The organism is Kitasatospora sp. NPDC096140 (assembly GCF_040303045.1).
GTDB lineage: Bacteria > Actinomycetota > Actinomycetes > Streptomycetales > Streptomycetaceae > Kitasatospora.
In genome coordinates this window covers 56,247-113,917 of the sequence record NZ_JBEOUW010000013.1, presented here as the reverse complement: position 1 = coordinate 113,917, position 57,671 = coordinate 56,247, and the positions used below count along the sequence as shown (strand labels likewise).

43 protein-coding genes (2 of these 43 cut by a window edge) are annotated in these 57,671 nt (G+C 74.6%); 21 read left to right on the top strand and 22 right to left on the bottom strand.

What is annotated here, in order from left to right; all coding sequences use genetic code 11:
- Nucleotides 1–718: the 3' portion of a nucleotide disphospho-sugar-binding domain-containing protein gene (locus tag ABT048_RS16130; protein ID WP_350522011.1), read on the top strand. It extends 422 nt beyond the left edge of the window; 718 of the gene's 1,140 nt are visible here — the last part of the coding sequence; the start codon falls outside the window, past its left edge; the stop codon is at nucleotides 716–718.
- 164 nt (nucleotides 719–882) lie between these two features.
- On the top strand, nucleotides 883–1,536 hold the full coding sequence (locus ABT048_RS16125) for a hypothetical protein (protein WP_350522010.1): 654 nt from the start codon (nucleotides 883–885) through the stop codon (nucleotides 1,534–1,536).
- Between the two features lie 181 nt (nucleotides 1,537–1,717).
- Here the strand turns inward: ABT048_RS16125 and ABT048_RS16120 are convergent, their stop codons facing one another.
- Nucleotides 1,718–2,287 (bottom strand): hypothetical protein, encoded by a 570-nt coding sequence (locus ABT048_RS16120; RefSeq protein ID WP_350522009.1) that lies wholly within the window; start codon nucleotides 2,285–2,287, stop codon nucleotides 1,718–1,720.
- A 69-nt stretch (nucleotides 2,288–2,356) separates the two neighbouring features.
- A complete protein-coding gene (locus ABT048_RS16115) occupies nucleotides 2,357–3,163 on the bottom strand; it encodes a DUF2625 family protein (protein ID WP_350522008.1) in 807 nt (268 codons plus the stop codon).
- 219 nt (nucleotides 3,164–3,382) lie between these two features.
- Between ABT048_RS16115 and ABT048_RS16110 the strand changes: the two genes are divergently transcribed.
- Nucleotides 3,383–4,687, top strand: a complete 1,305-nt coding sequence (locus tag ABT048_RS16110) for an FAD-dependent monooxygenase (protein WP_350522007.1) — start codon at nucleotides 3,383–3,385, stop codon at nucleotides 4,685–4,687.
- 87 nt (nucleotides 4,688–4,774) lie between these two features.
- Here ABT048_RS16110 and ABT048_RS16105 read toward each other — a convergent pair whose 3' ends face one another.
- Both ABT048_RS16105 and ABT048_RS16100 read right to left on the bottom strand, forming a co-directional pair.
- Nucleotides 4,775–5,182, bottom strand: coding sequence for an Imm7 family immunity protein (locus ABT048_RS16105; protein WP_350522006.1), 408 nt, complete (start codon nucleotides 5,180–5,182; stop codon nucleotides 4,775–4,777).
- A 150-nt stretch (nucleotides 5,183–5,332) separates the two neighbouring features.
- Nucleotides 5,333–6,238, bottom strand: coding sequence for a UTP--glucose-1-phosphate uridylyltransferase (locus tag ABT048_RS16100; protein WP_350522005.1), 906 nt, complete (start codon nucleotides 6,236–6,238; stop codon nucleotides 5,333–5,335).
- Nucleotides 6,239–6,598: 360 nt separating this feature from the next.
- On the opposite strand from ABT048_RS16100, the gene ABT048_RS16095 reads away from it, so the two are divergent.
- Together ABT048_RS16095 and ABT048_RS16090 are read left to right on the top strand one after the other, a co-directional pair.
- Nucleotides 6,599–6,970 carry a YciI family protein gene (locus tag ABT048_RS16095; protein ID WP_350522004.1) on the top strand — a complete coding sequence of 124 codons (372 nt, stop codon included), beginning with the start codon at nucleotides 6,599–6,601 and terminating at the stop codon, nucleotides 6,968–6,970.
- Nucleotides 6,967–8,247, top strand: a complete 1,281-nt coding sequence (locus ABT048_RS16090; RefSeq protein WP_350522003.1) for an RNA polymerase sigma factor — start codon at nucleotides 6,967–6,969, stop codon at nucleotides 8,245–8,247. Before ABT048_RS16095 ends, ABT048_RS16090 begins: the two co-directional genes overlap by 4 nt.
- Before the next feature lie 149 nt (nucleotides 8,248–8,396).
- Here ABT048_RS16090 and ABT048_RS16085 read toward each other — a convergent pair whose 3' ends face one another.
- The 4 genes from ABT048_RS16085 to ABT048_RS16070 form a co-directional block, all read right to left on the bottom strand.
- Nucleotides 8,397–9,521, bottom strand: a complete 1,125-nt coding sequence (locus tag ABT048_RS16085) for a hypothetical protein (protein ID WP_350522002.1) — start codon at nucleotides 9,519–9,521, stop codon at nucleotides 8,397–8,399.
- Nucleotides 9,522–9,681: 160 nt separating this feature from the next.
- Nucleotides 9,682–11,457: a penicillin-binding transpeptidase domain-containing protein gene (locus tag ABT048_RS16080; RefSeq protein ID WP_350522001.1), complete on the bottom strand. Its 1,776-nt coding sequence runs from the start codon at nucleotides 11,455–11,457 to the stop codon at nucleotides 9,682–9,684.
- Nucleotides 11,458–11,641: 184 nt separating this feature from the next.
- Nucleotides 11,642–12,148 (bottom strand): carboxymuconolactone decarboxylase family protein, encoded by a 507-nt coding sequence (locus ABT048_RS16075; RefSeq protein ID WP_350522000.1) that lies wholly within the window; start codon nucleotides 12,146–12,148, stop codon nucleotides 11,642–11,644.
- Nucleotides 12,149–12,304: 156 nt separating this feature from the next.
- On the bottom strand, nucleotides 12,305–13,543 hold the full coding sequence (locus tag ABT048_RS16070; protein ID WP_350521999.1) for a cytochrome P450: 1,239 nt from the start codon (nucleotides 13,541–13,543) through the stop codon (nucleotides 12,305–12,307).
- A 190-nt stretch (nucleotides 13,544–13,733) separates the two neighbouring features.
- On the opposite strand from ABT048_RS16070, the gene ABT048_RS16065 reads away from it, so the two are divergent.
- Both ABT048_RS16065 and ABT048_RS16060 read left to right on the top strand, forming a co-directional pair.
- Entirely contained in the window at nucleotides 13,734–14,357 is a 624-nt protein-coding gene (locus ABT048_RS16065) for a hypothetical protein (RefSeq protein WP_350521998.1), read from the top strand.
- 68 nt (nucleotides 14,358–14,425) lie between these two features.
- Complete coding sequence (locus tag ABT048_RS16060) at nucleotides 14,426–15,271, top strand: hypothetical protein (protein ID WP_350521997.1); 846 nt, start codon at nucleotides 14,426–14,428, stop codon at nucleotides 15,269–15,271.
- 122 nt (nucleotides 15,272–15,393) lie between these two features.
- Here the strand turns inward: ABT048_RS16060 and ABT048_RS16055 are convergent, their stop codons facing one another.
- The gene (locus ABT048_RS16055) at nucleotides 15,394–18,603 is read right to left on the bottom strand and encodes a M28 family peptidase (protein WP_350521996.1); all 3,210 of its coding nucleotides are present in this window, start codon (nucleotides 18,601–18,603) and stop codon (nucleotides 15,394–15,396) included.
- Between the two features lie 373 nt (nucleotides 18,604–18,976).
- On the opposite strand from ABT048_RS16055, the gene ABT048_RS16050 reads away from it, so the two are divergent.
- The 9 genes from ABT048_RS16050 to ABT048_RS16010 all read left to right on the top strand — a co-directional run bounded on the left by ABT048_RS16050 (nucleotide 18,977) and on the right by ABT048_RS16010 (nucleotide 37,870).
- Nucleotides 18,977–20,425 carry a helix-turn-helix domain-containing protein gene (locus ABT048_RS16050; RefSeq protein WP_350521995.1) on the top strand — a complete coding sequence of 483 codons (1,449 nt, stop codon included), beginning with the start codon at nucleotides 18,977–18,979 and terminating at the stop codon, nucleotides 20,423–20,425.
- Between the two features lie 299 nt (nucleotides 20,426–20,724).
- Complete coding sequence (locus ABT048_RS16045) at nucleotides 20,725–21,582, top strand: sterol desaturase family protein (RefSeq protein WP_350521994.1); 858 nt, start codon at nucleotides 20,725–20,727, stop codon at nucleotides 21,580–21,582.
- Between the two features lie 72 nt (nucleotides 21,583–21,654).
- Nucleotides 21,655–30,897 (top strand): non-ribosomal peptide synthetase/type I polyketide synthase, encoded by a 9,243-nt coding sequence (locus ABT048_RS16040; protein ID WP_350521993.1) that lies wholly within the window; start codon nucleotides 21,655–21,657, stop codon nucleotides 30,895–30,897.
- A complete protein-coding gene (locus ABT048_RS16035) occupies nucleotides 30,884–32,653 on the top strand; it encodes a phytoene desaturase family protein (RefSeq protein ID WP_350521992.1) in 1,770 nt (589 codons plus the stop codon). The genes ABT048_RS16040 and ABT048_RS16035 overlap by 14 nt, the downstream gene beginning before the upstream one ends.
- Before the next feature lie 26 nt (nucleotides 32,654–32,679).
- Nucleotides 32,680–34,344 carry a phytoene desaturase family protein gene (locus ABT048_RS16030; RefSeq protein WP_350522091.1) on the top strand — a complete coding sequence of 555 codons (1,665 nt, stop codon included), beginning with the start codon at nucleotides 32,680–32,682 and terminating at the stop codon, nucleotides 34,342–34,344.
- Entirely contained in the window at nucleotides 34,341–35,396 is a 1,056-nt protein-coding gene (locus ABT048_RS16025; RefSeq protein ID WP_350521991.1) for an MDR family NADP-dependent oxidoreductase, read from the top strand. Before ABT048_RS16030 ends, ABT048_RS16025 begins: the two co-directional genes overlap by 4 nt.
- 157 nt (nucleotides 35,397–35,553) lie before the next feature.
- On the top strand, nucleotides 35,554–35,970 hold the full coding sequence (locus tag ABT048_RS16020; RefSeq protein WP_350521990.1) for a GntR family transcriptional regulator: 417 nt from the start codon (nucleotides 35,554–35,556) through the stop codon (nucleotides 35,968–35,970).
- Nucleotides 35,967–36,809, top strand: a complete 843-nt coding sequence (locus ABT048_RS16015) for an ABC transporter ATP-binding protein (RefSeq protein WP_350521989.1) — start codon at nucleotides 35,967–35,969, stop codon at nucleotides 36,807–36,809. Before ABT048_RS16020 ends, ABT048_RS16015 begins: the two co-directional genes overlap by 4 nt.
- Nucleotides 36,806–37,870 (top strand): ABC-2 membrane transporter-related protein, encoded by a 1,065-nt coding sequence (locus tag ABT048_RS16010; RefSeq protein WP_350521988.1) that lies wholly within the window; start codon nucleotides 36,806–36,808, stop codon nucleotides 37,868–37,870. Before ABT048_RS16015 ends, ABT048_RS16010 begins: the two co-directional genes overlap by 4 nt.
- A gap of 44 nt (nucleotides 37,871–37,914) precedes the next feature.
- On the opposite strand, the gene ABT048_RS16005 is transcribed toward ABT048_RS16010, so the two are convergent.
- Together ABT048_RS16005 and ABT048_RS16000 are read right to left on the bottom strand one after the other, a co-directional pair.
- The gene (locus tag ABT048_RS16005) at nucleotides 37,915–39,132 is read right to left on the bottom strand and encodes a threonine synthase (protein WP_350521987.1); all 1,218 of its coding nucleotides are present in this window, start codon (nucleotides 39,130–39,132) and stop codon (nucleotides 37,915–37,917) included.
- Nucleotides 39,133–39,256: 124 nt separating this feature from the next.
- Nucleotides 39,257–39,811 (bottom strand): YceI family protein, encoded by a 555-nt coding sequence (locus tag ABT048_RS16000; RefSeq protein ID WP_350521986.1) that lies wholly within the window; start codon nucleotides 39,809–39,811, stop codon nucleotides 39,257–39,259.
- A 165-nt stretch (nucleotides 39,812–39,976) separates the two neighbouring features.
- On the opposite strand from ABT048_RS16000, the gene ABT048_RS15995 reads away from it, so the two are divergent.
- The gene (locus tag ABT048_RS15995; protein WP_350521985.1) at nucleotides 39,977–40,279 is read left to right on the top strand and encodes a hypothetical protein; all 303 of its coding nucleotides are present in this window, start codon (nucleotides 39,977–39,979) and stop codon (nucleotides 40,277–40,279) included.
- A 55-nt stretch (nucleotides 40,280–40,334) separates the two neighbouring features.
- On the opposite strand, the gene ABT048_RS15990 is transcribed toward ABT048_RS15995, so the two are convergent.
- Nucleotides 40,335–43,151, bottom strand: a complete 2,817-nt coding sequence (locus ABT048_RS15990) for a penicillin acylase family protein (protein ID WP_502894015.1) — start codon at nucleotides 43,149–43,151, stop codon at nucleotides 40,335–40,337.
- 221 nt (nucleotides 43,152–43,372) lie between these two features.
- Between ABT048_RS15990 and ABT048_RS15985 the strand changes: the two genes are divergently transcribed.
- Complete coding sequence (locus ABT048_RS15985; protein ID WP_350521984.1) at nucleotides 43,373–44,692, top strand: SUKH-4 family immunity protein; 1,320 nt, start codon at nucleotides 43,373–43,375, stop codon at nucleotides 44,690–44,692.
- Nucleotides 44,693–44,731: 39 nt separating this feature from the next.
- Here ABT048_RS15985 and ABT048_RS15980 read toward each other — a convergent pair whose 3' ends face one another.
- From ABT048_RS15980 to ABT048_RS15970, 3 genes are all read right to left on the bottom strand, one after another.
- Nucleotides 44,732–45,601 carry an N-acetylglucosamine kinase gene (locus ABT048_RS15980; protein ID WP_350521983.1) on the bottom strand — a complete coding sequence of 290 codons (870 nt, stop codon included), beginning with the start codon at nucleotides 45,599–45,601 and terminating at the stop codon, nucleotides 44,732–44,734.
- 43 nt (nucleotides 45,602–45,644) lie between these two features.
- On the bottom strand, nucleotides 45,645–46,241 hold the full coding sequence (locus ABT048_RS15975; RefSeq protein WP_350521982.1) for a DUF1349 domain-containing protein: 597 nt from the start codon (nucleotides 46,239–46,241) through the stop codon (nucleotides 45,645–45,647).
- Between the two features lie 273 nt (nucleotides 46,242–46,514).
- Nucleotides 46,515–47,201 carry a macro domain-containing protein gene (locus tag ABT048_RS15970; RefSeq protein ID WP_350521981.1) on the bottom strand — a complete coding sequence of 229 codons (687 nt, stop codon included), beginning with the start codon at nucleotides 47,199–47,201 and terminating at the stop codon, nucleotides 46,515–46,517.
- 224 nt (nucleotides 47,202–47,425) lie between these two features.
- On the opposite strand from ABT048_RS15970, the gene ABT048_RS15965 reads away from it, so the two are divergent.
- Nucleotides 47,426–49,045: an ADP-ribosyltransferase domain-containing protein gene (locus tag ABT048_RS15965; RefSeq protein WP_350521980.1), complete on the top strand. Its 1,620-nt coding sequence runs from the start codon at nucleotides 47,426–47,428 to the stop codon at nucleotides 49,043–49,045.
- 159 nt (nucleotides 49,046–49,204) lie between these two features.
- Nucleotides 49,205–51,391 (top strand): HelD family protein, encoded by a 2,187-nt coding sequence (locus ABT048_RS15960; protein WP_350521979.1) that lies wholly within the window; start codon nucleotides 49,205–49,207, stop codon nucleotides 51,389–51,391.
- 93 nt (nucleotides 51,392–51,484) lie between these two features.
- Here the strand turns inward: ABT048_RS15960 and ABT048_RS15955 are convergent, their stop codons facing one another.
- The 4 genes from ABT048_RS15955 to ABT048_RS15940 all read right to left on the bottom strand — a co-directional run bounded on the left by ABT048_RS15955 (nucleotide 51,485) and on the right by ABT048_RS15940 (nucleotide 55,010).
- The gene (locus ABT048_RS15955) at nucleotides 51,485–52,063 is read right to left on the bottom strand and encodes a phosphatase PAP2 family protein (protein WP_350521978.1); all 579 of its coding nucleotides are present in this window, start codon (nucleotides 52,061–52,063) and stop codon (nucleotides 51,485–51,487) included.
- Nucleotides 52,056–53,522: a diacylglycerol/lipid kinase family protein gene (locus ABT048_RS15950; RefSeq protein ID WP_502894016.1), complete on the bottom strand. Its 1,467-nt coding sequence runs from the start codon at nucleotides 53,520–53,522 to the stop codon at nucleotides 52,056–52,058. Before ABT048_RS15950 ends, ABT048_RS15955 begins: the two co-directional genes overlap by 8 nt.
- A 241-nt stretch (nucleotides 53,523–53,763) precedes the next feature.
- Nucleotides 53,764–54,606 (bottom strand): universal stress protein, encoded by an 843-nt coding sequence (locus tag ABT048_RS15945; RefSeq protein WP_350521977.1) that lies wholly within the window; start codon nucleotides 54,604–54,606, stop codon nucleotides 53,764–53,766.
- On the bottom strand, nucleotides 54,603–55,010 hold the full coding sequence (locus ABT048_RS15940) for a DUF302 domain-containing protein (RefSeq protein ID WP_350521976.1): 408 nt from the start codon (nucleotides 55,008–55,010) through the stop codon (nucleotides 54,603–54,605). Before ABT048_RS15940 ends, ABT048_RS15945 begins: the two co-directional genes overlap by 4 nt.
- Between ABT048_RS15940 and ABT048_RS15935 the strand changes: the two genes are divergently transcribed.
- A complete protein-coding gene (locus ABT048_RS15935; protein ID WP_350521975.1) occupies nucleotides 55,009–55,470 on the top strand; it encodes a DUF6059 family protein in 462 nt (153 codons plus the stop codon). The two genes, ABT048_RS15940 and ABT048_RS15935, sit on opposite strands and share 2 nt — an antisense overlap.
- Here the strand turns inward: ABT048_RS15935 and ABT048_RS15930 are convergent.
- The 3 genes from ABT048_RS15930 to ABT048_RS15920 all read right to left on the bottom strand — a co-directional run.
- Nucleotides 55,406–56,479, bottom strand: coding sequence for an SDR family NAD(P)-dependent oxidoreductase (locus ABT048_RS15930; RefSeq protein WP_350521974.1), 1,074 nt, complete (start codon nucleotides 56,477–56,479; stop codon nucleotides 55,406–55,408). The two genes, ABT048_RS15935 and ABT048_RS15930, sit on opposite strands and share 65 nt — an antisense overlap.
- Nucleotide 56,480: 1 nt before the next feature.
- Nucleotides 56,481–57,281 (bottom strand): AfsR/SARP family transcriptional regulator, encoded by an 801-nt coding sequence (locus ABT048_RS15925; protein ID WP_350521973.1) that lies wholly within the window; start codon nucleotides 57,279–57,281, stop codon nucleotides 56,481–56,483.
- Nucleotides 57,282–57,555: 274 nt separating this feature from the next.
- Nucleotides 57,556–57,671 carry the end of an MDR family MFS transporter gene (locus ABT048_RS15920; RefSeq protein ID WP_350521972.1) on the bottom strand. The gene runs 1,564 nt beyond the window's last position, so only the last 116 of its 1,680 coding nucleotides appear in the window; its start codon lies beyond the right edge, outside the window — the gene reads right to left on this strand; its stop codon occupies nucleotides 57,556–57,558.

Below are 57,671 nucleotides of genomic sequence, written 5' to 3'. Positions count from 1 at the left end.
ATTCGTCCGCACCCCCGGGCTGCGCGAACTGATGCTCACCGAGATGGCGGACACCTTCGCCCGGCACGGGATCGACCGGCTCCCCGAGCCGGCCGACACCCTCGACGTCGCCCCGCCGAGCATGGCCGGCACCGAGCGGTACGGACGCACCCTGCGGCCCGTCGCCTACAACGGCGAAGGCGCCCTGCCCGAGCCCCTGGCCGCCCCCGCCCACCGCCCGCGGGTGGCGGTCACCCTGGGCACCGTGCCGCCCAAGACCGACGGCCTGACCAGGATCGAGCGGGTGATCGCGGCCGCCGCCGAGGTCGACGCCGACTTCGTCCTCGCCACCGGCGAACTCGACCTCGGCACGCTCGGCACCCTGCCGGACAACGTCCACGCGTACGGCTGGGTGCCCTGGCGGGCGCTGCTGGACACCTGCGCCGCCGCGATCCACCACGGCGGCAGCGGCACCGCACTCGCCGCCCTGGACGCGGGCATCCCGCAACTCGCGCTGCCCGACGGCTCCGACCGTTTCATCAACGCCCACGCGGTCCGCGACCGCGGCGCCGGCCTCAGCGCGGGCGCCGAGGAGATCGGCCCGGCCCTGCTGGAGCGCCTGCTCACCGACCCCGGCCCGGCCAGGGCCGCCCGCGAGGTCAGCGCCGAGCTCGCGGCGATGCCGAGCCCGGCGGCGGTGGCCGAACACCTCCTGGGCCTCGCAACGCTCAGCGGCTGAGGCCGGCCGGCGGGGGCCGCGAACCCGCGGCCCCCGCCGAGCGCTTCGCCGAAGGCCCGGGCGACGGTCCCGGTGCCGGCCCCCGGCGGGCGGCTTCCCGTCCGACCGTTCCCCGTGCGAGGCTGCCGCCGCAGAGTTCGTTTCGCCTGGGGGAGGACCAGTCCATGTCCGAGCACGGCCCGGAGCAGCCGCACGTCCTGCGAACCGTCAACCGGATCAGCGGAGATGTGCAGGGCCCGGTGATCCAGGCGGACGTGATCATCGGCGACATCCACCTGACGCCCGACGGTGCCCCGTCCCCTGGCGCGGGACCGACGGTCTCGGTCGAGCTGTTCGGCACCAGCAGCACCTGTGTCGCCTACGAGGGCGGCGACGGGCGGGTGCAGAACGTCGCCGTCGGGGTGAAGGTGCTGGTCGAGGGGCTCACGGCGCAGGCGGTCGTGCTGCGCCGGATGCGGCCCGTGGTCGACTCGCGGCGACCGGCGCGACCGCCCGTTCTCCGCGTGGAGATGCTGGCAGCGCTCGAAACACGGGGCTTCACGGCCGACTTGGACGCCGAGCCCCCGACACTCGGCCCGGCTCGGCCCGGAGCTCCCGACTTCCCCTTCACGGTCACCAACGCGGGCCCGGAGCTGTTCGCCGTCGCCCCCGGCTCGACCTGCGAGGTGGAGTGGCACCTCGAACTGGACTGGACGAGCGCGGGCCGCAGCGGCACGGTCGTCATCGACCGGGACGGCCGGCCGTTCACCTACCTGCCCGTACCGGTGGGTGACCTCGGCAGCGGCGGTTCGCCGGGGCAGCCGCTCCGGGATCAGTAGCCGTAGCCGTAGCCGTGGCAGCACCGACGCCCGGGGCCGAGGCGCGCAGCTGCTCGTCCCGAAGGACCGCCCGGTAGCCCGGCCCGGCGCTCGGTCGGCGGTCGCGGTCACGGAGGGTCCGGAGCGCCTCCCGGGCGGCAGGGGTGATCCGGCCGAGGCGGACGGGCGACCGGTGGGCGGTTCAGGCGACCAGGTCGGGCTGTCGGGCCTCGCCCGGGTGGGGCGGCGCGCCTTCCGGCAGGTCGCGGCCGAGCAGGAGGAGCGCGCCCGCAGGGACGCCGTAGGTCAGGACCCGGTCGGCGTCCCTGGTGTGCTGGACGGCAGGGTCCAGCACACCGGGGAAGCGTGTCTGGGTGCAGGTGCGTCTGCGGACGGCGGACACCCAGGGCAGGAGCATGCCGACTCCCGCGTAGGCGCGGGCGCGTCCGTCGGGCCAGGTCGGGTCGAGGGCGCGGCCGTGCTCGTCGGCGCACCAGGCGTGGTGGGTCACCGTGCCGTCGTCCTCGATCACGTAGCCCTCGACGTACGCCAGGGCGGGCGATCTGCGGGCGACGCGCCAGGCGTTGGGGAAGCAGGCGCCGCCGTTGCCCCGCCGGGGCATGCCGGCCGGCCAGGGGCACGGCTCCTGGAGGCGCCCCTGGGCGAGGACCACGGCTTCGGCGGTGAGCGCGCCGCGCGCGGCCCTCGCCCGCAGCGCGCCGACAAGGGCCCGCTCGTGGCGGGAGGTTCCGGCGTTCACGGTGGAGGACACGCTCGTCAGTCTTCTCAACCCCCAAGGGCGGCGCGAGAAGTACTACGCCATCCGATGGCCCGGGCCGCCCTACACCACGCCGAGGAACCCGGGGTCGGCGGCGCCCAGCTGCCGCGCGAAGTCGGCTGCGACCCCGAGGACTTCGCGCATCGGCACGGCCCGGCGAGCCGTGCCGGAGAGGTCCGCGTGCGCCTCCTCGGACCACAGGAACGGAAACACCGTGATGCCCTGGGAGAGCGCGAGTTCCTCGGCCTCCGCGCGCCAGCCGGGCCAGCGCAGCCCGTCGTAGAACGCCTCCGTGCCGCCTGAGAGGAGCCAGGAGACCCACGCGGAGTGGCCCATGTCCAGGGCCTCCCACTCCAGGGTGTCGGGGGCGAAGTAGGTCATCTGTCCCGGTATCCCCGGGCGGCCGCCGGCGGCCGGGTCGTGGCCGTTGAGCGCGAAGACACCGCCGACGGCGTCGTGGCCGACGACCAGGGCGGTGGCGGGGTGCCAGGCGGGGTCGAACGCGGTGGGGAAGCGGTTGACCCGCCCCAGGCTGGGCAGGCCGCCGTCCGCCGCGCCGCCGTTCTCCGCGCCGCCGTCCGCCGCGCCGCCGTCCTCCGCTGCACCGCCGTCAGCCGGGCCGCCGCCCGCCGCCGGGGCGCCGCCGCCGAAGACGCGCACCCAGCCGTGGTCCAGGAGCAACCCGCCGGTGTGCAGCACCAGCGCGCCGAGCACGGAGCGCGCGGTGACCTGCAGCTGCAGCAGGCAGCGGCGTCCCTCGTCGCGGTCGGCGGGCAGCACACGGGCGGGGACGGGGCTCGCCGCGAGCACCGCTGCCAGCTCGGGCCAGGCCGGATCGTCCACCTCGGTCAGTTCGTCGATCGCGCGCATCCGAGGATGATCGCACCGCGGCCGTCCGCACCGCCGGGCGGGTGGCCGACGCGCGGGTGGCCGACGGTGGCGGCCGACGACGCCCTGCGACGCCCTGTCAGCGCCCTGTCAGTGCGCTGCCGGTGGCATGTCGGTGCTGTGAGCGGTCTGTTCGTGTGCTGTGGGCGGCCCGCCGCAGGCTGGTCCACACCAGCACCACCGACCCACGGGAGGTCCACCGTGTCGAGCAACAACCGGACGAACAACACCGAGCCCGGCCACCGCGAGCCCGGCCACGCCGAGTCGATCAGCCCCGGGCCCGACGGCGGCAGCGCCCGCCCGACCTCGGTCCTGGTCTCCGGCGCCGGGATCGCCGGCACCGCCCTCGCCTACTGGCTGCAGCGCTACGGCTTCCGCGTCACCGTGGTCGAGCGCGCCCGGGCGCTGCGCGGCGGCGGTCAGGCGGTGGACATCCGCGGCAACGCCCTGGACGTCGTCGAGCGCATGGGCCTGCTGGCGGAGGTCCGGGCCCGCAGGACCGGCCTGCGGGGGATGTCCGTGGTCGACGCGGACGGCCGTGAACTGAGCCGCACCACCGAGTGGACGGCCAGTGGCGGCGAGGTCGGCGGTCCCGACGTGGAGATCCTGCGCGACGAGCTCGCGGAGCTGATCGCGGGAGCGGCCGGGCCGGGCGTGGAGTACCGGTTCGACGACTCGATCGACACCCTCGTCCAGTACGGGGACGGCGTGCAGGTCCGGTTCCGTAGCGGTACCGAGCAGTCGTTCGACCTCGTCGTGGGCGCCGACGGCCTGCACTCGAACACCCGCCGGCTCGTCTTCGGCCCAGAGACCGACTACCTGCACTCCATCGGCACCTACATCGCCGGCTGGAGCGTCCCCAACCACCTCGGCCTGGACCGCTGGGAGATCGTCCAGCAGGCCGACACCGGCTGGAGCAGCCTGGTGATGACCGTCCGCGACAACACCGAACTGCGGGTCTTCGTCGGCTTCGCCACCGACGAGCCGCTGGAGCGCATGCTGCCCCGGGACCGCACCGCCCAGCGCCGGCTGGTCGCCGAGCGCTGCGCCGGGATGGGCTGGGAGATGCCGCGCTTCCTCCGGGGGATGTGGGAGACGGACGCCTTCCACTACGACGTCGTCGCCCAGATCCGGATGGAGCACTGGTCCAACGACCGCGTCGTCCTGCTCGGCGACGCCGGGTACTGCTGCTCCCCGTTCACGGGCCAGGGCACCAGCGTGGCCCTGACCGCGGCCTACGTCCTGGCCGGGGAGCTGCACGCGGCGGACGGCGACCACCGGCGCGCCTTCCCCGCCTACGAGAAGCGGCTGCGTGACCACGTCGCGGCCAACCAGGCCATCCTGGAGCTGACCACCAGGGTCTACGGCATCGACGCCGCGACCGCCGGTCCGGAGGAGGACGCCGAAGCCCCCGGCGCCGCGGCCGGGCCCGGCCTCGACCGTCCCGGCCCGGAGATGGAGGCGGCCTTCCGTGCCGCCACCGTCTTCGACCTGCCCGACTACTGAGGGCGCGTCACCGAGGAGCGGGCTCCGACCGACCGGCAGGACCGGCCGGCCAGGGCGGGCGGCGCGGGCGGCGCGGCAGGGGGGCGCTCAGCCCTCGAACGGGTCCTCCAGCACCGGGATGCACGGTGACAGCAGCGGCTCGGTGTGCTCGGTGACCCGGCCGCGGACCATCCTGAGCACGCGGACGTCGTTCTCGTGGGGGTGGTCCTCGTCGTCGCGGACGTGCAGCAGGCCGTACGAGCCGGGCGCGCGCTCGCCGACCTCGCGGAAGAAGTCGACGATCTCCGGATCCCGGTGGTTCGGCCGGCCGGCGAGGTGGAGGAAGAGCGAACCGTTCATCCACCGCAGGTCCAGGAGGTACGGGGTGGCGATCTCGTCGATCCGGCGCCGGATGCCCTCGGCGATCTCCCGCAGGCGGGCCTCGACGAGGCCGATGTCGTCGTCCTCGGCCTCGGCCGTCTCCAGGACGTTGATCCACCCGTGGTACTCGAACATGGCTCGGAAGCCTACCGACCGGCGGCCGCCGCGCTCGGTGGGATCCTCCCCGGCGGCCGTCGCCGACCGGCCCCCGGCCGTGGCCGACCGGCCCCCGGCCGTGGCCGACCGGCCCCCGGCCGTCGCCGACCGGCGCCCGGCCGTGGGCGGTCAGCCGGTGGCCGGCGCGAGTTCGGCGGCGAGCCTGCGCAGGTCGGGGCCGTACTCGGGGTTGGCGAGGGCGGCGGCGAACTGGGCGCGGAGGTAGGCGGCGGGGTTGCCGGTGTCGTACCAGGTGCCGTCGATGACCTGGCCGTAGACGGCGCGGCGGGCGGCGTAGGCGTTGATGGCGTCGGTGAGGTAGACCTCGTCCTCCGGCTTCTCGTGCCAGCGGCGGGTGAGTTCGCGCAGTTCGTCGACGATGCCGGGGGTGATGACGTAGCCGCCGATGGCCGCGTACGCGGAGGGCGCGTCGACCGGCTTCGGCTTCTCGACCAGCCCGGTGATCCGGAGCGAGCCGCCGCCGAGGTCCTCCTTCACCACCGGCACGCCGTAGCGGTAGGAGTCCTCGGGGGCCATCGGCATCAGCGCCAGGACCGGCGCGTTCGTCTGCTCGTACGCCCGGATCAGCTGCTGCGCGCGGGGGACCTCGGCCACGAACACGTCGTCGGGCCACAGCACCAGGCAGGGGTCGTCGCCGAGGTGGCGGGCGGCGTTGAGCACCGGGGTGCCGTTGCCGTACGGGCCGTGCTGGTAGAGGTAGCTGATGTGGCCGCGGCGGGACAGCTCGCCGACCTCCTCGACCGCGTCCGCGAAGGCCGCCTTGCCGTCGCGGCGCAACTGGTCGACGAGGACGGGGTTGGGGCGGAAGTGCTCCTGGATCATTCCCTTGTCGCCGTTGACGACGATGGTGATGTCGGTGATGCCGCTCTCGATCAGCTCGCGCACGGTGTGTTCGATCACCGGCTTGTCACCGACCGGCAACATCTCCTTCGGCGTGGCCTTGGTCAGCGGCAGGAGGCGGGATCCGAGTCCGGCGGCGGGGATGACGGCTCGGCGGATCGTCCTGGGGGCCATGTGCCCTCTCTCGTCTCGACGGTGGTGCGGCGCGCGGGTGCGGTGCAGGTGCCTGCACGAGGTCGCGGTGACGTCACGCTACCAAGGGTTCCGGTGTGATTGTTTCCGTTGACCTGCTGGGGAGTTGGGGTCGTGGATCAAGAATTCGTCGACCGTTCACCGGGGCGCCGGCGGCGCGTGCGCCTGGCCGCCCCGGGGCGCCGGGGGCACGGGCACGCGTGGGCGCGGACGCGGCGGTGCGGCGGGATCGCGGGAAGTCCGTGGGAGAGTTCCGGCGGAGGACGTCAAGACGGCGGCGCCCGCTCCGACCACCGGTCGGAGCGGCCCCGCCGGGGCCCGCACACCCGAGGGAGTCACGAGATGAAGTTCCTGATCAGCCTGCACATCAACCCGGCTGTGCTGGACGCGCTGACCGACGAGGAGAAGGCGGCGATCGGCGCCGGGCACGGCAGGTTCATCGAGGAGGTGAAGGAGTCCGGCGAGCTGATCCTCACGCAGGCGCTGGTCGACCCGTCGCAGGCCGCCGTGGTGACCGTCCGCAACGGGCAGCCGGTGGTGACGGACGGCCCGTTCCTGGAGGCCAAGGAGTTCCTGGGCGGGTTCTACCTGGTCGACTGCGAGGACAGGGCGCGCGCGATCGAGCTGGCGGCCCGGATCCCGGACACCCGGATCGCGGGCCTGGGCGTCGAGGTGCGGCAGGTGATGTTCTCCGACGGAAACTTGGAGGCATGACGGCTACGGGCAACGAGGACGACGAACGCAACCGGGTCACCGGGGACCGCCGGGACCGCCGGGACACCGGGGACACCGGGGACCTGCTGCGTGGGCTCACGCCGCAGGTCCTCGGCACGCTGGTGCGGAAGTACGGCCGGTTCGAGGGGTGCGAGGACGCCGTGCAGGAGGCCGTCCTGGCCGCCGCCGTGCAGTGGCCGTCCGAGGGGGTGCCGGCCAACCCGCGCGGCTGGCTGGTGACGGTCGCCTCCCGGCGGCTGGTCGACCAGGTGCGCAGCGACCGGGCGCGCCGGGAGCGGGAGTCGGCGACGGCGGCCGCCGAGGTGGTGCCGGAGGGGGTGCCGGACACCGACGACACCCTGCTGCTGCTGTTCCTGTGCTGCCACCCGGCGCTGACCGCCGCCTCCCGGACCGCCCTGACGCTGCGGGCGGTCGGCGGGCTGACCACGGCCGAGATCGCCCGGGCGTTCCTGGTGCCGGAGGCCACGATGGCGGCCCGGATCAGCCGGGCCAAGCAGCGGATCCGGGCCGCCGGGAGCTCGTTCGCGCCGCCCGCGGGCGCCGAGCGCGAGGAGCGGCTGCGGGTCGTCCTGCACGTGCTCTACCTGATCTTCAACGAGGGCTACACCGCGTCCTCGGGCAGCGAACTCGACCGCCCGGACCTCGCCCGTGAGGCCGTCCGGCTGACCAGGTCGGTGTACGCGCAGCTGCCCGGGGACGGCGAGGTGGCCGGGCTGCTGGCGCTGATGCTGCTGACCGACGCCCGGCGGAGCGCCCGGACGACCGCGGCCGGGGACCTCGTCCCGCTGGACGAGCAGGACCGGACGGCGTGGGACCGCGCGCTGATCGACGAGGGCACCGCGCTGGTCAAGGCGGCGCTGGCCGGGCCGGCGCTCGGCCCGTACCAGCTGCAGGCCGCCATCGCCGCCACCCACGCCGACGCGGTGACCGCCGCGGACACCGACTGGCGGCAGGTGCACGGCCTCTACCTGATCCTGGAGCGGATCGCGCCCAATCCGGTGGTCACCCTCAACCGCGCCATCGCCCTGTCCGAGGTCGAGGGCCCGGAGGCCGGGTTGGCCCTCCTCGCCACCCTGGACGCCGACGCCCGGATGGCCGGGCACCACCGGCTGCTGTCCGTGCGGGCGCACCTGCTGGAGAAGGCCGGCGACCGCGCCGGGGCGTACGAGCACTACCGCCGCGCTGCCCGGGCCACCGCGAGCCTGGCGGAGCAGCGCTACCTGGAGGGCCGCGCGGTGCGGGTCCGGCGGGTCTGACCCGTTCGGCGGGCGGTCCGGCCCGTCCGCCCGCCCCGTCCGCCCGCCCCGTCCGCCCGCCCCGCCCGCCCCGTCCGCCTGCCCCGACCGCCGCGCCCGTCCGCCCGCCTGCGGCGCCCGTCCCGCCCGCCCCGGCCGGGCGACGGCCGTCAGCCCGGCCCGTCGGCCTCGCCGGTGGCCGGCCGCCAGTCCTCGAAGACCCGCAGGCGCAGCCGGGAGCGGCTGAAGTCCGCGAACCACCGCAGCCACTCGTTCTGCCCGGCCAGGGCGGCGCGGGCCGTCGCGTACCAGTCCTCGCGGTCGAGGAGCGCGAGGTAGGCGGCGAGGACCGCATCGAGCTGGGCGGGGGTGCAGCCGGAGTACTCGGGGGACTCGGTGGCCAGGTGCAGCGTCAGCGAGGCCACCACGCAGAAGCGTTCGACGGTGGGCGGCGGGTCGCCCGCGTGGCGGGCGTGGGCCGCCAGGACGGCGGCGGAGTGCGGGTAGTGGCGCAGGGTCATTCCCATGCCGGCGCTCTGCGTCATGATCTGCAGCAACCGCCCGGTGTGGTCGAGCAGTTCGCGGTCCTGCCCGAACTCCGGGAGCGCCTCGTGCAGTCGGGCGGCCGTGGCGGCCCTGCCCGCGAAGTAGCCGTTGAGGAAGTCGCCGTCGACCGCCCGGCGCAGCAGCCACGGGCGGGTGGCCGGGTCGTCGAGCCGGCAGAGCGCCTCGACGACGTAGACCCGCCCCCAGCCCGCCACCCGGTCGGCCAGCCAGAGCAGGTGCGCCGCTCCGCCGTCGAGGCGTTCGAGCGCGTGCGCCGCGAGCGGGCCGGAGGTTCCGGACAGCAGCCCGATCGTCCGGATCAGCGGGCCGTCGTCCGGCGCGGCGGCCTCGGCGAGCAGCGCGAGCCCGACGGTGACGGCGCCCTCGTCGGTGCCGTGGCGCACCAGCCACCGTCCGGTCCGCCGGACCCGCCACGCGTCGGTGCACCGGCGGGCGGCCGCGGCGATGTCCGCGTTGCGGTGGATCGGCACGTAGAGGTCGCGGAACGCGTCGGCCAGTGCGCCGGGTTGGGCGGACGGCTCGGCGAAGTGCGCGTCCAGGACGCGGGCGACCGGGAGGCCCGCCGTCCGCAGGTCGTCGGGCGCCGCGGGGCGTGGTCGACCGTCGTCGGGGTACGGCTTTCCGTCGCGGGGCAGCGGCTCGTTCGGGTTCTGCCGGTGCAGGCGTACCGCGTGGTCGTACAGGCCGGTTCGGGTGTCGGGCGACCGGGGCCCGGGCACCGCGCTCACCAGCGGTCGGTGGACTCGATTCTCGTGATCACGGCGCCGATGGTCGCACCCGAACTCCGCGCTTGGCAAGCGGTTTTACGATCCGTTTCCCGGCCGGTCCCGAGCGGTGGGCCCCCGCCGACCGCAGCGACACGGACGACGGGGGCCTGAAGACGGGCCCTCAGCCGCCGGCCTTCAGGACCTGGGCGGCCGCCACGCCGGCCGCGCTGTTGCCGTGGCCCCCGCCCTCGACCTCGGCGGCGACGGCGAGGTCGCCGCGGTAGGCGATGAACCAGCTGTTGGTGGCCTGGCTGCCGCCGGCCTCGACGGTGCCGGTCTTGGCGCCGATCTGGCCGGACAGGCCGGACATCGGGGCGCGGGCGGTGCCCTGGGTGGCGGTCTTGGACATCATCGAGCGCAGGTCCCGGGCGACGTCGGCGGGGAGCCTCCCGGGCGCCGTCACGCGCTTGGCGTCCTCCCGCAGCACGGGCTGGCGGAACGTTCCGCTCTGCACGGTGGCGGCGACCGAGGCCATCGCCAGCGAGTTGACCTGGATCCTGCCCTGGCCGATGTACTCGGCGGCCGCGTCGTCGTTGTTCGCCGGCACCGGGACGGTGGCGTCCCGGCTGTCGATGCCGATGTGCCACTCCAGGCCGAGGCCGAACTGGTCGCGGGCCACCTTGGTGAGCGTGCCCGGCTGCAGCTTCTCCAGGCCCTTGTCGATGAAGCCGGTGTTGCAGGAGTGGCTGAAGTCGTCCGCGAGCGTGTACGAGGGGAAGTTGCCCGGCTCGTCGTTGTGCCACGGGCGCGGCGAGAAGGTGGTCTCCTTGCACGGCACCACGGTGTCCGGGGACACCCCGGCCTCCAGCAGGGCGGCGGAGGTGATCACCTTCATCGTGGAGCCGGGCGGCTGGCCGCCCGAGACCGCGCGGTTGTGGCCGCTCGGCGAGTAGGCCATCGCCAGGATGTTCCCGGTGCTCGGCTGGACGGCCACCAGCGAGGCCGGCTTGCCGCCCGCCGCCTGCTGCTTGACCGCCTCCTCGGCGACCTGCTGGAGGCCGGCGTCCAGGGTCAGCTTGACCTGCGGTGCGCTCGGCGGGGTCAGCACGAACAGCTGCTCGGGCTCCCGCCCGGTGCCCGAGAGCACCACGGCCCGCCCGTTGACGACGGTCGCACCGTCGGCGGGCCCGATCTTGGCGAGCACGGCGGTCAGCGACGGGAAGCCGTCGAGCGGCTTGCCGTTGCGGTCGACCGGCTTGGACACCGGGTCGGGCAGCTGCTTCACGGCGATCGTGCCGCCCGTGGCGAGGTGCGGGTGGAGCACGGTCGGCGCCCAGTGCACGACGGCCTTGCCGTCCTGGGAGCGGCCGACGCTGAGCGCGCTGTCGTACTCCCAGGCGCCCGTGGTGTTCTCGAACTCGGCCTTCACCCGGAAGCCGACGGCCGGATCGCTCGCCGTACCGGCGGGCGCGGGGCCCGTCGGGGTCAGCGCGAGCGAGCGGGTCGGCACGTTCTCGCGGAACACGGCCAGTGCGGCGCGGGCGGTCTCCGGCTTGTCCGTGAGGGCGGAGGCGGCGGTCACGTCCCCGCGGCCCCAGGCCGCCAGGAAGTCCTTCGCCACCGCCGCGGCCTGGTCGGCGGTCGGCGGCTCCTGCGGGCCCTTCGCCGCGGTGTCGGGCCCCTGGGTGCCGCCGCCGTCGCTGCTCGACGTGTTGCCGCCCTGCACGGCGTCCACGATGTTGTAGAGGCCGTACCCGCCGACGGCCAGCAGGGCGGCGAACACCCCGCCCGCCGCCACCAGCACGGCCCGCCGCGCACCCGAGCGGCGCGGGGCTACCTCCTCGTCCGCCTCGTCCGCGAACTCGACGCCCCGGTACCCGGCGTCCTCGAACCGGCCGTGGCCGTCGTCGAGCTCGGTGTACCCGGCGTAGTCGTCCGGCTCCTGCGCCTCGCGCATGGTCTCGTCCCCCCTGTGTCCTGCCTGATCACGGGCCCGCCCCCTCCGGCAATCCCCGGCCCGCTGCCCGCCCGGTCGTCCGGCGATCCGTTCGAGCGCGGACCAGCCTATGCGGGGCAGGGCGATCGGTCGACAGCAGGAGGGCCCGCCGGGCAGCCAGCAGGCCCTCCTGCGGCGCCTGGCCCTACGCCCAGGGATCGGTGAAGGCGCGGCCCGGGACGGGCTTGGCGATCACGGCGACGGCGGTGAAGAAGTTGACCTGGCCGATGGCGATCATCAGGGTGGCCAGGGCCGTCTCGTCGTAGTGCTCGGCGACCTCGGCGTACAGCGCGTCGGAGACGCGCTCGCCGTGCGGGTCGGGCCGGAGGGCGGCCTCGACCAGGGCGAGGGCGGCCCGCTCGGGGGCGGTGAAGTACGGCGAGTCCTGCCAGGAGGCGACCGAGGTGATCCGCTCCTCGCTCTCGCCGGCCTTGCGGAGGAAGCCGGTGTGCAGGACGGTCAGATAGGTGTTGGCGGCGATCTGGCCCGCCCGCAGCTGGACCAGGCCGATGGTGCTGCGGGGCACCGAGCGGTTGCCGGTGGCCCGGAAGAGCGCGGCCGACACCTCGGCCAGTGCGGGCACGAGCTGAACCGGGTCCTGGGCCATCCGGGGGCGCAGCGGGATCTCGGTGGTGATCGAGCGGGTGGTCATCGTCGTGTTCCTCTCGGGAGCGGCCGGAGCGGCCGGCGCGGCGGGAGCGCCGCGGTCGGTGTGATCGGCGGTGCCGTCACCTCCCCGACGGATCCCGCGGCGCCGTTGTGACAGCGCCGCCGCGCACGCGTGCTTCCGAGTACCGCGCGGGAGGGCTCAGCGCAGGACCGCGGGCGTCGGCCCGTCCGGCCGCACGGTGATGCTGTAGACGGCGCCCGACGGCTTGGCGCGGAACTCCACCGCGCCCATCGGCAGCAGGAGTTCGAGGAGGGCGGTGGTCTCCCGGAGGGCGAACTGGGTGCCCAGGCAGGCGCGGGCGCCGAGGCCGAAGGGGAAGTAGGCGCCGAGCTGGCCGGGGCGTTCCGCGCCCGGGGCGAAGCGGGCCGGGTCGAACCGCTCGGGGTCGGGCCACAGGGCCGGGTCGCGGTGGGTGAGGTACGGGCAGACCAGCACGTCCGTGCCGGCGGCGATGCGGTGGCCGGCGACGACGTCGTCCTCGACGGCGTGCCGGGGGAGCAGCCAGGCGGAGGGGTAGAGCCGCAGTGTCTCGCTCACAAGTGCCTGCGGGTCGGCCGTCCGGGCCCCGGGGTGGTCGTCGAGGAGCAGGAAGAGCCAGGTCAGCGTGGTGGCGGTGGTCTCGTGTCCGGCGACGAGCAGGGTGACGAGCTCGTCGCGGATCAGGGTGTCGGTGTACTCCGGGAAGCGGTCGCCCGCGTCCAGCAGCACCCGGAGCACGCCCGGTTCGTCCAGCGGGCCGGCCGAGCGCGCCGCGTCGATCGCCGCGTGCGCGACGGCGTCGACCCGGGCCAGGTCCTCGGCGACCGCGTCCCGGGCGTCCGCCGCGTTGGTCGGAAGCTTCGGCATGGCGGCCACCACCCGTTCCACCGAACGGAGTTCCTGGTCCGTCCGGTCGTCCAGCGGCAGCCCGGTGAGCGCCCGCCAGACGGTGTCCAGGGCGAAGCGGCGCATCTCCTCGCCGACGTCGAAGGTCTCCCCGCTGCGCCGGTAGCCGGTCCAGCGCTCGGCGGTGCGGTGGGCCGCGGCGGCGATCCGCCGCTCGTACGTGCGCATTCCGGTGCCGGTGAACTGGGACTGCAGCAGCCGTCGTTGGCGCTTCCAGGCGTCCCCGGTGGCGGACAGCACGCCGTCCCCGACGAGCATTCGGGCGCGGTGCGAGCGCTTGACGTAGCGGTCCGGGTGGCGGCCCAGGACGTGCTGCACCGCCGCCGGGTCGGTGATCAGGACGGTCGGCGTCGGGCCGAGCCGCACCGCGGCGAGGCCGCCGACGCCGCGCTGCGCCCGGGCCAGCAGTTCGACGAGTTCGGCTTCCTCGGCCCGCCACTGCTCGACGGCCTCCGGGGCCAGCTCCGGTACCGGGCGGGTGTCCGTGCTCACGGGTGGTGTCCTTCCGCTGTGCTGACGGTGCGTCCGCTGCGACTCTATGCCAGGCCGGGGTGCGGCCGGGCTGCGCCGACCGGGTGGCGGTCCGGGCCGGGGCCGGCACGGCGGCCCGGCCAGCCGTATGCGAACGGGTACCGTGCGGCGGGGCCGACCGGCCCCGCTCGCTGCGCGGATGGGAGAACGCATGCCCGGGACCCGGCACCTCGGAAGCGGCCGGACCGGCCGGACCGCCCGGTGGCTGGCCGCCGCCCTGCTCGTACCGGCCCTGGCGGCCTGCGGAGGCGGCGGCGGAGACTCCGCCTCGGGTCAGCGGAGCGACAGCGGCCAGAGCGGCGCCGGGCAGACCGACGACGGGCGGACCGACGACCAGCGGACCCAGGACACCGGGAACCAGGGCGGGTTCAGGACCGCCGGCGAGCCGTCGGCGAACGTCCAGGGCACCGACAACAGCGCCCTCATCACGCTGCACTTCACGTCGACGAGCAGCTTCGACGCCACCGTCAGCAAGGTCGCCGACTGCGGCAGTTCGGCGTACGCGGTCAACCCCGGCTCGCAGCAGGTCAAGGTGACCGACGGCGTGGGCGAGCAGGTGGAGTTCACCCTCCCGGACTGGAAGCCGGGCACGAAGGAGCGCACGATCTGCCTCACCGTCACGGTCGACGGCTCCAGCAAGCGGGTCACGGCCGTGGGCAGGGTGTCGATCATCTCCCCCGACCACGGCACCACCACCTCCCCGGGCGGCAAGACCCCCGACGGCGGGGTGAGCCCGTACGGCGGCACCTCGCCGGGCGCCGGGAGCAACTCCTGAGCGCTGCCGAGGAGGAGCCCCCGCACGGGCCCCCGGGCGCGCCCCGGGACGAGCCGCAGCCGCCGCCCGTGCGGCCCTGGGCCGACTGGATCGCCAAGCTCGCGACCTGGGTCGCCCCGACCACCCTCCTCACCGCGCTCCTCTTCTTCTTCGGCTACGCGTACACCAGCTCGCTCTACAGCTACTTCGGCATCGACGCCGGCACGATCGGCTTCGCCACCCAGGACCTGCTGCTGCGCAGCTCGCCCGCGCTGTACGTCCCGGCCGGGGTGGCGCTGTGCGGGGCGCTGGTCGGCGCGCTGGGCTACCACCTCGCGACCAGGGCGGTCGGGGGCGGTACGGGCGGCGCCCGGACCGTCCGGTGGATCTGCCTGGCCGTCACCGCGCTGACGCTGCCGCTGCTGGTGCTCGGCTTCCTGGCCGGGTTCGAGGTGGTCGACGCCGGCCCGATGGGCACCCCGCTGCTGCTCGGGGGCGCGCTGCTGCTCGCGGTGCTGGCCCGGCTGATGTACGTGCGGAGCACCGGCGCGGCCTACCCGCTGACCGGGGAGCGCGCGGCGCTGGGCATCAGTGTGGCGCTCGTCGTGCTCTGCTCGTACTGGGCGGTCGGCGGCTACGCCCAGCAGAAGGGGACGGCCGACGCCGAGCAGCTCGCCCACCACCTCTACCGGCGTCCGGCGGTCGTCCTGGACACCTCGGAGCGGCTCCACCTGGGGTGGGCGGGGGTGCGGGAGACGGTGCTGCCCGATGTCGAGCAGGGCGCGCGGTTCCGGTACCGCTACGAGGGCCTTCGGCTGCTGGCCCACTCCGGCGGCCGGATGTTCCTCGTCCCGCGCGACTGGACCTGGGAGACGGGCAACGGGCTGATCCTCCCCTTCGACTCCACCGTCCGGGTCGCCTTCCACCCCGGGTGACCGCCCGCCCGGCACACGCCCGCCCCGGATGACCGCCCGCCCCGGCGCACGGCTGCGCCGCGGTCCGTCCCCCTCGACGGCCCGCGGCGCAGCTGCTTGCGGATGGTGTCAGGTCGCCCCGGTCACACCGGCTGCCACAGGGCCGGGACGATCGGCGGCTCCCAGCCGACCTGGGCGGTGTGGCCCTGGACGCAGCGGTAGCTCACTCCGTTGTAGGTCACCACGTCGCCCGCCCGGTAGGTGGTGCCGGGCGTCCAGGTGCCACCGGGGTTGGGGTTCCCGTTGCCCACGACCAGGGAGAAGCCGGTGCTGTGGGTGGCGGAGCCGGTCCCGGTGAGGGTGATGGCGTAGGTGCCGGCCGCGGTGGCGGCGGAGGTCGCGACGGTGACGGTGGCGGAGCCGCCGGACTGCACCGAGGACGGGCTGAAGGTGACCGTGACGCCGGCCGGGGCGCCCGAGGCGGTCAGGCTGACCGTCTGGGCCGAGCCGGAGGTGGTCGCGGTGGAGACCGTCGCCGTGGCGCTGTCCCCGGGGTTGACGGTGGCGGTGGCCGGGTTCACCGAGAGGGAGAAGTCGTCGGCGGGCGTGCTGCCGCCGACCGAGGTCTTCCAGATGGTGTAGGCCACGCCGTCGGCGCTGCGATTGAGCACCGTCGCGTCGACGTTGCCGGTGGTGTCGCAGGACTGGTGGTAGCAGGAGTCGTAGGAACGGCCCGCCGTGCCTCCCCACTTGGCGGCCTGCGCTGAGGTCTTGGTGTCGCTGGCGCCGGCCGCGTAGCCCGAGGTGGGGATGCCGGCCTGCTGGAAGGAGTAGTCGTCCGATCGGCCCTGGCCCTCGACGTTCTCCTCCGGCTGCAGGTTGAGCGAGTCCCAGTAGGCCTTCATCGGTGCGGAGGCCGCGGAGGAGATGTTGTTGACGAAGTAGCCGGCGTTGGGCGAGCCGACCATGTCGAAGTTGTAGTACGCCTTGATCGCGGAGCGCTGCGTGGAACCCAGCTGGCCGACGTAGAACTGCGAGCCCTGCAGGCCCTGTTCCTCGCCGGTCCACCAGGCGAACCGGACGTGCCGGGTCAGTGTCGGGTTCTGCTGGGCCAGCACGAGCGCGTTCTCCAGCAGGGTGGCCGAGCCGGAGCCGTTGTCGTTGATGCCGGGGCCGGCGCCGACGCTGTCCAGGTGGGCGCCGAACATGGTCACCTGGTCGGCCGGGCCGCCCGGCCAGTCGGCGATCAGGTTGTTGGACTGGTAGGTGCAGGAAGTGCAGGTCTGCTCGCTGACGGTGTAGCCGGCGGCCTGCAGCTTGCCCTTGAGGTACGCCACCGACTGGCTGTGCCCGGCGGTGCCCGCCCGGCGGTTGCCGCCGTTCTGGTTGGCGATGCCGTTCAGCTGCGCCAGGTGGGCCTGGACCTTGGCGACGTCGATGTCGGGCGCGGGCCCGCCGGGGTTGCCCCCGCCGCCGACGGTCAGGGTGTACTGGGCGGTGTGGGTGGCCGCTCCGGCGGTGCCGGTCACGGTGATCACGTACGTCCCGGCCGGGGCGCCCGCGGAGGCCGCCAGGGTCAGCGTCGCGGACGCACCGGTCTGCACGGACGACGGGCTGACCGTCGCGGTGACCCCGGCCGGGGCGCCGGAGACGCTCAGGTTGACGGACTGCGCGGTGCCCGAGGTGAGGGTGGTGCCGACCGTCGCCGTGGTCGAGGAGCCCGGCTGGACGGAGCCGGACGCCGGGCCGAGCGACAGCGAGAAGTCGTTGTTCCCGGACGGCGTGCAGGTCGGGTCACCGCTCTGCGCGGGCACGCTGATCGCGTCCCAGGCGGCCTTGGCCCGGGTGAAGAAGGTGCAGGACGGGTCCAGGTTCTTCGCCGCGGTCAGGGTGGCGGTGCGGTAGCGCTTGTACGTCATGCCGCTGGTCTTGAGCAGCATGCCGCCGTAGAAGACCCGCCCGGCGTCCTTGATGCCGATGCCGGTGACCGAGGAGTTGTTGCAGGTCGGGCTGGTGGGCTTGCCGCCGCCCGGGTTGGAGCCCTCGGCCAGCAGGTAGAACCAGTGGTTCAGCGGGCCGGCCGCCGCGTGCTCCTCGGTGTTCGGGATGGAGGAGGAGTAGCAGTTGGGGTTGTTGCTCACCAGCGAGGGGTTGTACATGTTGCGGATCGGCCCGCTGCCGACCAGGTTGATCATCTCGCCGACGGTGTAGTCCGGGTTGTCGTACGGCGCGGGCTCGTTGGCGTAGGCCTCGGTGAGCGCGCCCATGATGTCGCCGGTGGACTCGCCGAGCCCGGCCTCGTTGTTGGCGCCGCCCGGGGTGTACTGGTCGATGCCGTGGCCGAACTCGTGGCCGACCACGTCGATCGAGGCGATCCACTCGTTGGCCTGGCTGTGGCCGATGGATATCGTGCTGCCGTCCCAGTAGGCGTTGACGTCGTTGAGGCCGACCTTCACCGGCCAGCTGCCGCCGTTGCCGTTGTGCCCGTTGCGACCCAGCCAGTCGCGGAGCATGTCCCATTCCTTCTGGGCCGCGAACATGGCGTCGCCGCAGCCGGTCTCCTTGCTGGTCGGGCTGCCGGTGCCCCAGGAGTCGGTGGACTTGGAGAAGACCTGGCCGGTGCTGTAGTCGGAACAGCTCAGGCCTGGCCGGTTCGGGTCGCGCAGCGAGTACGAGCCGCCGGATCCGGTGGTGCTGATGGTGACCGGTGCCGGGCCGTTCCACTTGCTGTTGACGGTGCCGGCGTGGACGTCGTCGTAGCGGTCGACGACCTCGCCGGTCGCCGCGTCGACGAAGACGTGCAGCCGGCTCGGGGCGTTGCCGTTGCGGCCGCTCAGCACGGTCTCCCAGGCGAGCCGGCCGCCGTTGCCGTCCTTGACCCGGACGACCAGCCGGTTCGACTCCACCGCGTCCACCGCGGGCAGTTCGGCGCGGGCGGTCCGCTCGGCCCGATCGGCGTCGATCTGCGGGGTGACGGAGCCGCCGATCGGGCCGGGGGCCGCGGACTGCAGGCCGCGGACCTTGCCCTGCCCGTCGGCGAGCACCACCGCGTCGCCGCCGACCACCGGCAGGCCGCGGTAACTGCGTTCGTAGGAGACGGAGTAGAGGCCGCCGACCCAGGGGGTGACGGCCCGGCGCTCGTAGGTCTCGCCGGGGCCCTTGGCGAGTGCGTCCAATCCGGCCGCGGCCGCGGCGTCGGCCGCGTTGACGGCGGCGGCCAGGGCGTTCGGCGGTGCCGGGGAGGGGGTGGGCGCGGCGGTGGCCGGCCCCGCGGTGGCGGCGATCAGGCCGGCCAGGACGGTCAGGGTGGTCGCCGTGGTGAGCAACCGACCGGTGGAAACTCTGCGTTGCATCGAGGCTCCTCGCATGTGGGGGTCCTCGACCGCGGACGGCAACGGCTGGTGGCGCACCGCAGGCCGGGGCAGGGGGAGGGCCGTGCGGGCCGTCCGCGCTCGGGTGCCCGAACCCTCACATGGCGTCATGCTCGGGTCAATGGCTGGTGCGGGCGATGCAAGGGGTTGGCAAATTCCGTCAAGTCCGCGGCTCCGCTTTGCGTCAAGCTGGGCTTTCCTCCCAGTGGTTGAGACCACGTCATGTACGGGGCGGGCGGCCATCGAGTACCGTCCTGGTCGTCGGAGTCGTCGGAACCACTGGAATCGTCGGCGGGCCCCGCGATCGGCCGGGGCCGAGGACGCACCCCGGGAGGCAGCCGTGGAGCGGAACCGCGTGGCCCCAGCGACGGGCGTTCCGGAACCGCCGACCGGCCAGGGCCGGGGCGCCTGGCGGGAGTTCGGCGCCCGACTGCGGCACTGGCGGCGCCGGGCCGGCCTCACCCAGGCGCAGCTCGGCGCCGGGATCGGCTACGACCACACCGCCGTCAGCAAGATCGAGCACGGCGCCCGCCGGGTCACCCCCAGGGTCGCCGACCGGATCGACCGACTCCTGGGCGCGGGAGGCGAGGTGAGCGCCGCCTGTCTGCGCGCCGAGAGCGCCGAGCTGTGCGGCGTCGACGTCTTCTCGCCCGCGCTGCTGCGGCCCCCGCTGCCGGGCGTCACCCCCGCCGGTCCGGCGCCCGCCGCCCCCGCCCCGGCGCGGCTGCCCGACTACGGCCTGCTCTGCCCGCTGCACGGCGCCGAGGGCTGCGACGTCCCCGCGGCCGCCGAACTCGCCGGTCTGCACGCCGAGTTCTGCGCCACCTGGACGCCCACCTGGACGCCCACCGGGACGCCCACCGGGACGCCCACCGGGACAGCCGCCGGCCCGCCGCTGGACGCCGCGACCGCGCACGCCCTGACCGGACTGCTCGCCGCCCGCCTGCGCTCCGGCGAGACCGGCGACCGGCCGGGCCTGGCCGCCGCCGTCGAGCGCACCCTGCACGCCGTGCTCGCCAGGCTCGCCGCCGCTCCCGCCGCGCAGCGCCGTCCGCTCGCCCGGCTGGCCGCCGAGCACGCCCACGCGGCCGGCGCGCTGCGCATGCAGGACGGCCGCAACGCCACCGCGATGGCCTGCTACGACCGCGCGCTCACCTGGGCCGGGCTCGCTGGGGACCAGGCCACCCAGGTCGGCACGCTCAGCGACCTGAGCATCCTGGCCCGGCTGGACGGTGACCCGGAGGCCGCGCTCGGCTACGCCCGGGAGATCGACCGGGTCGCCCCCGGCCTGCCCTGGGCCGGTGCGATGGGCCGGATCAGCCGGGCCCGTGCGCACGCGCTGACCGGCGACGTCCGGGAGACCGTGCGGCAGATCGGCCTGGCCCGGTCGTACCTGGACCACGTCGGGGTCGAGGACGAGGCCGACGTGCCCTGGCTCTCCATCGCCTCGATGCGGATGCGGGTCGAGTCCGCGGCGGCCGCCGCGCTGCGCGACCTCGCGGCGGCGGGGGACGACCCCCGGCTGGCCCGCCGGGCGCTGAGCGCCACCGAGACCGCCCTGGGCCTGCTCGGCCCGACCCAACTCCCGGCCAGTCGCCTGCTGTTCGTCGTCCGGGCGGCCGACTGCCTGGTCTGCGCGCACGATCCACGGGCGGCCGTCGAACTCCTCGCTCCGGCCCTGGAGGCCACGCCCGCGGCCGCCCTCCCGGCGCTGGTGGAGCACGAGCTGCGCGGCCTGCGCGACCGCCTGGCGGCGTGCGAACCGCGCGCCGCGCACCGGCTGGCGGAGCTGGTCCGGGCCTGAGCGGCGGCCTCCGGCGCGGTGTGCGACGCGGTGTCCGTCACGGGGCACCGCGGGGTGCGGGCGAGGATGGGGCGCTCGACGGCGCTCACCCGGCGGTGTGACGGCTCTGCGCCCCGGCAACTCCCGTAACTGCGCCAAAATGCGCCCTCTTCACGCCGTTCGAGCGTCAACTTCGTGCGCGTATCGTCCGCCGATCGGGTCATTCATGGCGTTAACACGTCGAATGACTGCCCCGACCATCGGCTCCCGCTAGAGTCGTGGACGAATCCAGTCGTTAGTCCGCGAAGAACGGGGGGCGCGTGCTGTACGCCACCGCACGCCGGCTCGCCCATCCGCTCCTGCTCCTGGGCGTTCTCTGCACCGCCGTCGCCACCCTGCACTTCCACTGGGCGCCGGACCGGGTCTCCCCGCTCGTCCTGGTGGCCGTCATCGGATACCTGGCGGTACTGGAGCGGGTGATCCCGTACCGGACCGACTGGCACCCGACGCGTCGCGAACTCGGCTGGTACAGCGTCTACTTCGTGCTGAGCATGGTCGGCGGTGCGCTGGCCCAGGGCGTGGTGACCGCGCTGGTCGAACTGCTCGGCCCGGCGCACCCGGCGCTCCCCTTCGCGGTGGAGATCCCACTCGCGCTGCTGGTCGGCTCGCTCGGTGACTACCTCGTGCACCGCTGGTCGCACCACAACCGGTGGCTCTGGCGGCTGCACGGCGTGCACCACGTCCCGGAGAAGGTGAACGTCGCGAACAACGGCGTGAATCATTTCCTGGACGTCTTCTTCGCACAGTCCGTCGTCCAACTCTCATTGGCTCTGATCGGATTCTCCGCGGATTCAGTGTTCGTGGTCGGAATATTCGTTCTGGCGCAGGGGTATTTCGTCCACGCGAACATCGACGTCCACCTCGGCCCGCTCGGCCACGTCCTGGCCGGACCGGAACTCCACCGCCTGCACCACAGCACCGACCTCGCCGAAGCCGGCCACTACTCCTCCGACCTCTCGCTGTGGGACCACGTGTTCGGGAGCTTCACCTGGCGGCCCGGCCGCGTGCCCACCACCGTCGGTCTCACCGATCCCGCGGCGTTCCCCACGACCGGCGAGCTCGGCGCCAGCCTGCTCCACCCCTGGCGCCGGGCGAAGACCACCGAGCAGTCCGTCTGAGCCCGGCCGCGCAGCCGCCCCTCGCCCGTGCCCCGGCGCCACGCCAGCATCCATCACCCTCCGGATTGGACCATGACCTCCTCGCCCTCCGCCGCGCCCCGCGAACCGATCGCGATCACCGGTATCGGCTGCCGCCTACCGGGACACGCCAACGACCACCGGACCTACTGGCGCAACCTGATCGAGGGCCGGGACTGTCTCACCGACACGCCCGCCGACCGGTACGACACCGGCACCCTGGGCAGCCGGGACCGGGCCAAGCCGGGGCGGCTGATCGGCGGCCGGGGCGGCTACATCGACGGCTTCGACACCTTCGACCCGGACTTCTTCGGCATCAGCCCGCGCGAGGCCGAACACATGGACCCGCAGCAGCGCAAGCTCCTGGAGGTCAGCTGGGAGGCCCTGGAGGACGGCGGCCTGCGCCCCGGCGAGCTGGCCGGCCGCGAAGTGGGCGTCTACATGGGCGCCTTCACCCTCGACTGGAAGATCCTGCAGTTCGCCGACCTCGACTTCGCCACCATCGCCGCGCACACCGCCACCGGCACCATGATGACGATGGTCTCCAACCGGATCTCGCACTGCTTCGACTTCCGCGGCCCCAGCGTCTCGATCGACACCGCGTGCAGCTCCTCCCTGGTCGCGGTCCACCTGGCCTGCCAGAGCCTGCTCCGCGGCGAGACCGAACTCGCGCTGGCCGGCGGCGCGTTGCTGCACATGGCGCCGCAGTACACGATCGCCGAGACCAAGGGCGGCTTCCTCTCCGCGGACGGCCGGTCGCGCGCCTTCGACGCCTCCGCCGACGGCTACGTACGGGCCGAGGGCGTCGGCGTCGTCGTGCTCAAGCGGCTCTCCGACGCCCGGCGCGACGGGGACCCGGTGCACGCGGTGATCCTCGGCAGCGGCGTCAACCAGGACGGCCGCACCAACGGCATCACCGTCCCCAACGCGGACGCGCAGGTCACCCTGATCGAGCGGGTCTGCGCCGAGGCCGGCGTGCTGCCCGGCAGCCTGCAGTACGTCGAGGCGCACGGCACCTCCACCCCGGTCGGGGACCCGATCGAGGCCGCCGCGCTCGGCCGGGTGCTCGGCGTCGGCCGCCGCACCGGGGACCGCTGCTACGTCGGCTCGGTCAAGACCAACATCGGGCACACCGAGGCCGCCGCCGGCGTCGCCGGGCTGATCAAGACCGCGCTGGCCCTCAAGCACCGCCGCATCCCGCCGCACCTCAACCTGGAGCGGCCCAACCCCGGCATCGACCTGGCCGCGCTGCCCTTCGAGATCCCGACCGAAGCGGTCGACTGGCCCGAGCACCGCGGCCCGGCCCGCGCGGGCGTCAACTCCTTCGGCTTCGGCGGCACCAACGCGCACGTCCTGCTGGAGGAGCCGCCCCGCCCCGGGCCCGCCGCACCGGTCGCGGAGCCGGGGTGCACCGTCCTTCCGCTGAGCACCAAGGACGCCGCCGGACTGCCCGAACTCGCCGCCGCCGTACGGCAGGAGCTCGCCGCCGGGGCCTCCCTCGCCGACCTCGGCCACACCCTGGCGCACCGCCGCCAGCACCTGCCCGAGCGGCTGGCCGTCGCGTACGGCTCCCGGCAGGACCTGGACGAGGCGCTGGCCGCCTGCGAGCGCGGCGAGGAGCACCCGCGGGTGGCCCGGGGCCGCGCCCGGGAGCGCGGACAGCGGCGCCTGGCCTGGGTGTTCACCGGCATGGGCCCGCAGTGGTGGGGGATGGGCCGGGGCCTGTACGAGAGCGAACCGGTCTACCGCGAGGCCGTGCTGGCCGTCGACCAGGAGATCCGCGAGCAGGCCGGGTGGTCGCTGCTGGCGGAGCTGGACCGGGACGAGGCGGACTCCCGGATGGCCGAGACCTGGCTGGCCCAGCCCGCCAACTTCGCCGTCCAGGTCGGGCTCTCGGCGCTCTGGCGCAGTCACGGTCTGCGCCCCGACGCGGTGGTGGGCCACAGCACCGGCGAGGTCGCCGCCTTCCACGAGGCCGGGGTGTACGACCTGGCCGACGCCGTCCGGGTGGTGCTGGCCCGCAGCCGGCTCCAGCAGCGGCTGGCCGGCACCGGCAGCATGCTCGCGGTCGGCCTGCCGGAGGCGGAGGCGGAGCGCCGGATCCGGCCGTACCGCACCCGGATCTCGCTCGGGGCGGTCAACAGCCCGTCCGCGGTGACCCTGGCGGGGGACACCGAAGCCCTCGGCGAGCTGGCCGAGGAGCTGAAGCGGCAGGGCGTGTTCGCCCGGCTCCTGGACGTCGAAGTCCCGTACCACAGCGTGCGGATGGACCCGATTCGGGACGAGCTGATCGCCGCGCTCGCCGCCCTCAAGCCGCAGGAGGCGCGGCTGCCGCTCTACCTGACCGCGCGGGAGGGGCTCGCCCGCGGGCCGGAGCTGGACGGCGGGTACTGGTGGGAGAACGTCCGCAACCCGGTCCGGTTCCGGGCCGCCGTCGAGCGGATGGCCGAGGACGGGCACGCCCTGTTCCTGGAGCTGGGCCCGCACCCGGTGCTCGGGCACGCGATCCGTGAGTGCGCCGAGCAGGCGCACACCCTGCCGTCGATCCGCCGCCGCCAGGACGAGCCCGAGCGCCTCGCCCGCAGCCTGGCCGAACTGCACACCCTCGGCGTCGAGTTGAGCTGGCAGGCGCTGCACCCGGCAGGGCGGCCGGTGCCGCTGCCGGGCTACCCGTGGCGGCGCGACCGGTACTGGGTCGAGCCCGCGCCGGTCGCGCAGGTCCGGCTCGGCCGGGTCGACCACCCGCTGCTCGGCCGCCGCACCGCGAGCGCCCAGCCCGGCTGGACCACCGCGCTCGACCCCGAACGGCTGCCGTACCTGACCGACCACCGGATCGAGGGCCAGGTGGTCTTCCCGGCCGCCGGGTACCTGGAGATGGCCTCCCAGGCCGTCCGCGCCCTGACCGGCGGCACCGAGGTGGTGCTGGCCGAGGTCGAGCTCAACCGGGCGCTCTTCCTCTCCGAGACCGAGCCCGTCACCGTCCAGCTCGGCTACGCGCCCGAGGACGCCCGCTTCAGCATCGCCGCCACCCCGGCCGGCGGCGAGCCCACCGTGCACGCCTGCGGCCGCGTCCGCACCGGCCAGCGGCGCTCGTACGGGCCCGCGCTGGACGTCTCGACGCCGGACGCCCACGGCCGGCACCTCGACGGACCGGAGTGCTACCGGCGGCTGGCCGAGCGCGGCTACGACTACGGGCCCGCCTTCCGGGCCGTCGAGCAGGTCTGGGCGGGCCCCGGCGAGGCACTGGCCCGGATCCGGCCGACCGCCGGACTCGGCCCCGACGCGGCCGACCACCACCTGCACCCGGTGCTGCTGGACGCCTGCTTCCAGACCCTGCTCACCACCACGCTGCACACGCCCGAGGGCGGCAGCGTCCGCCTGCCGGTCGCCATCGAGGAGGTCCGGCTCGACGAGATCGGCGACCGGCCCCTGTGGGCGCACGCCACCGTCACCCGGGACAGCGGCGACGAACTCGTCGGCGACATCGTCCTGTACGCCGAGCACGGCACCCCGCTCGGCCGGATCACCGGCTTCCGGGTCGCCGACGTCGCCCAGGCCCCGGCCTCGGTCGGCCTGGCCACCATCGACGGCTGGCTCACCGAGGTCGCCTGGGTGGAGGCACCCGCCCCGGCCGCCGAGGAGGCCACCGGCGACCTGCTGCTCTTCGCCGACGGCGGCGGCCTCGCCGAGCGGCTGGCCGCACTCGCCGCCGAACGCGGCGCCCGCTGCCACCTGGTGCGGCCCGGCCCCGAGTTCCGGTACGCCGAGGGGCACTCGACCGTACGCCCCGACTCCGCCGAGGACGTCAGGCGACTGCTCGCCGCCCTGGAGCCCGGCTACGACACCGTCGTCCACCTCTGGAACCTCGACCTGCCCGCGTTCGACGCCGCCACGGCCGACCGGCTCGACGGCCTCGCCACCCTCGGCGCCTACTCCCTGATCGCCCTCGCCCAAGCCCTGCCCGAGGCCCGCCCGGACGGCCGGCTGCACATCGTCACCCGGGGCACCCAGCCCGCCGCCCCCGGCGACCGGGTCGAGCCACTGGGTGCCCCCGCCTGGGGCATCGGACGGGTGCTGTGGCAGCAGGAACTCGTCGCCCAGCGCGGCAGCCTGATCGACCTCGACCCGGCCGTCGCCGCGACCGACCAGGCCGGGGCGCTGCTCGCCGAACTCGCCGCCCGGGACGAGCAGGAGATCGCGCTGCGGGCCGGCGGCCGCCTGACCGGCCGACTGCGGCAGGCCGAGGGCCTCACCCGGCCGCTCCCGCCGGTCCTGCGCCCCGACGGCAGCTACCTGGTCACCGGTGCCTTCGGCGCCCTCGGCCGCCTGATGTGCCGCACCCTGGTCAAGCGCGGCGCCCGGCGGCTGATCCTGGTCGGCCGCACCGCCCTGCCGGAGCGCTCCCGCTGGGCGCACACCGACCCGCACACCCCCGCCGGGGAGCGGATCGCCTTCCTGCGCGAACTCCAGGCGCTCGGCGCCGAACCCCTGCTCGCCCCGGTGGACGTCACCGACGAGGGAGCCCTCGCCGCCTGGCTCGCCGACTACCGGGAGCGCCAACGCCCGCCGATCCGCGGCGTGTTCCACCTCGCCGGGCAGGTCAAGGACACCCTGCTCGCGCAGATGGACCGGCCGTCCTTCGACGCCGGCTACGCCCCCAAGGTCGCCGGCGGCCACCTGCTGCACCGGCTGCTGCGCGACGAACCGCTCGACCATTTCGTGCTGTTCGCCTCCGTCGCCTCCCTGCTCACCACCGCCGGGCAGACCAACTACGCGGCCGGCAACGCCTTCCTGGACGCCCTCGCGCACCACCGCCGGGCCGACGGCCTGCCCGCGCTCAGCCTGGACTGGGGCCCCTGGGCCACCGGCATGATCGAGGAGCTGGGCCTGGTCGCCCACTACCGCGACGCCCGCGGCATGAGCTCGCTGCCGCCGGACGCCGGGACGGCCGTCCTGGAGCGCGTCCTCGGGCAGGACCGCGCCCAGCTGCTGGTCGCCACCGTGGTCGACTGGCCGACCTTCCTCGCCTGGTACCCGGCGCCGCCGCCGCTGGTCGCCGACCTCGCGGCGAGCGCCGCCGAGCAGGCCCCGGCCGAGACCGGCGGCTTCCTGGACGCCTACCGGGCGGCCGACCCGCAGACCCGGCGCGAGCTGGTCACCGAGCGGTTCACCGCCGCCGCCGCGGCCGTGCTGCGGATCGGCGCCGAGCGGATCGACACCGACACCCGGCTCGGCGCGCACGGCCTGGACTCGCTGCTCGCCATGGAGCTGCGCGCCCGGGTGCACGGCGAGCTGGGCGTCGCCCTGCCCGTGGTGGCCCTGCTCAGCAACGGCACCGTCGGAGACCTGGCCGACCTGCTCACCGCGGGCCTCGCCGAGCGGCTCGACACCGACGGCGACGCCGCCCAGGCCGAGGTCGACCTGCACACCGACGAGTCCCGCTACCCGCTCACCCACAACCAGCAGGCGCTCTGGTTCCTGCGCCAGCTGCACCCGGACGGCTTCGCGTACAACATCGGCGGCGCCGTCGAGGTGCGGGCGGTGCTCGACCCGGAGCTGGTCTTCGCCGCCTTCCGCCACCTCGTCGCCCGCCACCCCGGACTGCGCGCCGCGTTCACGGCGGAGGAGGGCCGGCCGGTCCAGCGCATCCGCGCGCAGGCCGAGGCCGACACCGGGCTGTTCGACGTCGAGGGCCGCCCGTGGGAGGAGATCCACGAGCTGATCGTCCGCGAGTACCGGCGACCCTACGACCTCGCCGACGACCCGCTGGTGCGGCTGCGGCTGTTCCGGCGCGGACCGGACCGCTGGGTGCTGATGAAGGCCGTCCACCACATCGTCTCGGACGCGATCTCCACCTTCACCTTCATCGAGGAGCTGTTCGAGGTCTACGAGGCGCTGCGCCAGGGCCGCACCCCCGACCTGCCCCCGGTCGCCGCCCGCTACCTGGACTTCCTCAACCACCAGAACCGTTTCCTGGCCGGGCCCGCCGCACAGCGGATGCTCGACTACTGGCGCGGCCACCTGCCCGCCGAGATGCCGGTGCTGGCGCTGCCGACCGACAAGCCCCGCCCGGCCGTGCAGACCCACAACGGCGCCTCCGAGTTCTTCCGGCTGGACGCCGAACTCACCGCCCGCGTCCACGAGCTGGCCCGCGCGCACAACGCCACCCCGTTCATGGTGCTGCTCAGCGCCTACTACCTGCTGCTGCACCGCTGGTCCGGGCAGCCGGACATCGTGGTCGGCAGCCCGGTCACCGGCCGCACCCAGGAGGAGTTCGCCTCCGTCTACGGCTACTTCGTCAACCCGCTGCCGCTGCACGTGAGCCTGGCCGGGGAGCCGACCGTGGCCGAGCTGCTGGCCCGGGTGCGGGAGAGCGTGCTCGGCGGGCTCGACAACCAGGAGTACCCCTTCCCGCTGCTGGTCGAGCAGCTGGGGCTGCAGCACGACCCGAGCCGCTCCGCGGTGTTCCAGGCGATGTTCATCCTGCTCACCCACAAGGTCGCCGTGGAGCGCTTCGGCTACCGCCTGGAGTACATCGAACTCCCGGAGGAGGAGGGGCAGTTCGATCTGACCCTGTCCGCCTACGAGGACCGCTCGGACGGCTGCTTCCACTGCGTCTTCAAGTACAACTCCGACCTCTTCGAGCCCGCCACCGTCCGGCGGCTCGCGGCGCACTACCGCAACCTGCTGGACGCCATGACCGGTGCCGCCGAGGGCGAGCCGGTCGGACGGCTGCGGATGCTGGACGCGGCCGAGCGCCGCGAGATCCTCACCGGCTTCAGCGGCGCCGAACGCCGGATCGACCACGACATCCCGCTGCCCGAACTGATCGCCAAGGCCGCGGCCGAGCGCCCCGAGGCCGTCGCCGTGGTCGCGCCCGGCCGCGACGAGGTCCGGCGCCTCACCTACGGCGAACTGGACCGGCGCTCCCGGCGCGCGGCCCTGCGGCTGCGCGAACTGGGCGTCGGCGAGGGCTCGGTGGTGGCCGTCTGCCTGGACAAGTCACCCGAGCTGATCACCACCCTGCTGGCGATCTGGCGGGCCGGCGCCGCGTACCTCCCGCTCGACCCCGGGCACCCGGCGGACCGGCTGGCGTACCAGGTGGCCGACGCCCGGGCCGAGCTGGTCGTGGTCGACCAGCGCTGCCCGCTGCCCGCCGAACTGCCCGCCCGGCCGGTCACCCTGGAGGAACTGGAGCGGCCCGCCGCGGCAGCCGGGCCGCTGCCCGCCGCCGACCCCGACCGGGCCGCCTACGTCATCCACACCTCGGGCTCCACCGGCCGCCCCAAGGGCGTCCGGGTCGACCACCGCAACCTGGCCGCCGTCACCGCCGGCTGGCGCGCCGAGTACCGGCTGGACACCGAGGCCCGGGTGCACCTGCAGATGGCCGGGACGGCCTTCGACGTCTTCTCCGGCGACCTCGCCCGGGCGCTCGGCACCGGCGGCACCCTCGTCCTGGTCGACCGCGAGCTGCTCTTCGACACCGCCCGGCTGCACCGGGTCATGCGCGAAGAAGCCGTGGACTGCGGGGAGTTCGTGCCCGCCGTGGCCCGCGCGCTGCTGACCCACTGCGAACGCGACGGGCTGCGACTGGACTTCCTGAAGCTGGTCGTCGTCGGCTCCGACTCCTGGAAGGCCGCGGAGCACCGCCGGCTGCGCGCCCTGTGCGGCGAGCGGACCCGGCTGGTCAACTCCTACGGGCTGACCGAGGCCACCGTCGACAGCACCTACTACGAGGGCGCGGCCGAGGAGCTGGAACCCGGCCGGATGGTGCCGATCGGCCGCCCCTTCCCGAACAGCGCGCTGTACATCCTCGACCCGTACGGCGAGCCGGTCCCGGCGGGCGTGCCCGGCGAGCTGTGGATCGGCGGCGCGGGCGTCGCCGCCGGCTACCCCAACGACCCGGACCAGACCGCCGAGCGCTTCACCACCCTGGAGCTTGACGGCCGGCCCGTACGCCTCTACCGCACCGGCGACCTCGGCCACTGGGACACCGCCGGCACCGCGCACCTGCTCGGCCGGATCGACAACCAGGTCAAGGTCCGCGGCCACCGGATCGAACCGGGCGAGATCGAGGCCCACCTCACCGCCCGCCCCGAACTCGCCCAGGCCTGCGTGGCGGTGCGCCAGGACTCCTCCGGCGAGACCGTGCTGGCCGCCTACGTCGTGCCCGCCGAGGGCACCGTGCTGGACCGCCGCGAACTGCGCCGCCACCTGGCCGAGCACCTGCCCACCGTGATGATCCCCTCCTACCTCACCGAGCTGCCCGCCCTGCCGCTCACCCCCAACGGCAAGGTCGACCTCGCCGCCCTGCCGGAGCCGAAGGCCGACACCGGCGGCGCCCAGCACGAACCGCCCGTCACCCTCTACGAGACCCGGGTCGCCGAGCACTGGCGCACCCTGCTCGGCCTGGAGGAGGTCGGCCTGCAGCACGACTTCTTCGAACTCGGCGGCAGCTCGATCCGGCTCATCGAGCTGATCCACCACCTCCAGACCGAGTTCAACATCGGCATCCCGGTCGGCCTGCTGTTCAAGGTCACCACCCTGCACGGCATGGCCCGCACGATCGAGCAGATCATCACCGGCGAGGTGGCCGGCGGCCAGCCCCACCTCTGGTTCAACGCCGGGGCCACCGGCGGCCGGACGGTCTTCTGCTTCCCGCCCGCCGGCGGCCACGGCCTGGTCTACCGGCAGCTCGCCGCCCACCTGCCCGAGCACCGGATCGCCGCCTTCAACTACCTGACCGGCGACGACAAGACCGCCCGCTACGCCGACCTGGTCGAGGAACTGGACCCGTCCGGCCCGCACGTCCTGCTCGGCTACTCGCTCGGCGGCAACCTCGCCTTCGAAGTGGCCAAGGAGCTGGAACGCCGGGGCCGGACGGTCGGTTCGGTGCTGCTGGTGGACGCCTACCGGGTCCTGGACGCCTTCGACCTCGGCGAGGAGCACGTGGCCGTCTTCGAACGCGAACTCCACGAGCACCTGCACCGCCACACCGGCTCGCGGATCGTCGCCCGCGAGACCCTCGAACAGGCCCGGGACTACCTGGAGTTCTGCAGCCGCACCCCCAACACCGGCACCGTGCGCGCCCAGCTCGACGTGGTCTGCGAGCGCGAGCGGCTGGGCGTGCACGTCGGCGGGGAGGACGGCTCCTGGCACGGCGCCTCCACCACCGGCACCGCCGTGTACGCCGGCCACGGCAGCCACGCCGAGATGCTCGACGGCGAGTACGCCGCCCGGAACGCCGAACTGGCGGGTGCCATCCTGGCCGGAGGCACCGCCGATGGCCGCGGCTGACCGCGGACCGGACTGGTCCACGAGGGAGCGGGCCCCCGGCGGCCCGCCCCGGGTCATCGTGATCGGGGCCGGCCTGGCCGGCCTCGCCACCGGCTGCTACGCGCAGATGAGCGGCCTGGAGACCCGGATCTTCGAGAAGCACGTCCTGCCCGGCGGCTGCTGCACCGCCTGGTCCCGGCAGGGCTACCTGTTCGACTACTGCATCGACTGGCTGATCGGCACCGCCGAGGGCACCGGCGCGCACCAGGTCTGGAGCGAACTCGGCGCCCTCGACGGCAAGTCGGTGACCCGCTTCGACACCTTCAACCGGGTCGTCGACGAACACGGCCGCGCCGTCACCTTCTACGGCGACCCGGACCGGCTGGAACGCCACCTGCTGGCCCTCGCCCCCGGCGACGCCGGGCCGATCCGGGCCTTCTGCCGGGACCTGCGCCGCTTCGCCGCGATCGACCTGCCCTGGGAGCTCACCCCGCCGCCGCTGCGCACCACGGCGGAGCGGCTGCGCACCCTGCGCACCGTCCTGCCCGCCTTCCGGCTGTTCTGGCGCACCGCCACCACCCCGATGAGCGGCTTCGCGGAACGCTTCCAGGACCCGCTGCTGCGCCGGGCCTTCCCCAACATGTTCCTGCAGGAGCCCGCGGGCTTCCCGCTGCTGCCGTACCTGTACACGCTGGCCGCCGCGCACAACGGCAACGCGGGCTTCCCGCAGGGCGGTTCGCTGGGGCTGGCGCGCTCGGTGGAGGAGCGGTACACCGGGCTCGGCGGGGTGATCGGCTACCGCTGCCGGGTGGAGCGGATCCTGGTCGAGGAAGGGCGCGCCGTCGGCGTCGAACTCCGCGACGGGTCACGGCACTTCGCCGACCACGTGGTCGCCGCCTGCGACGGCCCGACGGTCCTGGACCGGCTGTTGGAGGGCCGCTACTCCAGCCCCGCGACCGACCTGCTGTACGGCGAACTGCTCGACAAGCCGGGCAACCTGTACCCGGCCGTGGTCTCCGCCTTCGTCGGCGTCGACGGCCCGCTGCCCGAGGGCGAGCCGCACAGCACCACCTACCTGCTGGCGCCCGAGGAGGGCGCCCGGCTGCCCGGCTCGCTGCAGCACAGCCTGGTGGTGCAGCTGCGCTCGTCCTACGCGGACGGCTTCGCACCGCCCGGCAAGTCGGTGCTGCACTGCACCTACTTCAGCGACTACCGCTCCTGGAAGGACCTGCGGGTCCGGGACCGCAAGGCGTACCGGGCGCGCAAGCAGGAGGTCGCCGCGTTCGTCCGGGGCTTCCTGGAGCGGACCCACCCCGGCCTCGCCGGGCGGATCGAACTGGTCGACGTGGCCTCGCCGGTGACCACCGAGCGCTTCACCGGCAACACCTACGGCAGCATCCTCGCCTGGCAGGCCTTCTCCGAGGCCGAGGACGCCGCCAACCGGCTGGTCAACCGGGACCGGATGCGGCTGCCGGGCCTCAGCGGGTTCTCCATGGCCGGGCAGTGGACGGCGCTCGGCGGGCTGATCCGGGCCGCCACCAGCGGCCGGTTCGCCGCGCAGTACCTCTGCCGGGAACTCGGCCGGCCGTTCCGGGCCTGGCCCAGCGACAACCGGGAGCCCTGGCACCCGGGCAAGTGGGGCAGCCTGCCGCAGCTCGACCGGGCCACCGTGGGAGCGCCGGACGCGGGGGCGCCCGAGGCGGTCGGGCCCGAGGCGGTGGTGCCCGAGGCGGTCGTGCCGGAAGCGGAGGCGGCGGAAGTGGGAGTTGCGGAGTGAGCGGGACGACGGCCGACAGGCGGACCATGGTCATCATCGGCGGCGGGCTCGGCGGCCTGTCCACCGGCTGCTACGCGCAGATGAACGGCTACCGCACCCGGATCCTGGAGATGCACGAGATCCCCGGCGGCTGCTGCACCGGCTGGGAGCGCGGCGAGTTCACCTTCGACTGCTGCGTCAGCTGGCTGCTGGGCAGCGGGCCGGGCAACGAGATGCACCGGATCTGGCTGGAGCTCGGCGCCCTGCAGGGCAAGCGGATGCGCAACTTCGACGTGTTCAACGTGGTGCGCGCCCGGGACGGCCGGGCGGTCTACTTCTACTCCGACCCGGACCGGCTGGAGGCCCACCTGCTGGAGCTGGCGCCGGAAGACGCCCGGCAGATCCGGCAGTTCTGCGCCGGGTTGCGCAAGTTCCGCCTGGCGCTGGCCCGTTACCCCTTCCTCAAGCCCGTCGGACTGATGGGACGGCGCGAGCGGTGGCGGATGCTCGCCTCCTTCCTGCCGTACTTCAACGTGATCCGGCGCTCGATCACGGTGCTGATGAGCGACTACTCGGCGCGGTTCCGGAGCCCGCTGCTGCGCGAGGCGTTCAACTTCGTCCTGTACGAGAAGCACCCCAACTTCCCGGTACTGCCGACGTACTTCCAACTCGCCTCGCACGCGGGGCAGTCGGCCGGGGTGCCGGAGGGCGGCTCGCTCGGCCTGGCGCACTCGGTCGAGCAGCGCTACCGGCGGCTCGGCGGCGAGATCACGTACAACGCCAAGGTGACCGAGATCCTGGTCGAGCGGGACCGGGCGGTCGGGGTGCGGCTGAGCGACGGCCGGGAGGTGCGGGCGGACATCGTGGTGGCGGCCTGCGACGGCCGGACGACCGTGCTGGACCTGCTCAAGGGCCGCTACCTGAACGACACCTACCGCCGGCTGTACACCCGGACCATCTCCGAGCCCGGCATGGTCTTCCCCGGCTACCTGACCGTCTTCCTCGGCCTGCGCCGCCCCTTCCCGGCCGGCGACCCGTGCACCACCTACCTGCTGGAGGACGACGTCGCCGCCCGCCTCACCGGGATCCGGCACCCCAGCATCAACGTCCAGTTCCGCAGCCGCCACTACCCGGAGCTGTCCCCGGCCGGGACCACCGTGGTCTATGCCAGCTACTTCTGCGACATCGCCCCCTGGCGCGCGCTGAGCACCGGCCCGGAGCAGACGCCCCGGCTGCGGCGCGGCGAGGAACTGCACACCCTGCCGGTCGGCCGGGGCCGGGAGTACCAGCGGGAGAAGCGCCGGGTGCGGGACGCGGTGATCGACTTCCTGGACGGCCGCCACCCGGGCCTGCGGGACGCGGTGGCCGTGCGGGACGTCTCCACCCCGCTCACCCAGGTCCGCTACACCGGCAACTACGACGGCACGGTGCTGGGCTGGCAGCCCTTCGTGGAGAGCGGCGAGACCCTGGAGGAGGAGATCAAGCGCAACGGGCCCGGGCTGCCGGGCCTGGAGAACTTCTACCTCTCCGGCGTGTGGGCGACCACCGGCGGCCTGATCCGGGCGGCGGCGGCCGGGCGGCACGTCGTCCAGTTCATCTGCCGGGACGACGGCCGGCCGTTCACCGCCGAGGTGGACGACAGCGCGCCGCCGCCCACCCTGCTCATCGACCCGGTCGGACCCGTCGAGCGCCAGTTTGGAGTGACCTCGTGAGGATCGAGAAGTGGACCGTCCGGGAGCACGTGGAGGGCGTGCCGGACATCGAGCGGATGTACCGCAAGGTCGTCGAGGACGTGGACGTCCGGCTCGCCGAGGACGAGATGCTGCTGCGCACCCGCTACGTCTCGGTCGACCCGTACCTCCAGGGCATCGCGCTGGACACCCCGATCGGCGACCACATGGGCGCAGACTCGATCATGGAGGTGCTGGAGGCCGGGCCGGCCGCGCGGTTCGCGGTCGGCGACCTGGTGCAGGGCTTCGGCGGCTGGCGCAGCCACGTGATCGGCAACGGGGCGCCGAGGCTCTGGCAGACCGGCACCTTCCCGATGGTCTTCCCGGCCTTCCGCCGGCTGGACCCCGGGGACTACGACGAGGTGTTGCCGCTGTCCACCGCGCTGGGCGTCCTGGGCGGGCCGGGCATGACGGCCTGGGGGACGGTGGAGAAGTTCCTGGACGTGCGCCCCGGATCGACCGTGCTGGTCAGCGGGGCCTCCGGGGCCGTCGGTTCGCTGGTCGGGCAGCTGGCCAGGCACCGGGGCGCGCGGGTGATCGGCACCACGGCGACGCCGGAGAAGGCCGAGCGGCTGTGGGAGCTGGGCTTCGACGGGGTGGTGCTGTACCGCGACGGCGACGCGCCCGAACGGCTGGCGAAGGAGCTCGCCGAGCTGGCCCCGGACGGTGTCGACCGCTACTTCGACAGCCTCGGCGGAGTGTTGACCGACGTGGTCTTCGGGATGCTCGCGGTGGAGAGCCGGGTGGCGGTCTGCTGGCAGTGGGGGAGCCAGGTCGGCGGTGACTGGGCGGGGCCCCGGCTGCTGCCGATGATCATGTACCCGCGCACGACGATCCGCGGCATCTTCTCCCTGGAGTGGTTCACCGAGGAGAACTGGGCGGCGCTGCGGCGGGACTTCGGCGCGCTGGTCCGCGGCGGGGAGTTGAGCTACCAGCAGACCGTGCACCGGGGCTTCGAGAGCATCCCCGCCGCGTACCGCAGCCTCTACGTGGACCGCTCGGCGAGCCGGGGGAAGGTGCTGGTGGAGCTCTGAGCGGCGGCCCCGGCGCTCCGGGCAGTGTTCCGGCGCAGTGTTCGCTGCAGTGTTCCGACGCAGGGTCTCGCAGCGGTGTTTCGGTGTAGTGGTTGACTAGTGTTCTACTGAACCATAACAATTCACGGGCAGGCCTCAACGACCGAGGAGATGCCCCGTGATCGAATTCCATGTGGACCGGGCGGACAGCCTCCCGGCCTACGCGCAACTCGTGCAGCAGGTACGGGAAGCGCTCAGGCTGGGGCTGCTGAAGCCCGGCGACCGCCTCCCGGCCGTCCGTGACGTCGTCGTCTCGTGCACGGTCAACGCGAACACCGTGCTCAAGGCCTACCGCGAGCTGGAGCACGGCGGCCTCGTCGAGGCCCGGCAGGGCTCCGGCACCTTCGTCACCGGCTCGCTCGGCGCCGTCGAGCCGCACGACATGGCGCGGCTGCGCACCGGGCTCGCCCGCTGGGTCGCCGAAGCCCGCGAGGCCGGGCTGGAGGACGAGGACGTCAAGGCCCTGGTGACCGCCGTGCTCGCCGAGGAGCCGGCCGCCGCCGAGCGCGACACGCGCCAGGGAGCCGGGGCGTGACCGCGGTCCTGGAGGCGCGCGGACTGACGAAGCGCTACCGCGGCGTCACCGCCCTGGACGACTGCAGCTTCGCGCTCCCGGCCGGCGGGGTGGTCGCGCTGGTCGGCGCGAACGGTGCGGGCAAGTCCACCCTGCTGGGCATCGTCGGCGGCATGCTCAAGCCCACCGCCGGGGAGTACCGGGCGGACGGCCGGGTGGTGCTGCTCTCCCAGGACAAGCCGCTCTACCGCGACTTCAGCGTCACCGACATGCTGAACTTCGGCCGGCACACCAACCACGTCTGGGACCAGGCCCGCGCGCTCGCCTGGCTGGCCCGGTTCGACGTCCCGCTGGGCCGGCGCTGCGACAAGCTCTCCGGCGGGCAGCAGGCCCAGGTCGCGCTGGCCGTCGCACTCGGCGCCTGCCCGTCGCTGCTCCTGCTGGACGAACCGCTGGCCAACCTCGACCCCGTCGCCCGCAAGGCCGTCACCGGCGAACTGCTCGCCGAAGTCGCCGAGACCGGGATGACGGTGCTGCTGTCCACCCATGTCGTCGCCGAACTCGCAGGCGTGGGCGACCACTTACTCCTCCTCTCGTACGGCCGGAACATCCTGGACGGCGAGGTCGAGGACCTCCTGGCCCAGCACGTGCGGCTGACCGGCCCGCGAGCCGAACGGCCGCCCGTCGAGGGGCAGGTCGTCCACGAGAACCACACCGCCCGGCAGTCCACCTTCGTGGTGCGCACCCTGCTCGGCGCGGCGACCCCGCTCGGCGCCCCCGGCTGGACCGGCCACCCCGTCACCCTGGAGGACCTCGTGCTCGGCTACCTGAAGACCTCGCTCGGGGAGACCGGACGGTGAGCGCCCCGGCCGTCACCCCGCCACCCGCCGCCACCCGGACCGCGCCCGCCGCCCGGGGACACCTGTGGCGCGGCATCCTCTGGCTCAGCTGGCGCCAGCACCGCTGGCAGCTGATCGGCGCCGCCGTCACCACCCTCGCCCTCCTGGCCTGGATGGCCGTCAACGCCGCCGACCTGCAGAGCGCGCTCGACCTGTGCCACGGGCCGGACTGCTCCAAGGCCGTCGCGGACGACCGGCTCGCCCGGATCAGGCACGCCGCCGACATCGCCGGCTACCAACTGAACCTGGTGGTCCTGCTGCCCGCGATGTTCGGCATGTTCATCGGGGTGCCCCTGCTGGCCCGGGAGTACGAGCAGCGCACCCTGCTGCTCGCGTGGTCCCAGGACATCAGCCCGCGGCAGTGGCTGTTCGGCAAGCTGGCCGTGCTCGGCACCGTCGTCGGCGGGCTGGCCGCCGTGCTCTCCGCCGAGTGCCTGCACGTCGCCGGGCTCGTCCACCTCGCCGACCGGCGGAGCCTGTTCGAGGGGACGCTCTACCAGGCGGGCGGCTGGCTGCCGCTGACGCTCGCCCTCGGCTGGGGGATGTTCGGCGTCGCGGTGGGCGCGGGGCTGCGCCGGCTGCTGCCCGCGTTCGTGGCGGTGCTCGGCGCCTTCGGCGCGCGGACGATGCTGATGGAGCAGCTGCGGCCGCACCTGATGGACCCGGTGACCCGGACGATCCAGCTGGGGGCGGAGCACGGCCAGGGCCTCGACCCGTTCGCGCCGGTGGCCGACGAACTGCTGCTGGACGGGGGCAAGGCGCCCTTCGTCGACGCCGCCGGGGCCCTCCACCCGTACAACGAGGTGATGGGGCAGTGGTGCGGCGCCGTCCCGGACGGGCGGACCGCGGCGTTCACCGCCTGCCTGCAGGAGCACGGGCTGACCGGGATCCAGCAGAGCCTGCAGCCGGCGAGCCGGCTGGGCACCTTCCACCTGATCGAGAACGGGCTGAACCTGGGGCTGTTCCTGGTGTCCCTGGCGGTGACCTGGTGGCTGGTGCGCCGGGCCCGCACCACGGTGTAGCGGGGCGCGGGCCCGGGGGCCGCCGGTGGCCCGGCGGGGAGGTCCTAGCCGGTGATTCCGGCGGCCCGCAGGCGGCGGAGGACGGCGTCCCACTCCGGGGTGACGGGCTCGGTCCGGCGGCTGCCGACGCCCAGGTCCTTGAAGCCGGTGGAGGTCGACACGCACACCACCGGTCCGTCCGACAGGTCCGGCTCGCCGAGGCTGCGCAGCCCGGCCAGGCCGGCCGCGGCGGACAGCTCGGTCCACAGGCCGGCGCGGGCCAGCTCGCGCTGGGCGTCGGCGAGGCGGCCGTCGTCCAGGGTCAGCGCCCGGCCGCCGCTCTCCCGGACCGCGACCACCCCGCGGTAGCCGCTCACCGGGGAGGCGATCGAGTAGGCGTTGCTCGGACCGACCGTCACCTTGGCGGCCGGGAGGCCCTGCTCGACGGCCCGGGCCAGCGGCCCGGAGGCCGCCGCCTCGCAGGAGTGGATGCGCGGCACCCGGTCGGTCAGGCCCAGGCGGCGCAGCTCGGCGAAGCCCTTCCAGACGCCGAAGAGCAACTCGCCGTACCCGGTGGGCACGAACACCGCGCTGGGCACGCCGACGTCCTGGAAGATCTCGTACGCGACGGTCTTGTAGCCCTCGGGGCCGTACGCGTGCCCGGTGTGGGTGGTGGTCAGGTTGCTGACCGGGTGCAGGCCGAGCCGGTCGACCACCTGGCGCAGCAGCGGCCAGCGCGCCTCCCACGGCACCGGGAGCACCACCGCGCCGTACGCGTTGAGGAAGGCGTCGACGTTCGGCGGGACGTCGGGGCCGGTGAACACGACGCAGCGCAGCCCGGCGCGGGCGGCGTAGGCCGCGGCCGAGGCGCCGTGGTTGCCGGAGGAGGCGACCGCGATGCCGGGCGCGCCGACGCCCACGGCGGCGCCGGTGGTGCAGCGGTTCAGCCGGTCCTTGTGGCTCCAGGTGGGGTTGCGCGACTCGTCCTTGACGTACACCCCGGGCTCGATCTCGACCAGCGGCGTGGCGCCCTCGCCCAGGCCCGGCGCGAGCAGCGGCGGCAGCAGGGGGGCCCACCGCTCCAGGCCGCCGCGGGTCGCTGCGGGGGCGAACAGGCTCGCCGGGTCGGCCTTGTCGTAGGCGTAGTCGACCTCGACGGGGTAGGAGACGTCCTCGGTGCCGGTGCCCGGGCAGCCCGCGGTGAGCGGGGGCCAGAGCGGGTAGTCGAGGTCGGGGTCGCCGAGGGAGCGCTGGCCGGTCGCGAGCGAGTCTGTTGTTGCCATGTCAGGAGACTAGCCGGGCGGTGGGCGTCCGGTCCGGCGGTTTCCGGGCTCCCGCCCTGGGGTCGGCGGGCTGCCGCCCCGGGGCCGGCGGGCTCCCGGCGGGGTCGCCGGGCACCCGCGGCGGTCACTGGTTCTGGCGGACCGCGGAGATGTCGAACTCCAGGACCACCTTGTCGCCGACCAGGACGCCGCCGCCCTCCAGCGCCGCGTTCCAGGTGACGCCGAACTCCTTGCGGCTGATGGTCAGCGAGCCCTCCAGGCCCACCCGCAGGTTGCCGTACGGGTCGACGGCGTTGCCGGTGTACTCGAAGTCGACGGTGACCGCCTTGGTGACGTCCTTGATGGTGAGGTCCCCGGTGACCCGGTAGTCGGTGTCGGACTTCTGCTCGATCCTGGTGGTGCGGAAGGTGATGTCCGGGAAGTTCGGCGCGTCCAGGAAGTCGTTGGTGCGCAGGTGCTGGTCGCGCTGCTCGACGCCGGTGTCGATGCTCTCGGCCTTGATCACCAGCTGGGCGGTCGAGCGGGTTGGGTCCGCGCCGTCGAGGTGGGCGGTGCCCTCGAACCGTTGGAACGCGCCGCGGACCTTGGTCACCATGGCGTGCCGGGCGACGAAGCCGATCCGGGTGTGGGTGGGGTCGAGGACGTAGTCGCCGGTGAGGTCGGAGAGGGTGGCGGGCATGGTCGGTGTGCCTCCTGGTACGGGTGTCGGCCCCCGGCCCGGGGGTGGCCGGGCGGTCCCCGGACCACGCTAGGGGCACTCCCCGGGCGTCGCCCGTCGGATTGGGCCTCTGCGGGGCGGGGGAGGGATGGGACGTCGGAGGAGTCGGACGACCAGGGAGCCGGGATGGACAGCGGGATCGGGGCCGTGATCGAGGCGGTCCGGGCGGCGAGGACGAAGATCCGGGAGGACGCGCTGCCGATGGCCCGGGAGAGCGGGCGGGAGCCGGTGCCGGCGGCGGAGGAGGCGACGCTGCTGCGTGCGATCGCCGAACTGCTGGACACCGTGGGCGAGTTGGTCGACTCGACCGCCGGGCGGCTGACCACCGGCGCCACTCGGACGACGTACATGGTGGCGCGCCGGCGGCTTCGCGACGAGGCGAACAATCTGAAGGGGGACGCGGAGGTCGCCGCCGCCCGGGTGAAGTGACGGCTGAGGACGGCAGCCCCCGCCGGGGTTCCGGCGGGGACTGCCGTCCGGCGGCTCAGCGGTGGGCGGGGAACTGCACCACCTGCTGGTAGGTCGGGCGGTTCTGCCAGGTGGTCTTGGCGTCCGTCACGCCGCCCAGCGGGCGCTGGATGACGGTGTCGGCGCACCACTGGTCGCCGGCCGAGCAGTCCGGGTCGCCCGGGTAGACCTGGGCCGGGGTCTGGGCGGCGGCGCGCTTGAGGGTGTCGAGCAGGACGTTCCGGCAGGCGGTGAGGTCGCCGCCGCCGCAGAACGGGCGGGCGAGCGGTCCCTTGACCTGGTCGCCGAGGACGGCGCGCAGGTCCTTGTCGAGGTAGCTCCACCAGCCGTACTGGAAGGACGAACCCTTGTGCGGGATGCCCTCGTTGGCGCTCACCGGGCCCCCGCCGGGGCCGGTCTGCCCGCCGGAGGGCGACTCGTTGATCTGCAGGGCGCCGGTCAGCGCGCCGAACAGCTGGTCGCCGAGGCCGGGCCGCATGACGCCCTCGGCGACCAGCGGCCACCAGGCGTCCAGCACCCGGATCGCGGTCGCGTCCGCGTAGGTGTGGCTGCCGGGCGAGGTCTCCTGCCGCCGGGCGCCGTCGGCGAGCCAGGCCTCCAGTTGCTGCAGGGCGGTGAGAGTGGCCGGGTCGGTGACCGGTGCGCTGCGCAGCACCCGGATCAGGTCGGGCAGCACGTCCTCGGCCCGCAGGTCGGCGAGCGCGGCGCTCTCCATGGCCTGGGTGAGGGAGACCCGGCTGACCTTGCCGCCGCCCTGCAGCAGCGCCTTGACCCGGTCGTCGAGCAGGTTGCCGCGGTGCACCGAGCCGTTGCCGAAGCCGGCCGAGGTGTAGCCGTTCGCCTGCTTGTTGTTCCAGGAGACGTAGTAGTCCTGGTCGACGGACTGCGGGTGCTCGGCCGCCGGGGTGTACCGGGCGGTGTTGGCGGCGGGGTCGAAGTCCGCCCACTCGAAGGCGGGTTCGGCGCGGACGGGCAGTCCGGCGTCGACGCCCGGGGCGCGCACCGGGTTGCTGCCGGAGTTGTAGTACGCGATGTCGCGGGAGTCGGCGTAGAACCAGTTGAAGGTGTAGTCGATGTCCTGCGCGGCCCGCTGGAAGCTCGCCGCGTCGTGCACCGCGCCGGGGTCGTTGAGCTCCTGGAAGCCGATGATGGATTCGGCCTCGTGGCGGTAGGTGGAGCGCAGTGAGGTGAAGGCGACGGGTGCGCCGCCGACCGTGCCGCGCGCGGTGACCAGGCCGTACTTCGAGCGGTACATCACCAGGGTGTAGGAGCCGGCCGCGGTGGAGTCCGCGGTGGTCGGGTTCCAGGCGTTCTTGCGTTCCAGCCGGTCGAGGGGCACGCACTGGCCGTGCCAGAGGTAGGAGTTCGAGGCGGTGGTGACCGGCGAGCCGTCGGTGGTGCAGAGCGGGACGGCGTAGCTGTCGGTGATGTCCTGGCCGGCCGAGGTGGCGCTCCAGGCGTAGTCCTGGCCGCGGCCGAGCTGCACGTAGAAGCTCAGGCCGGCGAAGGCGGCGCCGCGCGCGCTGATCCCCGGGCCCTGGATCTCCTCCAGCATCAGCAGCTGCGGGGCGAAGTAGCCGGTCTGCGGGCCGAACACGGCGACGGGGTGGCCGTCGTCGGTGTGCGCACCGGAGACCAGCAGGGCGTTGGACATGCCGTGCTTGGCGGTGAGCAGGTTGCCGGGCAGGACGCCGTTCGCCTTCGTGGCGGCGGTGTTCGCGGAGCCGGTGGCGTCGTAGATCATCCGCTCGGGCACCACGGAGCCGGGGTCGGGCAGTGCCTCGCCCTGCGGCCGGTCGGGGACGGTCGCGTACGGGAAGCTCTGCCCGTCGTGCAGGGTCTGGACGGCCTCGGGGTCGTCGGACTCGCGCAGCGACTTCCAGAGCGCGTCCCCGGCGTCCTTGCCGTAGCGGGCCTCGGCGGCCGACTTGACCTGGGCGGAGGCGAGTTCGTTGCCTCCGCCGGAGCCGAACAGGGCGCCGACCACGGAGGCGAGGGCGACCAGGTCGGTCAGTTTGAACGGCTCGATCGACCCGGCGTTGGTGATCGGGTCGATGTGCCCGGTCAGGTCGTACTCGCCGGGGAAGGTGCGGGCGTTGTAGGACTCCTTGGCGTACTGGTTGATGCCGTCGAGGTAGGCGTTGGCGTCGGCGAGGGCCTGGGTGGCCCGGCCGCCGCGGGCGGCGATGGCGTCGATCTGCTGCTGCAGTTCGGCCTCGGTGTACGGCGCGGCCTGCCAGAAGCTCTGCTCCAGCTGGCGGTTGGCGGCGGCACCGCCGGCGAAGCCGGACAGCTGGCCGCGGCCGACGTGCCGGAAGAGGTCCATCACCCACAGCCGGTCCTGGCCGGCGGCGTAGCCCGCGCCGAACTCGGTGCCGTAGCGGGTGGTGCCGGTGATGTGCGGGACGCCGGTGGCCTTGTCGCGCACGATGGTGACGTCCGGGCGGGGGTTGGTGGTGCTCGCGACCTGGTCGGCGGGGACGCCGAAGGAGGCGTCGTTGAAGAAGTCGCGGAGCTTGGCCTCGGTGAGGCCGGGGTAGCCGGAGGCGAGCGCGGCGTAGGGGCCGAGCTGGTCGTCGGTGTGGGCGGGGCGGGTGCCGAACATCCGGTTGAGCAGGATGTCGGCGAGGGTGGCGTTGCCGTTCTCGCCGGGCGGCAGGATGTCGGCGCAGTGGCCGCCGCAGTAGTCGCCGGCGGCGGCGCTCGGCGCGGTGGGGGCGGCGGCCGCGGTGGGGACGGCGGTCAGGGCGGCGGTGACGAGCAGGGCCGACGCGAGGGCGGCGGCCGCCTGGGATCGGAAGGGGTGTCGGAGGGGGTGGGGGTGTAGGCGCAAGGCGGACTCCTCCGTCGAAGCCACGAGAGCTCGACGGTAGGGGCGCTACTGGCCGGTTGGCTAGTGGCGTGCATGCCATTTCCTGTGGCACGCCGCGGAGTTGACGCCTCCCGGGCCTGGGCGGCCGGTGCGTTCGGGCCGGTTGTCGGCGGTGTCGGCTAGGGTCGGTCGCGTCGAGGCAAGATCGTCCGTCGGAACGGCGGGGGAGGGGGCGAGCGGGCATGGGTGCGGAGCGGGACGCGGTGTCGAAGGAGAGCGTCGGGGCGGCGGAGGACGCCGGGGCGGTGACGGGAACGAAGGTCCCGGTGCCGGAGGGCTTCGGGCCCCGGGAGCTGCCCGCCGGTCTCACCCACGGGCCGAGCCGGGCGCGGCTGGCTGCCGGGGGCCTGCCCCGCTGCTTCGCCCACCTGGACCTGACGGCGTCGTGGCACGAGCCCATGGCGACGGCCGCGACGTGGTACGACGGGTTTCGGGAGGACGGTGCCGAGGCTCTGGTCGTGCTCGGCGAGACGACCTACCGCGACGCGTTCGGCGACGCGCTCGCCGATGTACTGCTCGACGGGGCCACCGGCGAGGTGTACCTGGCCTGCCGGGACGACGCCGGTGCCCTGAAGCGGGACTTGCTCGCCAGCGGCCTGGACCCGCTGGTCGCACTGATGATCGAGGTCGAGGCCGTCACGGCGGGTGCCGACGAGCCGTACGAGCCCGAGGAAGGCGAGGAGGACGAGGACGGCGAGGAGGACGAGCCGCGCGGCCCGGCGGCGGTCGCCGAGGCCGCCAGGATCTCCCTGGAGCGGATGCGCGCGGCCGATCCGGAGCTGTTCCGGCGGACGGCCGGCCGTCCGGCGCACTGGGAGACGGCGATGCGGGTCCGGGCGCTCGCCTGGGGCGCACTGCCCGGTGAGCCCGGCGGCCTGCGGTACGCGGTCGACGCGTCCCTGGTCGAGGAGCTCGCGGCGCTCACCGACGGCACCGTCCAGCGCTTCGAGGAGTCGGACCTGCCCGCGGAGCTCTGCCACGTCCCCACGCGGCGGCTGCTCACCGGGATCGGCCTGCCGGTCTCCGACCGGGGGGTGTTCCGGATCGACACGGTGGGGCCGCTGTACACGATGGCGGAGATCTTCCCGGACCTCTACGACCCCGATGACCCCGAGTACGGCGCGGAGCACCGCCGCGACCACCAGGGCGAGTTCCTGGCCCTCGCCGACTGGCCGTACGAGTTCACCGTCGCGCTGGACGGTGCCACCGGCCGGGTCGAACTCCCGGCCTGGTTCGACGACGGCGAGCCCGCCGCGTACCTCCACCGGGACGTCTCGGCCCTGCTCTACGTGGTCTGGACGTACGAGCGCCTGCGCGCCGACCGGCGCCGCTGGGGCGGTCGGTACGCGCCGGTGCCCTGGGAGGTCTTCCACCCGAGCGAGCTGCTGGACGCCGCGGCGGAGGAGGCCCTGCGCAGGCTGGACCCGGAGGCCTTCGCGTCCGATACGCACTTCTGGCCGATCCGGGTCGACGACGGCCACATGGGGGGCCTGTTGGAGTAGCGGCGGGCGGCGGGTGACGGGCCGCGGGTGACGGGCCGATCAGGGGGCCGGCCGGGCGAGCAGGGCGGCGGCGGTGGCCGCGTCGGTGACCGGCAGCAGCGGGGCGAGGTCGGCGAGGCCGTGGAGCAGGTGCTGCCGGATCGGGCCCGGTGCGGTGGCCACCGAGCCGGTCAGGACGAGCGGTTCGCCGGGTACGGCGGTTGCCCGGACCAGCGCGGCCAGGTGGTCGGCCGCGGCGCGGGCGATGGCGAGGGCGTCGGCGTCGCCGGCGTCGGCCAGCCGGGAGACCAGCGGGGCGAGTTCGGCGAGCCGGCGCGGCGGGCCGTCGTAGGCCCAGCGCAGCAGCCGGTCGGGAGAGTCGGCGGCGCAGTGGGCGCGGACGGCGGTGCCGAGCGGGCCGTCCGGGTCGGCGTGGGCGTGCCGGAGCGCTTCCCGGCCGAGCCAGAAGCCGCCGCCCTCGTCGCCGAGCAGCCAGCCGAGTCCGCCGCTGCGGGCGAGCGTGCGGCTGCCGTCGAGGCGGACGCAGATCGCGCCCGTCCCGGCGATCAGCACGGTGCCCCGGCCGTCGGCGACGCCGCCGCAGGCCAGGGCGGGGACGGTGTCCGGGACGAGCCGGACCGGGCAGCGGAGGCCGAGCGCGGTGCGGACCAGCCCGGCGAAGCCGTCCGGGTCGGGCAGCGCCCGGTACCCGGCGAGGCCGACCAGGCAGGCCGCGACCCGGGCCGGGTCGAGCGGCCCGAGCGCGGCCGACACCGCGGCGGCCAGCTGGTCGACGGCGCCGGCCCGGGCCTGCCCGGCGGGGTTGGCGCCGCCGCTCTCGCCCCGGCCGAGCGGCGTGCCGGAGGTGTCGAGGACGACGGCGCGGGTGCGGCTGCCGCCCGCGTCGACGCCGAGGCGGAGGGTGGTCATGGGGCGGCTCCGGTGGGTGGGCGTGCCCTGGGTCGATCAGCCGTCAGTCTGCCAGGTGCAGGGTCACGTCGGCCGGGCCCTGGGCGAAGCGGGTGAACCGGACCTGCAGGCCGTCCCGCTCGGGTGAGGCGCAGAACGGCCCGGCCGCCGCGGGTGCCGCCGGCGGGAGCGGGGCCAGCCGGACCAGGCGCCAGGGGCCGTCGTCGCAGCGGGCGCGGACCGTCACGGCGTCCCCGCTGCGGCTGGCTCTGACGGTCACCTCTCTGCCGTGCCACTCGGGCACGGGGGCGAGCGACCAGTCCGAGACGCCGCGGGTGACGACCGCGCCCAGGTGCGGGAGGCCGTCGCTCATCTCCACCCCGGCCTTGATCCAGGTCTGCGGGTCGACCCGGACCAGCAGGCCGGCCTGGTCGTAGAGGGCGCCGAAGTCGGCGACGAAGGTGACCTCGGTCGCGCTGCCCGGCGGGAAGCCGGTGAGCAGCGCGTGCCCGTCGTCGCGGACGAAGCCGTAGCCGGTGGTGCGCCAGAAGTCGCTGCGGCCGCGGGCGGTGACCAGGAGGTCGGTGCCGTCGGCCCGCGCCCGCTCGGGCTGGTTGAGCCAGCTGCCTTCGTGCCAGGCGATGTCGCGGGGCGGGTGCATGGGAGGCCTTCCTTCCGGTCTGCCAGCCGACGGCTGCAGGGGCTGCAGGTGGCTGCAAGGGCTTTCAGAAAGGGCCATTCAACACCCGCCCGGGTGGGCTTGGGGAGGTTTGTCAGGGCAACAACACGGGAGGGATCGGGGCGTCCTCCTTACGCTTCGGAACCCCGGGCGGGCGGGCGGCCGCGGGCGGTACGGAGAGGGCCGCACTCCGGGCGGTCGGCACGAATTGACGAATCGTCAGGGCGGCTGGGATGGCAGGTCTTCAGTGCCTCCTCAGGACCTGCCCCCCGGGGTGCTGCGGCGCGCGGGCGGCGTGATGCGGACCCGCTCGGTGACGGGTGCCCGCTCGATGTCGTCCAGCTGGGCGAGGACGGTGGCGCGCAGGTCGTCGTCGTCCTCGAAGTGGTGGTCGTTGAAGAGGGTGTAGCCCGTCCACATCAGGTTGGCGCAGACCCGGGCCGGCACCCGCCCGGTCTGGGCGCCCATGCCGACCAGCGCGACCGACCGGATGGAACCCGGCTCCAGCCGGTTCTGCCGGTGGACCGCCTGGAAGGCGGCGGCGCAGGCCAGTGCCACGTTCAGCGTCTCGCTCACGTTCTGCGAGGAGGTCTGCATCGTCGGGGCCGAGATCAGGAAGCGCGGGCTGACGGCCCCGGACGGCACGCACACCGCGCTGCCGACCGGGAGCGAGCCGGCGTGCCGCGCGCGGATCGCCCGCTGCACCCGCAGCTGGATGCCGGCGCCCAGGTGGCGCTTGATCGCGGCGTCCGTCCCGCCGTCCATCCGGCCGCGGGAGTTGGTGGGGCTGACCCAGGCGTCGACGTCGGTGGCCAGGATCGAGGCGTTGCGGATCTCCACGCCGGGGGTGTCGGCGAAGGCCGACCGCCACGACTCGACCACCGTCGCGTTGAGGTCGGTCAACACCACCTTGAGCGGCGACTGCGCGCGGTCCGTGGTCATGCGGGGGCTCCTGTCGGTCGGGGGTGGTTCCTGCTGACGTCCATGAAGCTAGCCCGCGGCACTGACAGTCCGTCGGTGCCCGCCGTCCGCCGGCACGGACTGTCGGTGCCCGCTGGTAGGACTGTGGTGTCCGCCAGGGAAGCCGACTGGCCGTCACATCCCTTTCGTCTGCCATTCGTGCGGCCCCGACCGTCCGGGCCGCCTCACAGTCTTGGGGCACCACCATGAGCGCTGCCGACACCTCCGCCACCCAGCCCGACCCGAACGACCCGCTCGCCCTCGCGGAGCTGTTCACGGGCGGCGGCGAGCCGTGGCTCCCGCTGCTGAAGCCGGTCATCGAGGCCCAGCCCGGCGCGGCCTCGTTCATCGGCCCCGGCCGCGGCCCGGACGTCGTGCCGGTCCGCGAGCTGACCTTCCAGGCGCTCAAGCCGCACGCGCCGCACAAGTGGAAGGTCGTGGTCTTCGGGCAGAACCCGTACCCGCGGCCGGAGAGCGCCACCGGCATCGCGATGTTCGACAACACCTTCCACGACTGGAAGGACAGCAAGTTCGGCCGGGTGGTGAGCATCCGGTGCATCATCAAGGCGGCGGCGATGTGGAAGTACGGCATCGCCAAGAAGACGCCGATCGCCGACATACGGGCGCTGCTGAAGGAGCAGGAGACCGTCCAGCCGCCGGAGTGGTTCCAGGCGATGCTCACCCAGGGCGTGCTGCTGCTGAACGCGGCGCTGACCGCCAGCAGCGACGGCGCGATGGGGCCGGACCAGCACACCGCGTTCTGGCGGCCGGTCGCCGAGCGGATCGTCGAGGAGATCCTCCGGGCGAAGCAGCAGGGCCCGGAGGAGGACCGCTACGTGGTCTTCGCGTGGTGGGGCGCGCACGCGCGCAACCTGAAGAACGTCGTGCTGCGGCTGCAGAAGAAGTACCCCGAGGTCGAGGTCCGGCACCTCGACCACGCCAACCCGGCCGCGCAGGGCGACATCTTCTGCGACGGCGAGCACTTCGCGACGGTGAACGACGCCCTCGCCGCGCTCGGCGCCGAGCCGGTGGACTGGCTGCCCAGCACCGGCTGGAACGCGCAGTCGGCCGACGGCGGCGGGGCGGACGGTGCGGTCGCGGAGCGGATGGGCGCCTTCATCGCCTCCACGATGGAGCTGCACCAGCTCTACCTGGACCGCCTCGCGAGCGTGAAGGACGAGGGCCTCGTCCTGCCCGCCATCACCGGTGTGTTCGACACCCCGCTGATGGGCTTCCGGGAGGCCGCGGCCCCGGTCGCCGAGGTGCTGCGGGGCCTGGGCCGGCACGTCGAGCTGTCGCACGAGTTCGGCAAGCGGCGGGCGGACGAGGCGGGCACCGGCCCGTCGGCCGACGAGATCGCCGCGCTCTACCTGTACACCTGCGAGTCCGCGTTCTACCGGGAGATCAACGCCGTCCTGCGTTCGCCCGACCGCAGCCGGCTGGTGCCCTACCTCCCGTACCTGCGGCTGCTGTTCGCGGCGGTGTCGCGGCTGCCCGTCCGCACCGAGCCGCTCTGGCGCGGGGTCTCGCTGGACCTGCGCCGGCAGTACCCGCTGGGCAAGACGGTGACGTGGTGGGGCGTCTCCTCCTGCACCTCCAAGCTCGGCGTGGCGCAGGCCTTCCTCGGCAGCCGCGGCAAGCGGACGCTCTTCGAGGTGCGTCCGGCCAGGGCCACGGGCATCCAGAACTTCTCGGCCTTCACCGGCGAGGAGGAGTTCATCCTGCTGCCGGGCACGCAGCTGGAGGTCACGGACGTCCGCACCGAGCGCGGCGGGCTGTGCACCGTGACGCTGACGGAGCTGGCGGAGGCGCCCCTGGTGTCCTGAGCCGGTCCGGGGCCCCGCCCCGCCCCGTCTTCGCCCCGGCCCTCGCGCCCGTCCTCGTTCCCAGATTGCGCAACCAAGTCAGTAACTTTACTGAGTTCAGTTATGCTGGATCCCGAGCGAGTGAGCTCGCTGGCTCGGGACGGGAAGGGACGCGGAACGATGACCTCGGAAGTCCAGCGGACGGCGCCGGAAACCCGGCACCTCGACGACGAGCTGCGGCGGGAACGGGCCTACGTCGAGTCCTGCCGGGCGGCGACGGCCCGGCAGGTCGAAGATGCGAGCCACCAGGTCGTCGCCGGGGAGGACGTCTCCGGCGACGGTGCCAGCGCGGAGGCGCTCGGCCGGTACCTGCGGACGCGCGCCAAGCGGATGAGGGAGCTGCCGGAGAGCCCGTCGTTCTTCGGCCGCCTCGACTTCGCCGACACCCCGGCGGCGGGGGACCACCGGCGCCAGCGCTACTACGTGGGCCGTCGGCGGATCTCCGAGGACCCGACCGTCGCGCCGCTGGTGGTCGACTGGCGGGCCCCGGTCTCCCGGGCGTTCTACCAGGCGAGCGCCCACACCCCGCTCGGACTGGCGCAGCGCCGACGGTTCGGCTGGGCGCCGTGGAGCCTGGGCCGCCCCGACGAGCTCACCGGCCTGGAGGACGAGCGCCTCGACGGAGCCGGCCGGAGCCCGGCGGGCAACGGCCCGGGCGGCATCCTCGCCGCCGAGATCGAGCGGCCCCGCACCGGCCCGATGCGCGACATCGTCGCCACCATCCAGCCCGAGCAGGACGAGCTGGTGCGGGGCGGGCTGAGCGAGTCCGTCTGCGTGCAGGGCGCGCCCGGCAGCGGCAAGACCGCCGTCGGCCTGCACCGCGCCGCGTACCTGCTCTACAGCTTCCCGCAGCGGATCCGGCGCGGCGGCCTGCTGGTGATCGGCCCCAACCGCACCTTCCTGCGCTACATCGCCGAGGTGCTGCCCGCACTCGGCGAGATCGACGTCGGCCAGTGCACCGTCGAGGACCTGGTCGCCGACCGGCCGGTCGCGGCCGTGGACGACGAGCGGGCCGCCGCCGTCAAGCAGGACGCACGGATGGCGACGGTGCTGCGCCGGGCGCTGTACGCGCGGATCCGCACGTCGGGCGCGGAGCCGCTGGTCGTCCCGGACGGCTCGTACCGGTGGCGGGTGGCGCCGGAGCGGCTGGACCGGATGGTCGCCGAGCTGCGCGCGCAGGAGCCGCCGTACGCGATCGGCCGGGAGAGCGTCCGCACCCGGGTGGTGGCGATGCTGCAGGACCAGGCGGAGCGCCGGGCGGGCGTGATGTCCGGCGGGTGGCAGCGGAAGGTCGGCCGCTGCAAGCCGGTCGCGGCGTTCCTGGAGGCGGCGTGGCCCGCCCTGCGGCCGGAGGCCGTGGTCGCCGCGCTGCTGAGCGACCCCGCCGTGCTGGCCGAGGCCGCCGACGGGGTGCTCGACGCCGGGGAGCAGGCGGCGGTCCTGTGGCGCAGGCCGCCCCGCTCGGCGAAGAGCGCGAAGTGGTCCGAGCACGACCTGATGCTCCTGGACGAGGTGGCGGGCCTGATCGAGCGCCCGGCCGGCTTCGGTCACGTCGTGGTGGACGAGGCCCAGGACCTCTCCCCGATGCAGTGCCGGGCGATCGCCCGCCGCAGCGCCTTCGGCTCCCTCACCGTCCTCGGCGACCTCGCCCAGGCGACCGCCCCGTGGGCCGCCCGCAGCTGGCCCGAGCAGCTCGCCCACCTCGGCAAGCCGGAGGCCGCGGTGGTGCCGCTGACCACCGGCTTCCGCGTCCCGGCCGACGTGATGGCGCTGGCCAACCGGGTGCTCGGTGCGCTGGACGTGGACGTGCCGCAGGCGGTGTCGCTGCGGCGGGACGGCGAGCTGACGGTGCGCCGGGTCGACGGGTCGGGCGGCTGGGGTGAGGCAGAAACGGGCGGAACAGGCGGGACAGGCAGGACAGGCGGGATAGGCGGGACAGGCGGAACGGGCGGTGCGGCCGGGCTGGGCGGTGCGACGGTCGCCGCCGTACGGGCCGCGCTGGAGCGCGAGGGCTCGATCGCGGTGATCGCGGCGGACGGCGCGGTGGCGGAGGCCGACACGGCGCTCCGGGCGGCCGGGATCCCGACGGCCTCGGCCGAGCAGGTCGGCACCACGGCCCGGGTGACGGTGCTGCCCGCCTCGCTGGTCAAGGGACTGGAGTACGACCACGTGGTGGTCCTGGAACCGGCCGCGATCGTCGAGGCCGAACCGCGCGGCCTGCACCGGCTGTACGTCGTGGTGACCAGGGCGGTCTCCCGGCTGGACATCCTGCATTCCCGGCCGCTGCCCGCACCGCTGGCCGGGTGACCGGGGACGCCACCCCGGGCCGCCCGGGACGGCGGTCGGGGTGGGAGCGGTCGGGCCGCGCGTCCGCTCGGACGCGGTGCCCGGGCGGGCCGCTCAGTCCCCGGCGAGCCGCAGCGGCACGTGCCCGACGGCCAGGGCCGCCGCCGCGGCCGCGAAGCCGAGGACCGCGCCGGCCGCGACATCGCCCGGGTAGTGCACGCCGGTGTGGACGCGGGAGTAGCCGACGGCGACCGCCAGCGCCCCGAGCGGCACCGCCGCCGGGGGCAGCACCACCCCGACGGCGGTGGCGAAGGCCGTCGCCGACGCCGTGTGGCCGGACGGGAAGGAGGCCGACTTCGGCATCGGCACGTGCCGGGCCATGTCCACCCGGGCCTCCTCCCGGTCGGGCCGTCGGCGGCGGACCAGCCGCTTGCCGAGCAGGTTCGACGCCGCCGAGGCCAGGGCGACGGCGCCGACCCCGACCGCGGCCGCCTGCCGGGGACGGCCGGGCAGGAGGGCGAGGCCGGCGGCGACGGTCAGTGAGATCTTCGAGTGGTCGGCCGTCCGGGACAGTCGCCGCAGCGCGGAGTCCAGGGCCGGCGTGGGGGTGGCGGCCACGGCCGCGTACAGGGCGCCGTCGATCGCGCGCAGGTCGGCGAGGACGGCCGCCGCGGAGACGTTCCGGTCAGGCACGGGACCGCCCCCCGCCGTTTCGTCCGTCGCCGTCCCGGCCCTGTGCGTCCCGGCCCTGCCCGTCCCGGTCCTGCGCGTCCTGGTCCTGCACGTCCCGGTCCCGCCCGTCCCGTTCGTCCGGGGCCCGCCCGGAGTCCGGCGTGCCGCGGCTGAACGCGAGCGTGGCCAGCTGCCGCCAGTCCACCCGCTGCCGGGTGGGCGCGACGCCGGGGCGGTCACGCGGCACCAGCACCCGCAGCGCGCCCGGGCGCAGCGTGCACACCACCGGCGTGGGCAGCCGCAGCGCCTCGCCGTCGACGGCCACCGGGATCTCGGCCTCCTCGGACGTCACCTCGACCCGGCGCGCGGTCAGCACCGTCAGTCCGGTCGCCTGCGCGCCCCGGACGGCCAGTTCCGCGGCCTGTGCCGCGCCCTCGACCCTGATGCCCGTGACGCCGAGCAGGCCGCTGTCCAGCCGGGCGCGTCGGCCGCCGCTTTCGAGGTCGTCGGGGGAGCCGTACGGGTTGTTGCTGATCAGCAGCGCCTGCTGGGCGGAGAGGGCCGCGACGCTGCCGCCCTCGATCCGGGCGTCGACGCGCCGCACCCCCTCGCCGACCAGGAGGTCCGGCAGCAGGTTCAGGGCCGTGCCGGCCTTGGCGTCGCGGTACTCGGGGCGCTGCACGACGTCCGCGTACACCCCGAAGGAGACCGTGTTGACGAAGGGCCGGCCCGCGACCTCGCCGAGGTCGATCCGCAGCTCCTCGCCGGCGGTCAGCGCGTCGAGGCAGCGGGACGGATCGGCGCGGTCGAGGCCGAGGTCCATCGCGAAGTGGTTGCGGGTGCCGGCGGAGACCACCAGGAACGGCAGCCCGTGGTCGGCGGCGACGGCCGCGACCAGGGCCTGGGTGCCGTCGCCGCCCGCGACGCCGAGCAGGTCGGCGCCGCCGGCCACCGCCTCGCGGGCGAGTGCGGCGACGTCGGCGTGCACGGCGGGGTCGAGCAGGACCACCCGGGCGCCGAGCTCCTCGGCCCGCTCGACCAGGCCGAAGCGGCCGACCTTCCCGCCCCCGGACTTCGGGTTCATGATCAGTACCGGGCGCACCGGCCGGGTGGCGGGGACCGCCGGGTTCGCCCCGCTCGGGCGCACGCGGCGCAGTGCCGCCCGGGCGAGGGCCAGCGCCGCGCCCCAGCAGAGGAACAGCACCAGCGCCGTCGGCCACAGGTCGTGGTAGGCGAACAGCACCACGAGTCCGATCGGCGCGGCGACCGTGAGCAGCCCCCCGACCAGCCGCAGGGCGCCGCGGTGCGCCAGGAACCACCAGGCCCCGGCCGCCCAGACGACCAGCACCACGAAGCCGCTCGCCACCACGGCCAGACTGCCCTCGCCCAGTGCGATCAGCAGCACGACCACGGCACCGACCGCGGCCAGCAGCGCGCACCGCGCGAGCACCCGTGCGGTCACGTCCCCGTCGGGGCCCACCTGCCGCGTTCCGTCGATGTCGTCCTCCCTGAGCCGTGCCCCGGGTGTGCCCACGCGAGCCCGGTCCGTGCCAGCAGCCTGCGCACTCCCACCCCGGCGGGCATCCCGGCCAGGCTGTCCGGGTGAGCCCCGGGCCGGCCGCACCGCCCGGAGCGGAGGGCCGGGCCGACGGTTCCGACCCGGCTCCCGGGCTCCGGCTCCCGGGCCGCGCCCTCCCGGGCCCCGACCGCGGTCAGCGCGGTCAGGCGTGCCGGACGAGGGCGACCGGGCAGCGGGCGTGGTGGATCGCCGCGTGGGCGACCGGGCCGAGGTGGGCGCCGAGCAGGGTGCGCCGCACGCGCCGTCCGACGACGAGCAGTCGGGCGGCTCCGGCGGCGTCCACGAGGGCGACGGCGGCACTGCCGCGGATCAGGTCGGTCGTCACGTCCAGCTCGGGGTAGCGCGCCCGCCAGGGCTCCAGCAGCTCGGTGAAGCGGGTCCGCTCGACGGAGGAGAGCTCGGTCTCCAGGCCGCCGATCGCCTCGAAGGCCATGTACTCGCTGCCGACCGGCGGGGACCAGACGTGCACCACGCGCAGCGGGGCCGAGTACCGGACGGCCGCGTCGAAGGCGAAGGCGAGCACCTCCTCCATCGGGTGGACGAGGTCGAGGCCGACCAGGACCGGGCCCTCCCGCTCGTCCTCGCCGGGGCGCACCAGGACCACCGGGCAGCCGGCCCGGCGCAGGACCTCGTGGCTCACCGAGCCGACCAGGAAGCCGCGTACGGCGCCCAGGCCGCGGGAGCCCAGCACGAGCAGGGCGGCGTCGCGGGAGGCGTCCTCCAGTGCCGCGGCCGGGCCGTCGGGGACGAGTGCGGAGCTGACCGGGACCTCGACGAGGGCGCGCAACTCGGTCTCGCGGGAGCCGAGTCGCTCCACGGCGTGCCCGCGCTCCCGCTCGTCGTCGGCCGCGTTCCGCTTCGGTCGGGGCCGGGCCTGGAGGAGCCGCAGCGGGCAGTCCCGGCGCTGCGCCTCGCGGGCCGCCCAGGCGGTGGCGGCGACGCTCTCGGGTGAGTTGTCGAAGCCGGCGACGACCGGCCCGGTCACGGCCCGCTCCGGGAGCCGCGCAGGGTGTCGAGCGCTGCGCCCAGCCGCCGGGCCGCCTCGTCCGCGACCTCGCCGAGCCCGCCGTCGGGGCCGGCCAGCGCGACCAGCGTCTGCGGGTCGACGGCCTCCACCACGGTGGCGCCGCCGTCCGCGCGGACGACGACGTTGCAGGGCAGCAGCAGCCCGATGCGGCGGTCGGCCCCGAGCGCGCGGTGGGCGAGGGCGGGGTTGCAGGCGCCGAGGATCAGGTAGTCCTCGATCTCGGCGTCGATCTTCTCGCGCAGGGTCGCCCGGACGTCGATCGTGGTCAGGATGCCGAAGCCCTGCTCCTTGAGGGCGGCGGTGACCGCCTCCACCGTCTGCGCGAACGGCCGGTCGAGCCGTACGCCGATCCCGTAGTCCATGGTTCCTCCCGGGGGTCGCGGCCCCAGTATCGGCGGCGGCCGGGCCCGGCGCCTTCCGGGCCGGGTGCCCGACGGTGGCCGGTCCGGCCGGCGCCGGCGCCTCCAGGCGGGCTTGAGGCGGGGCGGGCACGCTGGCTGCCCGCGCTGGACGGGACGCCGACAGGAGGCGGACGTGATCGCTCTGTGGTGGGTGCTGCGGGCCCTGGCCGCACTGGTGGGGTGGCTGTGGTCGGGATTCAAGGTGCTCGGCGGGGCGGACATGTACGAGGCCGCCGCACGCGCCGCCGCGGCTCCGGCGGAGGTGCCGGAGCCGCGGCGACTGCGCGGTCCCGCCCCGGGGCACCCCGAGCGACTGTGCCCGGAACTGCCCCTGAGCGAGGTGGAGTTGCGGTTGTTCAGGGAGCTCGGCGCACTCCCGGAGCCGCCCGGTCGGGGTGAGGGCCGGCGGTCGGCTGGTTGAGCGGGGTGCGGGTGGGGCGTGGTCGGTCCGCGCCCACCAGCGCGGCGGAGAGCTCCCAGAGCCGGTCGGCGCGCTCCGGGTCGAGGGCCGCGGGGAGGTAGCCCTGGGCCGGCGCCGTCCCCTGCCACGGGCCGGCGACGGCGCAGTCCTCCAGGTAGGCCCCGCCGGTCTCAGCGAGCTCCGGGGCGACCGCCGCCCACACCGAGGTGGCCGCGCCCTGGGCCGCCGTGCGCAGGCGCGGGTCGGGCGTGCCGTCCGGGCCGATCAGGCCGACCGCGCGCTTGGTCTCGGTGCTGAGGTGGCGCTGGAGGCCGGTGAGGGTGGCGCCGGGGCTGACGGTGTTGGCGAGCACGCCGTGTTCCCGGTGCCGGGCGGTGAGGGCGACGGCGAACAGGGCGTTGGCGGTCTTGGACTGGGCGTAGGCGAGGTACGGGTCGTACGGGCGGTGCTCGAAGTGCGGGTCGTCGAGGTCCAGTCCGCCGAGGTGGTGCGCGCTGGAGCCCACCACGACCACCCGGGCGTGCCCGGCCGAGTGCAGCGCGGGCAGCAGCCGGACGGCCAGCGCGAAGTGGCCGAGGTGGTTGACGCCGAGGTGGGTCTCGAAGCCGTCGGCGGTGCGGCCGGGGGGCACGCCCATGACGCCCGCGTTGGCGATCAGCAGGTGGACGGGGTCGCGCCGGCGCAGCAGGCTGTCGGCGAACTCCCGGACCGAGTGCAGGGAGCCGAGGTCCAGCGCCGCGACGGTGACGGCCGGGTTCCCGCTGCCCTTCCGCAGTCCGGCCGCGACGGCCTCGGCGGTCCGCGGGTCGCGGGCGCCGATGACCACCCGGGCGCCGGCCCGGGCGAGGGCGCGGGCGGTCTCCAGGCCGATGCCCGAGGCTCCGCCGGTGACCACCGCGGTGCGGCCGGTCAGGTCGTGGCCGGCGACCACGTCCAGGGCCGTGGGGGCGGGCGCCGGCGGTCCGGTCGACGTACTCGGCGGGACGGCGGACGGGGTGACGGGCCGCATGTCAGCCCCTCCTCGCCCCGGAGCCGACCGGCATCCGCTGGACGGCGGGGCCGTCCACCCGCAGCACCTGCTGGTGGACGCGTTGGAGCTCCGCCGACGGGTCGAGCCCCAGCTCCTCGCCGAGCAGCCGGCGCACCCGCTGGTAGGCGTTGAGGGCGTCGCCGCGCCGGCCGGAGCGGTTCAGCGCCAGGATCAGCTGGGTGTGGAACCACTCGTTGAAGGGGTAGGTGCTCACCAGGGTCTGCAGCTCGGCCACGAGTCGGCGGTGGCGCCCGAGTTCCATGTCGGTGCGGACCCGGGCCTCCAGGGCGCTGATCCGCCGCTCCTCCAGGTGGGTGGCGTAACTCGCCAGCACCGGGCCGCAGCTGACGTTGGACAGGGCCGGCCCGCGCCACATCGCCAGGGCGTCCGCCAGGAGTCCGGCGGCCCGGAGCGGTTCGCCGTCCTCGTTCAGCAGCCGGGCGTCCTCGACGAGCCGGTCGAACCGGGGTGCGTCGAGCTGCCGTTCGTCGATCCGCAGGACGTAGCCGGGGAGGACGGTGGAGATCATGTGCCCGGCCGCCTCCTCGCCGACCTCGGCGGCGAAGGCTTTTCGGAGCTGGTAGATGTAGGTCTGGGCGGTGGTGACCGCGCTCCGCGGCGGGCGGTCGTCCCACAGCTCGGTGATGATCGAGTCCAGGCTCACCACCTGGTTGACCCGCAGGAGCAGCAGGGCCAGCAGCTGACGGGTCTTCGGGGGGCTGGGCGTCCGCGGGCAACCCAGGTGGCTTACCTCCAGTGGTCCCAATACCTTGAAATCCATGGGAAGCTCCTCGCCGGTCGGCTGAATCCTCATGAACGCGGGTGGCCGGCCCGTTTTGGTGGCCGGCCTGCGATCAGGACCCTAGGAGCGTTGTCGGGGAACGCTCAAGGCGAATGCTTCCAACGGGGCGCCGGACACCCACCTTCGGGGTATCCGGCGATGTCACTGAAGAGAGATGGCGCGCGGCGCGGTCGCTGTGCGATCACCCGTACGGGGGTGACGGGTGGGCGCTGGGCGGCCGCGCCGCGGCCGGCTTTCCGGGCTTGACGTTCCGTCAGCTCTGACGCTGCGTCAAGCCTCCTTCGTATCCGCCCGGTTGGGCGGGAACGTCGAAGGCGTCGACCGGGCGGTCGGCGTCGGGCGAGGCGCCGTCGGGGGAGGCGGCGGAGT

Excerpts from the sequence above, each read along its gene's own strand:
- ABT048_RS16125 (WP_350522010.1), top strand. The coding sequence starts at position 883 with ATGTCCGAGCACGGCCCGGAGCAGCCGCACGTCCTGCGAACCGTCAAC.
- ABT048_RS16115 (WP_350522008.1), bottom strand. The coding sequence starts at position 3,163 with ATGCGCGCGATCGACGAACTGACCGAGGTGGACGATCCGGCCTGGCCC.
- ABT048_RS16105 (WP_350522006.1), bottom strand. The coding sequence starts at position 5,182 with ATGTTCGAGTACCACGGGTGGATCAACGTCCTGGAGACGGCCGAGGCC.
- ABT048_RS16100 (WP_350522005.1), bottom strand. The coding sequence starts at position 6,238 with ATGGCCCCCAGGACGATCCGCCGAGCCGTCATCCCCGCCGCCGGACTC.
- ABT048_RS16095 (WP_350522004.1), top strand. The coding sequence starts at position 6,599 with ATGAAGTTCCTGATCAGCCTGCACATCAACCCGGCTGTGCTGGACGCG.
- ABT048_RS16090 (WP_350522003.1), top strand. The coding sequence starts at position 6,967 with ATGACGGCTACGGGCAACGAGGACGACGAACGCAACCGGGTCACCGGG.
- ABT048_RS16080 (WP_350522001.1), bottom strand. The coding sequence starts at position 11,457 with ATGCGCGAGGCGCAGGAGCCGGACGACTACGCCGGGTACACCGAGCTC.
- ABT048_RS16075 (WP_350522000.1), bottom strand. The coding sequence starts at position 12,148 with ATGACCACCCGCTCGATCACCACCGAGATCCCGCTGCGCCCCCGGATG.
- ABT048_RS16065 (WP_350521998.1), top strand. The coding sequence starts at position 13,734 with ATGCCCGGGACCCGGCACCTCGGAAGCGGCCGGACCGGCCGGACCGCC.
- ABT048_RS16055 (WP_350521996.1), bottom strand. The coding sequence starts at position 18,603 with ATGCAACGCAGAGTTTCCACCGGTCGGTTGCTCACCACGGCGACCACC.
- ABT048_RS16040 (WP_350521993.1), top strand. The coding sequence starts at position 21,655 with ATGACCTCCTCGCCCTCCGCCGCGCCCCGCGAACCGATCGCGATCACC.
- ABT048_RS16035 (WP_350521992.1), top strand. The coding sequence starts at position 30,884 with ATGGCCGCGGCTGACCGCGGACCGGACTGGTCCACGAGGGAGCGGGCC.
- ABT048_RS16030 (WP_350522091.1), top strand. The coding sequence starts at position 32,680 with ATGGTCATCATCGGCGGCGGGCTCGGCGGCCTGTCCACCGGCTGCTAC.
- ABT048_RS16005 (WP_350521987.1), bottom strand. The coding sequence starts at position 39,132 with ATGGCAACAACAGACTCGCTCGCGACCGGCCAGCGCTCCCTCGGCGAC.
- ABT048_RS16000 (WP_350521986.1), bottom strand. The coding sequence starts at position 39,811 with ATGCCCGCCACCCTCTCCGACCTCACCGGCGACTACGTCCTCGACCCC.
- ABT048_RS15995 (WP_350521985.1), top strand. The coding sequence starts at position 39,977 with ATGGACAGCGGGATCGGGGCCGTGATCGAGGCGGTCCGGGCGGCGAGG.
- ABT048_RS15985 (WP_350521984.1), top strand. The coding sequence starts at position 43,373 with ATGGGTGCGGAGCGGGACGCGGTGTCGAAGGAGAGCGTCGGGGCGGCG.
- ABT048_RS15980 (WP_350521983.1), bottom strand. The coding sequence starts at position 45,601 with ATGACCACCCTCCGCCTCGGCGTCGACGCGGGCGGCAGCCGCACCCGC.
- ABT048_RS15975 (WP_350521982.1), bottom strand. The coding sequence starts at position 46,241 with ATGCACCCGCCCCGCGACATCGCCTGGCACGAAGGCAGCTGGCTCAAC.
- ABT048_RS15970 (WP_350521981.1), bottom strand. The coding sequence starts at position 47,201 with ATGACCACGGACCGCGCGCAGTCGCCGCTCAAGGTGGTGTTGACCGAC.
- ABT048_RS15965 (WP_350521980.1), top strand. The coding sequence starts at position 47,426 with ATGAGCGCTGCCGACACCTCCGCCACCCAGCCCGACCCGAACGACCCG.
- ABT048_RS15960 (WP_350521979.1), top strand. The coding sequence starts at position 49,205 with ATGACCTCGGAAGTCCAGCGGACGGCGCCGGAAACCCGGCACCTCGAC.
- ABT048_RS15935 (WP_350521975.1), top strand. The coding sequence starts at position 55,009 with ATGGTTCCTCCCGGGGGTCGCGGCCCCAGTATCGGCGGCGGCCGGGCC.
- ABT048_RS15940 (WP_350521976.1), bottom strand. The coding sequence starts at position 55,010 with ATGGACTACGGGATCGGCGTACGGCTCGACCGGCCGTTCGCGCAGACG.
- ABT048_RS15930 (WP_350521974.1), bottom strand. The coding sequence starts at position 56,479 with ATGCGGCCCGTCACCCCGTCCGCCGTCCCGCCGAGTACGTCGACCGGA.
- ABT048_RS15925 (WP_350521973.1), bottom strand. The coding sequence starts at position 57,281 with ATGGATTTCAAGGTATTGGGACCACTGGAGGTAAGCCACCTGGGTTGC.